We start from the raw sequence: 49,631 nt of genomic DNA on the forward strand, positions 1-49,631 counted from the left end.
CTTTATTTTCAAGGTCAAAGAGACCCCCTGAAGTCCGCTAATTTCTTAGCTGTCTTTTCTAATTCATTGCGAATATCCGCTAATTCCATATCGGTCACCTCTAATAGTTTTTTATTATTATATCGTCGGAGGCACTGTAAAGATACTCCGGCAGGAAAAAGAGGGCCGGCAGAGCTTGCCTGGCCCCCTTCTATGCTTATTATTGTATTGGCTTATCCGTTAACTCCGTGGCAATTCTTATACTTTTTGCCGCTTCCGCAGTAGCATGGGTCATTGCGGCCAAGATGAACTTGTTTGACAACCGGCTTTTTCTTAACCTTTTCCCCATCCTCTTTTGGATTTACCGCATGGCCTTTGGCTACTTCCTGGCGCTCAAGGTTATTGCGGATTTCCGCTTTCATGATGTATTTTGCAACATCTTCTTCGATTGACTCAATCATGCTTTCAAACATGGCAAAGCCTTCGTGCTGGTATTCGCGAAGCGGATCCGTTTGTCCATACGCCCGCAGGTGAATACCCTGGCGGAGCTGGTCCATCGCGTCAATATGATCCATCCATTTTGAGTCAACGGCACGCAGGACGATAACTTTCTCAAATTCACGCATTTGCTCATTATCGAGGATAGATTCTTTTTCATCGTAGCGGTCTTTTACTTTTGCAAAAATCAACCCGGTTATTTCTTCAGGCTCTTTGCCGCGCAAATCATCGATTGTAACGTCGCCTTCATTTAGGAGGTTTCCGTTGACATAGTCAATAATGCCCTGCAGATCCCATTGTTCCGGATCTTCATTTCCTGGCGTATGGGCTTCAACATGGCGGGAAAGCACGCCATGAATCATATTTTCAACAATCTCGCGCAGGTTTTCAGACTCCAAAACCTCGTTGCGCTGTTTGTAGATAATTTCGCGCTGCTGGCGCAGAACATCATCATACTGAAGGAGCTGCTTGCGGGCATCAAAGTTATTGCCTTCAACGCGTTTTTGCGCTGACTCGACGGCTTTGGAAACCATTTTACTTTGGATTGGCTGGGAATCATCCATGCCAAGGCGGGTCATCATTACTTTCATATTGTCAGAGCCGAAGCGGCGCATCAGCTCATCCTCCATCGAAAGATAGAACTGGGTCACCCCCGGGTCTCCCTGACGGCCTGAACGACCGCGGAGCTGGTTATCAATCCGGCGGCTCTCATGCCGTTCCGTACCGACAACGGCCAAACCGCCGAGGTCTGTTACACCTTCACCAAGCTTAATATCTGTACCGCGGCCGGCCATGTTTGTTGCGATTGTTACGGCGCCACGTTCACCGGCATTCGCAATGATTTCGGCTTCACGGCTATGATTTTTCGCATTGAGCACATTGTGGCGGACGCCTTTTTTTGATAAAAGCTTGGAAATTAATTCAGATGTTTCAATCGCCACTGTACCAACGAGAACGGGCTGGCCTTTTTCGTGGCGCTCGGCAATATCCTCAACGACAGCCCTGAATTTGCCTTCCATGGAAGCATAAATAAGGTCCGGGCGGTCATCACGAATGATCGGCCTGTTCGTTGGGATCGCAATAACATTCATATTGTAAATATTCCGGAATTCTTCTTCTTCTGTTTTCGCCGTACCGGTCATCCCGGAAAGCTTTTCATACATACGGAAATAATTCTGGAATGTAATGGTAGCCAGGGTCATGCTTTCATTTTGCACTTCAAGGCCTTCCTTCGCCTCGATTGCCTGGTGGAGGCCATCGCTGTAACGGCGTCCTTTCATTAAGCGGCCGGTAAATTGGTCAACAATCACAATTTCGCCGTCCTGCACCACATAATCGACATCCCGATGCATGCTGGCATGCGCTTTAAGCGCCTGGCTGATGTGGTGGTTTAAAGAGACATGGGAAATATCAAACAGGTTATCGATGCCAAACGCCTTCTCGGCTTTCGTCATCCCTTCCTCTGTCAACTGTACACTCTTCGTCTTTTCATCATAAGTGTAATCATCGTCTTTATTTAACGTCCGGACAAACGCGTTCGCCTGAATATAAAGCTGGGTGGACTTTTGCGCAGTTCCTGAAATGATCAACGGTGTCCGCGCTTCATCGATTAAAATTGAGTCAACCTCGTCAATAACCGCAAAGTGAAGCGGGCGCTGAACCTTTTGATGCTTATAAAGCACCATGTTATCACGCAAGTAATCAAACCCGAATTCATTATTCGTACCATACGTAATATCAGCTGAATATGCCGCTTGCTTTTCTTCCTTCGAAAGGCCGTTCAAATTCAGGCCGACAGTGAGGCCAAGAAATTCGTAAAGACGTCCCATTTCGGTCGCATCACGGCTGGCCAGGTATTCGTTAACGGTAACAACGTGAACGCCTTTACCGGTAATCGCATTTAAATAAACGGGCATGGTCGCTGTTAACGTTTTACCTTCACCGGTTTTCATTTCGGCAATATTGCCGTCATGGAGAGCAGCTGCCCCCATTAGCTGAACATGGTAAGGATACAGGCCGAGCACACGCTTCGCTGCTTCACGGACCACCGCGAATGCTTCCGGAAGTAACTCCTCAAGCGTCTCGCCGTTTTGGTAGCGGGATTTAAACTCCTCCGTTTTCTCACGAATATTTTCATCCGATAATTTTTCAATATCCTGAGCGAGGCTGTCTATTTCATCAGCCAGCTTTGACAGGCGTTTTAAATCGCGTTTATTTTGATCAAATACTTTATTTAAAATTCCAAGCATGATAAACGCTCCTTTTTATAATCAAATATGAGAGGCCTTAATTGCCTCACTTATGAAATAACAACATAATAAAGAGAACACTAAAAAAAGATTCGCTTTTTTACCGCTGAATCCTTCCAAACCTTTTTAATATATTCCTTATTAATACTACCACTTTCGCTATGTAGTGACAACTCATCGCAACTAGGAGGCTTTTTCCAAATAGCAAGAACCGTTATACCGGTAAGTAAAACAACAGCTGCATTATGCTGCAGCTGCTGCTTTAAAATCACTTCTGTTTTTTCATGTAATCCAGCACATCCAAATCGATATGGCCCTGCTCCTGTTCGCGCGCCTCAAAATTTTCAGTGCGGATGTATTTAGTCAGAGCGCTGAACAAATCTTCATCGACCAACGGGTTTGATTGTACATAGCCATGCCGTGTCAACTCCTGTTCAACGGCTGTTCTTACTTCACCGTCAATCGGAACAATCTTATCCGGTCTTGAAGGAGCAAAATAAAGCTGGTGAAGCTGGTAAATCCGGATCAGCTCTTTAATCGGTTCCGAATGGTCATCAACGCGCAGGTCAATATAGCGGTCGTTGAATCGTCCATATCCTTCTTGTTCTTTAACAACGAGAAGCGCAGCGGACTGCTGGCCGCGGCTGTCTCCACCTGCTTGCTGGCCGGCCTGAAGTGCAGCAAGCAGCTTTTCTGCCAGGCTTCCTTTTGTTTTCGTAAAAATGATCGCCATTTCCTGGACGGTCCTTTGATCGACAAGGATATTTCCTTGGACGGTAAAATGCCTGCCGGTGATTCCGCCAGCCCATTTGTAGCAGCCATCACCGGTAAAAGTGGCCGGATTCCCGTTCGCATCGATAAGTCCTACCTGGCGCAGCTCCCGGTCCGGATCTTCCTCAGTCATCTTTTTAAGAGTCTCTTCCGCTGACATCCCTTGCTCCATCAGGCTCAAAGCTTTTGGACCGTAAGCTGTATTGGCGTAAGCCTGGGTCGCAACTGCACCGACTCCGGCTTTTGCCCACGGGACAACTGCGCCTACAGCGAGGAACTTGGATTGAACAGCGATTCCCCATTCTTTTTCTTCCGGATCATAACCAACAATCGAAAATGTCAAACTGATAACCTCCCTGAATTGTTTATGGATTAATACCTACTTCTTCATAATATTGAAAGGATTACTAATCCATTCCCTTTTTTCAGACAAGTTAAAAGTTTTCTAGCTTGCTACGTTGATATTTATTTTTAATCCGCGTATTTAACAATTGGATGCAAGCTGTTATGACAACACAAGCGCCCCATACACAAGTGCTCCGCCAATGACATAGGCAGGGTGGACCTTGAATTTTTCCATTAACAAAAAGCTGATCGTGCCGATTACTATCGTTTGCAAAGCACCGACACTTTCATACGAAGAAAACAGGAAATCATACGTCATAACGCCGAGCAAAACGGCAATAATTGGCCGGATTACCGTCGTCATCCGCTTGACCCTTGGCGATTCTTTATATTTCATCAACAGGCCGAGCAGGGAAATCATCAAAATGAGCGATGGGGCAACCGTAGCAAAGACACCAACGACAGCGCCAAGAATCCCGCCCTGTTCGTAACCAATATAGCCGGCCATTTTCGTGGCAATCGGGCCGGGCAATGAATTGCCCAACGCCAGAACTTCACTGAATTCATTAACCGTCAACCATTCATATCGGTCCACCACTTCATTTTCAATGAGTGGAATGGAAGCCGGCCCTCCACCATAGCCAAGGATACCGGGCAAAAAAAAGGCGAGGAATATTTGAAAATAAATCATGATGTACTTTTCTCCTTTTCTGCCACACCCTGCTTAGCTGCATCCTTTTTAAACAACGCTCCCAGTAAAAGAACCAAAATGATGAATGCGGGATGGACCCCGAGCATTTCAATTAAGAACAGGCCCGCCAGGACAAAAATAATGGTCCAAACCAAGCCGAGTGCCGACTTTCTGGACTTATTGAAAAAGTCCCAGGTTAATGTTGCGAGCATCACGGCGACGACAGGGACAACGGCTGCCGCCATGCCGGTCACCCACGGTTCATCTTTATAGGCATTGAGAACATTGAGCAACAGGATCATTAACACAATCGTCGGCACCATTGTCGCAACAAGCGCGTTAAGCATTCCGGTGTAGCCGCCGACACGGTAGCCGATATAACCAGCCATCTTCGTGGCAATCGGGCCGGGGAGAGCATTACCAAGCGCGAGTACATCGCCAAATTCATCAGAATCCATCCATTTGTATTTCTCAACCACTTCTTTATGCACGAGCGGGATCGACGAGGGACCGCCCCCGTATCCAAGAATCCCGACCCGGAAAAAAGCTAAAAAAATATGCAGCTGTTTCAATTCAATCACCCGTTTCATCCTTTTACGAATAACGCCCAAGTGTCCGGACGTTCCCACATAGTTCAATTATAAAAAAAATACAAAATATTTAGAAGCACGAAGAAAAAAATAGTTTGATAACCCTGGTTGCATCAAATAAAGCCGCGTAAAGAAAAACAGCCCTGAAAAATCAGGACTGCTTTCGGCAACCATGTTATTGGGCTTCAATCAAGCCATAACGGCCGTCTTTTCGTTTGTAAACAACGTTTGTCAGGTTTGTTTCGGCATTTGTAAATACGTAAAAGTTGTGGCCGAGCATGTTCATTTGCAGAATCGCTTCTTCACTGTCCATCGGCTTCAGTTCAAAGCTCTTTTGGCGGACAACCTCGAGGTCGTTATCCTCCTCAACCGGTACAGCACCTGCATCATTATCAGTTGTAAACATTTCGTTTAAGCCGCCTTTTTCTCGAAACTTGCGGTTAACCTTTGTTTTATGCTTACGAATTTGCCGTTCCAATTTATCGGTAATCAAATCGATTGCCGCATACATATCATCATGAACTTCCTCCGCCCGCAGCACTAAATTCGGCATCGGAATGGTGACTTCCACTTTTGATCTTCCATCATTATAAGTTTTTAAGTTTACATAAACATTTGCATCAGGAGTTTCAGCAAAATAGCGTTCCAACTTAGCAATCTTTTTCTCTACATAATCTTTAATTGCTGGAGTTACCTCAATGTTTTCACCACGAATGTTATAATTCATAAGTGAGCTCCTCCTTTTTATTGTCCAATTGCGGTTTAGCAGACCGTATCAAACCTGCTTTCCCCTCACCTCACAAATGTTAAGGCTATGTAAATACATTTCTATTTTACCCCGGAAAACTCCTGCAAAAACAGCGAAATATTTTGAAAAGTTTTGTCGAATTTTCGTCTTAAAATCAAACAAAAAACATACTTCTTTATTGACACTGTCGTTTAAGAAAAATAATTCAAAAGCATGCTCTGTTCATTCATCAGATCGGCAGCCGATAAATTTAGAAAACCCCACAACCGTGGGGTCAACATTTATTTTTTCTTATCAAAGTAATAGCCGTCTTGAGCTGGGGGCTGGTAATATTGATGGTATCCTTTAAAAGCATCCTTGCCCTTTTTAGCCTGTAAAATGTCCTTCTGAATGGCATTTTTCATGAGCGTGATCTTCTGGATAATTTCTTGGCTCTTCTTATTAATTTGATAAAGCTGTTCCTTTTCTTCGTCCGAGAAGGATTTGTCTTTCATCTTAATCAAAAGTTCTTCACGCAGTTCCAAAAGCTTATTAAATTCCTCGATAATCCTATCCCGGTCATCGGCCTTTTCTTCTTGAAGAATATGTTCCATTTTATCAGTCAGCTCAATCAAAGAAAGAATCTGATTCATTATGCCTGTCCGCTCGTACTAAATTGCCTTTTTCGATTGATTGCAATAACTTCTTTCCATGTATCACGAAACTCAACGACCAGTCCTTCAACTTCTTCAAGAATGGACCTGTCATTTTTAATATTGGCTTCTATTAATCTGCGGTTTATATATTCGTACAGTCTTTTCATATCCTTTGCCACAGAATAATCCAAATTAAGGGTAACAATTAATTCGGTCACGATATTTTGTGCTTTTGAGATATTAGTATTCTTTGCCTCTATGTTCTTGTCATCAATAGCTTTCTTTGCTAAATGAATAAATTTGATGCATCCATTATAAAGCATCAATGTTAATTCACCAGGAGAAGCTGTTAAAACAGAATTTTGCTGGTATGTTTCATAGCGGTTGTGTACCATTTAGATGATTCCTCCCAATTTTACCGTTCATGCCATTGATAAATTTATTTGCCCATCATCATACCCGTAATATAGTTGCTTTGCTCATTCATTTTGCTCAGTGCAGTTTCCATAGCCGTGAATTGTTTCCAATAGCGGTCTTCAATTCTTGCCAGCCGATCTTCCCAGGAAATCATTTGTTGACTAATATCAGAAAGAGATTTACCAATAACGCTAATATCCAAATTAGGACTTGTTTCTGGCCGGCCTGCTTTTTTATTTAACTGATCCAAAGTTTTATTGACTTTTTCATACACTCTTGATGCAATCCCGTCTACAGCGGTAAATAAAGTTGCTACTTCATCGGGACTGTTGGCAATGGCAGCTTTTAATTTCTCCTCATCAATTTCAAGTTTGCCGTCGAGCGACATATAAGGAGTTTTAATCCCAAGCTCTGACAGCAGCTTGATCTGTCCATCAGGAATCCCTGCTACAGGAGTATACATGCTGCTTCTAAGACTGGTTAATGTATCCCTTAAAATCTGGTCGTTGTATAGTAGACCCTTCTTGGCCTTTTCATCCCACTTTTCCGCTTCCTTTTCTGACAGTGTCTCCCTCTGTTCATCAGTCAAAGGTGGGGTATCCCGGTCTCTTGGCTCTTTTATTTTTTTGTTAAAGCTGTCAATGATCGAATTATAATTTTCAACAAATTCTTTAATATTATTGAAAATCGCTTCTGTATCCGATTCGATGGAAACGGTAGTGGAAACGAGGGGATCTGCTTTTAATAAAGTTAAATCAACACCATAAACACTGACTTTATTAGATTTCAAATTGGTTATGTTCGTGCCATCAAATGTAATATTGCCGTATTTACCAGCTACATTTGCTGCTACCACCGCCGTACCGTTTGATTGTACTGCTGCTCCTCCATTAGCAATTAGAGCCGCCAGATTGGTAGAACCATTAGCGGATGCATCAGTCAAAACAATTTTTTGGTCTCCTCCCATGTCCTTTGAAGAGAGGACAAATCTAGAGGTGGTTTCATCAAAGGATGCACGCAAACCCAATGACACGCCGGATGAATTATCTGTTGCCGAACTGATTTTACTTGCAATCGCAGCAAAAGTATCATTCTCATTAATCGTAATCGTTGCTTCACCATTTAGGCTGGCGACTTTGAAAGTAGCTGTCTGCCCGGCTGCTATGATTGTATCCGTGGACTTTGCGTTTGTCCCACTTAAATTAACGATCGCGTTAGTAGTCTTTAATTTTGCAACCTCTGCCAAACTATTAATGGTCAAAGTGTAGGTACCCGCCACAGCATTACTTTTTGCGGCAGCTGATGCTCTTGAAGGGTCTGCAGAAGTGGCCTTATATCCGTTAAATGCTGATGAAAATCGTAACTTGTCAGCTTTTGACCTGAATGTGCTAAGCTCCAAATTGACATCCCTGTATGCATCACGCTGCCATTGCAGCCATTCCTTCGTTTGGAAAAGCTTATCTAAAGGCATTCGTTCTGCTGTCATTAAGTCTCTAATAATGGAAGTTGTATCAAGTCCTGATGCAAATCCCGTAATTCTCATTTGATTCGAAACCAAAGCCCTTCACCTCCGCTTAAATTTTACTATCTACAAATAAACCCAAATATTCTTTCATGGAAGCATACATATCCAGTAACTTCTTCGGTGGAATTTCCTTTACTGTTTCCTTCGTTTCGTCATTAATCAGCGTCACATAGTATTTCTCCAGCTTTTCGTGATAAACATATTTTAGTGAAGTTTGTGCGTTATTTAAAAAGCTGTTTAAATCCTTAACGACTTTTTCCAATTCTTCTTTTTTAATAGTGTGTTCTATCATCTTCTCAGACTGCTGTTCTAAGCTGTTAGATTTTTTCTCTCGAGAATGGGATGTCACTGGATTTTTATGTTCAACAGGTTTTTCTACTATTGATAATTTGGAAATTGAATCAACAGAGCCCATCGTAAATCCTCCTAAAATTTTATCTACCTATTACATCGGTTATTTTCAGGAAACTTTTACAATAATTATTATTATAGCCTGGATAATCTATTAACCGCTGGTTGATAACCGAACTGTGCTGAATACTCATAGTAGAATTTAGCTTTTTGCTCTTGTTTAAACATTTCGTAATAGACGGCAAGATTATAAGCTGCTAAAAAATTGCCGGTTCCGATAACAATTTCTCTTGCTCCTTGTTCTCCAAGTGAAAGACAGTTTAAATAAGATTCTTCTATTCTTGGCAAATAACTTATATTAGTGTTAATATCACTCAGAACAAAGTTCATAAAAAAAATACCTGAGACAAAATGGAAATCCGGCAGATAGAGGAGCTCACTTTTCACTTCATTAATGACTGCAAATGCACGAGTAAAATCTTTTGTATCTATTAAAGTGTACAGATAATTGACAGCCAAATCACCAAAGTAGCTATCATCTTTATTAGCAAAAAAATAGCTCTTACTAAAATAATCCTTTGCTTCGATAACTCGATTTACGGCTTTATATTGTCTTGCTATTTGATAAAGAATATAAGGGTTTTCTGGAAACGATAATAGCTCCAATTCCAACAAGTGCAGGTTTCTTTTAGATTTATCCGTTTGATAATATCCAGAATGGTAAATTTCAATAGGAAGGTCTATTCTTGGTAAATCTGAGTGAATTTGTTCATGAATCCTGCCTTTGTAACTTACTCCTCTTGGAATCAAGCGGGAGATATACGCTTGGGATTCCTTTACTTCGTTATTTTGAACAAATTTACTCTTGATATTGATTCTTCCAATAAAGGTACCGGAATAAAGAAGTGAGTTTATCTGATCTACATCCCAATCAATTACCTGCTCATCCGCATCCAAAACAAGATTCCAATCAGACTTCGACTGAGCTAAAGCGTAATTGCGGGCTTCTGAAAAGTCGTTATTCCATTCAAAATCATATACGTTCGCACCAATATCACTTGCAATCTCTTTTGTTTTGTCATTTGATCCCGTATCAACGACAATTAATTCATCAACCAACTCTTTTATGCTATTTAAACAGGAGAAAAGATTATTTTCTTCATTCTTGGCAATCATCACTAAGGAGATACTCATCTTCATTCCTCCTTCAAAAATAGGTTAGGGGCAGCCATTATTGACCACCCCAACCGTACTTCACATCAGCATTAACATGTCGATTCCTTTACTGACTCAGCCGGAAACATCTGGAGCATATGCACATCCACTACTGTAAACATCCAATCTTCAACACTAAAACAACCTAGCCCATTACTTTAAAATATTTCTTAAAAAAGACTGAGTTTGTCCATGCATTAACTGCAATTCGGCCCAGACATTATCATAGTGATCTGGATCGGTTGAATTTTCATTTGAAAATTCTACTTGATGAGCAGAAGGTAAAAATTTTAATAACTTGTCAAGTTTTTCATTCCACCCTTTACCCACGTGGTTGTCAAACACATCTCTATACTGTAATTTATGTGCCGCTTGGGCTAATTGATGATTATTAATAGATTTAATCGTACTCTCTACGTAATCCCTGACACTTTTCGCGTTTTCATTCATTCCATCATATTTATCAATTGCCAAAATGCCAGCAATAGGAAACGGTTGTCTGATGACTGGAAGGCCATATAATACGGCGTCTAAAGTTGAAGTCAACGATCCAACAGGAAAAGATTCAATATAGAAATCTGCTGCCCTATAAAAGTCTTCAATAGCTGGTGTATGCTTAATGACCTTTAATTTACCTGGTGCTTGTCTGGCAGCTTCTTGCCAAACAGGCTCATTGGGATCAGGACCTACGATAATGAGTATCGCGTCTTCGGTGTTATTCAATATTTCAGTCAAGATACTCATAAAATTATACTTACCGAGAGGTGAATATTTATAGGAGCTGGCAATAGATAACAAGACAGTAGAATTTTCTGAAACCCCTATTTTTCTCTTATAACTACTCCTTGGGCCCCCTGCTATTTGGTCGTTCAATGGAATAGGAAGTATGGATGATTTTTTCGCTAATCTTCTATTTAATGTAATATCCTGGCCAGCTTTTCTAAGATCGGCAACCATATCCGAAATGCCTGCCCCCATCCAGAAAACATGATCAGCATGGTTTAAGAAAATGATCGGCGGTATACCTTCTTCAATGCCAAAAGCAACCAGCGGAATTGGATCATTCGGATGAATATGAAGAACAACTATATCAGCAGCCCGCAGAGCCAATTCCCTTAAATATTTAGCTCTTTCTATAAAGCTTAAATCAGATAGAATAACGAAAAAACCTCCAGCTTTCTCAGCAGTTTCTTTTAACGATTCAGGATAAGGTACCGGCTCTTGATTAATGATAATGACCGAATGAGTTTCTTCATAATTGGACCTGTTTGTAATCCATCTTTCTACCAGCCGGGTATGCCCTCCCGTTTCATAAGCTGAAGTCAATACATGTAAAAAGTGCTTTTTCCCTTTTTCAAAGTATGGAACTTCTATATTCATATAACGAAAATCAATTTTATCGAGTTCCCCGGCTATCCTATACATTTCATTCTCCAGGTCTGTAGAAACAAACAATCCTGGATGTAAAAGCCACGCACTGGTTGCCGCTAACTTTACACTATCCATTCTTTTATTAAAATCATTAGTACTAGAACCAGTAAAAACGTTAGTTACAAATGAATTGAAGAAGGATTTATTTCTTTCGATCAAGTGAGTCTCTTCCACATCATCTTTGTTTTCTTCTGTTTCTTTGAGGATTTCTTTTAAATTATTTTTATATACAATCAATTCATTAAATTTTTCCGAGTTTGTCAAACTTGAATTTCTTAATTTCTTATCAACAATCTTCTCAACTATTGATAAACAATTTTCAACAGCTTCAACAAACTTCTCTTTCGTATTTAAGTAACCATCTTCCCTTGCATAATACATCTGGTGAGTATAATCAAGCATTCCGTCTAATACTTTATCTTCTGTTAACTGTTGCTGCCCCTCATGGAATCTGAAGTAACTAAGTGTCTCACTAATATAAGCTGCCTTTCTGTTTTTAAGAACATTCATCCAGGTAGCCGTATCAACATTACAGCCATATTGCCTGTTTTTGTACGTGCCAAATGGTACTTCTAAATCTCTCTTTCTAAACAAAACAGTTGTTGGTTCACCAATAAAATTCCAATTATATGTAAGGAACATATCGATAATCCAGCTACCTTCAACCACTCTGTCTTCTTGAAAAAGTCTCTGGGTTGCCCCAATATCTGAAAGATATTTGCCATCCGAATCGATAATTTGTCGATGGGATGTCACAAGCGAAATATCGTCTTCCGTCTGAAAATAACGCATCATCTTCTCAATTTTTTCCGGATGAAAAAGATCATCATCCATTAAAAAATTAATATATTCTCCTGCAGCTTTTTCCATCAGCATTAAATCATTTTCAAATTGTCCCAAGTTTTTTTCATTCTTTATATAAATAATATGGTTATAGTAAGGAAGATAGTTTTCCCTTACAATTTTTTCTGTTTCGTTGTTTGTACTATCGTCGCCAATGATAATTTCAATATTGGAATAGGTTTGATCCAGGGCACTCTTTAGCGCCAGCTCAAAATAATCCGGTCTATTATAGGTAGGGATTAAAATGCTCACCAGAGGTAATTCGCTTTTATCGATTGCAGAATTAAACTCATCATCTGGAAGTTCATAATGGTTAACGATCGCTTGTTTTGCTTCTTTATAATGAGAACCCCTTTTAAATTTTCCGAGAGGCTTATCCAATAAAACGAAAGGCTCATCATTATTTATTACTCCGACTCTAAATTCCTTTTTAGCTGTTTCCAAGCTTAATTCAACATTAAAAAGAATCTCTTCTTTATTAAATGATAGATAATCAAAATTTAGTTGGGTAGCAAGCAAAGACCCTTCTAATAAGCTTACTTCTTCATATAAATCATTTGTTGATTCACTATAAGCAATTCGGCTTATATGGCCTTGGCGTGAGGTATAAAATTGTCCAACTTTGTGATTGCTTTCCAACCAAATAAGGCTTTCCGGAATGATTTTTGAACCGGCAACCCCCAGCAATCCAAGACTGGAATCATCATTAAATACTTTTATGAGCTGTAGCAAGAAATTCTTATCTAAAATAAATACATCTTCACTTATAAATATTTTATAATTTGCATTTGTTTTATCGTTAACTTCGTTAGGATGATGAATAGTAATAATCTCTATAGCGTGATCTTCAGGGACATGCAGGGCTTTTATGTACTCAATTGATTCAAGGAATTTCCTCTCATCTTTCACCTGATAAATAAAACATATTTGTTTATTACTATCCATTTATACCAAAGCCCCTTTAATATTGCATATTAATTGAGTTACGTCTTGATCCTTATTTTTTATGCTTTCCAAATAGGAAAGACCAAGCCTGTATTCTCCGAACTCACTGAGAATAAATCCGAGGTTAAACAAAGTATCATCATTCGTTTTATTCATTTCAAAAGCAGCGTTTAGAAATGGTAAAACATTTTCGTAGCTTTGACGTTCAAATAGAATGATTCCAACTTTGTTCAGCATCTCTTCCGGATGAACCGTGTTTGTTTTAATTAAATCTATGATCTCGTCCTCGGTATTTGCCTGTTCATTTATTATTTCTACCAAGTTTGCTTCAGACTCTTCCGGTGTAATTGCATGCTCTACTCTTCTTAATAGAAATATTAATTCCTGGTTCTTTTCTTTTTCTGCTTCCAATAATTCTTCCAGCAGTTCTTCCAGTTGGGCATCCTTGTTATGTACAGAATTTAAATATTTAATTGCAAGCTTGGTTTCACCGTAAGCATTCAAGATGAAGGCAATATTGTAGATAGTATCTTGGTTGGTATTGTCCAGTTCGTATGCTTTTTCTAAAAAGGGAAGTACATTATCATGGTTATTTAATGCAAAATTATGGATCGCCATCGCTTGCAAATAGGAAACATGTTCTTTAAAATTTTGCATAATAAAATCAATTACTTTTTTAACTGAATAAGACTGTAAAACCCTTATACTTTCTTCAACACTGGTACCTTGTTTTATATTATTCAGGCTGGTAAAAAGAGTTATATCCAATTTAGATGATTCGAAGATATATTTTGTTGTCTCGAATTTATCCCTCATTCCCTCTCCCGAAAGAGAAGAAATTAAATCTAAAAAGCGCTTTATCTCTTCTTGATATTGAATTTTGGCTGGAGTAATAATGGTTGAGAATCGTTTTTCGCTTAAAATATCTTTCAGGCTCTCTATAGTAAGATCCGTAGAAAAATTACCAAAGTGAGGTTTTGTTCCTTGCAGTAAATTCAGGATATTGCTGTAATGGAATATATTATCAAAACTTGATAAAAGTAATCCGTCTTCATTTAATGCGTCGTACAATATCTCAGCAAATAAATCCGGATGCTTTATCTGATCCCAAGCAGTAACTATGATTAGATCAAATTTTTTATTAGTGAGTTCATTTAATGCGGGTTCAACATCTTTTACGATGATTTTTGCAAAAGAGGAAGCTTCGCGGGCCTCATCTGCATTTGTTTCAATTCCATATAATCCGGCATTCTTATAATTATTCTTAAGCTTAAGAAGTGTAGCACCTGCCTGGCACCCGATATGAAGAATATTTATTTTTTCTTCAGGACGGAACTTTGCTTTATTAATCAATTCATGATGGATAATGTATGATTGCGAAGATGTCCCCCATTTAGCCTTGAATTTTCTTTCATTATCTGAAAGGAGTTTGCTGTATAAATTTGCATCTTCTCTCCATGAAACACTTCCATAATGGTGGATAAATGTATCCTTGCTCAATATAAGTTTATACCCGGCTTTACGAATTCTGATTGAATAGTCATCATCTTCAAAGTTTCCAGGTGTAAACTGTTCATCTAAAAGCCCAATCTTTTCAACCACTTCTTTTTTAATAAGCATACAGTATCCAATTAATTTTAATCTTTCTTCCCATAAGTTTGAATTGGATTTATTGTAGTCCCGTGCAAACTCGTGCATTTCGTTAATATTCAAATATGGTACCTGGATGGCCGTATAATAGGCTGCTGAATTTGTAACAGGACCTACTGCTCCTATCGCTTTATCGCTATAAAGACATTTTACTAGATTATCCAACCAGTTCTCCGTAACTATGACATCATTGTTTAATAAAAGAATATTGTCGCCTTCAGATAACTCAATTCCCTGGTTACAGCCTTTTGGAAAACCTAAATTTTGTTCATTTAAAATCAATTTTATATCAAGTTGCTGTTGCAGCCATTCTCTTGTACCGTCAGTAGAATGATTATCGACTATGACTATTTCATATGTATTTTTTTCAGTATACCTTCTTATACTATCTAAACATTGTTTAGTGTATTCGAGATTGTTATACGTAAGAATGATGATACTCGTTAACATTTTATCTACCCCATTTTTTATTTCCGCATCATTCCGCAAAAGATGAGAAATTAATCGACAAAACTTCTTTAATATTATCGGTTCTTTTTACACTTTCTTAACTGCTAAAAATTGGACTTAACACGTTATTCGCGCGATAGTGATCATTATACCAGCCTTTTAAGCATTTAAAAAAGCACCCTATGCACCACCGCATCGAATGCTCAAACATATTATTCATGCCTTCTTGAACAAGTATTGCTGCCTATCTTGATAAGGAAGCATTCAAGTCCGTTTCCATTATGCTTTTCATTTTGATTTCCAGTTTGGACAAACCCTCACTATAGCCGATTTTTTCATAAAAACAATACAGTCTGTTACAAGAATCGTAATCACCTGATTGCTCAACTAATTGTGTATACAAGGTATGTGCCTCATTTAGCCTATTCTGCCTTGTATAGCTGTCCGCCAACAAAGCTGTTAGCTGATGATTTTTATTGATTATGTTTATCTCATCCGATAACAGGTCGGCAACTATCTTTGAAAACCCTCTAAGAATGAGTAAGCTTAATAATTCCTCTTTCTCACCTTCATTGAGTTTTGTCTTTTTATACAGTTCAATAAAACTGATTTCCTCTCCTAAACTTAAAAGATTTAAGCTAACATTTTTGATGAGATCAAATAGTGAATCGGTTAAAGCAACTTTAGTATCTAAATTATTTTCTATTAACGAAATCAAGTTACGCTTTTCCTGCTGATTAAGATTGAGTTGTTGCATTAATTTTTCGGCTAACAATTTATTTTTATGAATTATAAATAAGGTAGTAACATCGCTTAATATTTCAGACGCTAGTGTTTCCTCATTGATTAGCAAAGAACAAGCTTCAGCATATCTTTTGTTGTAAAGGGCTGCAATCCCCAAAACCGCATTATTCACTTTCAACTGATAGTCATCAATATAGTCCTGAATCAATTTGCTTCTGTGGGCGAAAAGAACACCCATGATAACTTCTAAATCCTTTGTTTCATTAACAGGATAGGCCACTTTAAGATTTTCTTTAATTTCATTTTCGCTTATACCTGCAGATTTTAAAACAGTATAATACTGCGATAACGCAGGAGGAAAATGTTTGTTCATTTTCAATGCTGAAAAAGACGAGTCCAAAGCTTTCGTTAATTGCCCTTGTTTTTGCTGTATTTCTGAAAGCTTGATGGAAGCTAAATAACTCCCGACCCCTTCTATCGATTGAAAGTACTTCACTTCTCCAAGCTCTAAGCATTGCTCGAATGCGCGCTCTGCGGCTTTCAGATAATTTAATTGTTCATAAAAGAACCCACTTAAATAATAATACCCTGTATATCCCGGAAATAGCGCAATTGAATCATTGATCAGATTAATTCCTTCTCTATTTCTCCCGAGCTGCAATAAGCAATCACCGATTAAATAAAGAAGATAAGGCAAGTAGATTTGGTCCTTACTTAATGAATAAGCTTTTTTAAGTGTATCGATTGCTTTATTATAATCGCCTTGAGCTTTATACTGAACTCCTAAATTAAAGAGATTATAGCCAGTTGGATGATCAACGACTTCTTTTTCCAAAATCCTTAAATTCCGCGCAAATTTATCTTTTTTTGAGTATGCTTCTTTCTTGTAACCATCGTGATGAATGATAAAATCTACGAAGTCATTCGTTAAATTTTCAAATTCCTCAATATTTAAATGTTCATGTATTTTCCCACGATATTTAAGTTCTGCGTGATTTTTAAATAAACGGATAGCCTGGTGATTCGAAACGTAACCGCCATCCATATAATTCTTAAAATTTATCATATAAAAATCTTTTTGTTCTTTAATAGAATCCTGGATTACAGCATTTTCATCCAAAAATTCATCCGCATCCAGCACAAGAATATAATCAGACGTGGCATGTTCCAAAGAAAAATTTCTTGCCGCCGCAAAGTCTTTTTCCCATTTAAAATTAAAAATTTGCGCTCCAAATTCTTTTGCAATACGAACAGTAGAATCCGTTGAACCTGTATCAACGATTATTATTTCATCCACTTGTTTTGCGGCACTTTCCAGGCACCTTCTTATATGGGTTTCCTCATCTTTTACAATCATGCAAAGTGATACAGTAATTTTACTCATGATAGCCACCTTTAAATCTTTTCTATTACTTTTATCGGTTGTTTCGGAATAATCTAAAGCTTTTGTTTCTTAATAGCGGGCAAACCGCGAGGGGAACACATATTAATCGTGGTTGTGGTATTTTTATATGGCAGGTTTGGTTTGATTCAGGAAAACAATAAAAAGGACTGACTCAAAAATTAACTGAGGCAGTCCTTTTAAAGCATTAATAATTAGTTTAGAAGCTGTAGTACACCTTGTGGCTGTTGGTTAGCTTGAGCAAGCATTGCTTGAGCAGCTTGAGTAAGAATATTATTCTTAGTCATAGTCATCATTTCTTTAGCCATATCTACGTCACGGATACGTGATTCTGCAGCTTGTAAGTTCTCAGAAGTAGTACCTAAATTGTTAATAGTGTGCTCTAAACGGTTTTGAACAGCACCAAGGTTAGAACGGTTTTCAGATACCTTGTTGATCGCCGTTTGAATCTTGTCCAAGTTACCTTTTGCTGTTGAGTTTAGAGAAGAAACACCAGAGCTTAGATCAGCTAGTTGAGTGCTTGATACACCTAGTGTTGAAGCTGTGGCATCAACCAAGCTCATAGTAATAGTTTCTCCAGAGTTTGCTCCAACTTGGAATACTAGAGAAGAAGTAGTGTTTAAGATACTCTTAGTGTTGAATTTTGTCTGGCTAGCAATAGCATCAATTTGGTTCGTTAATTCTGTAATTTCACCTTGGATTTTCTTGGAATCATCAGTTGTCAATGTTTCGTTAGCTGCTTGAGTTGTTAATTCAGCCATACGTTGAAGCATAGCATGAGTTTCGTTAAGGGCACCTTCAGCAGTTTGGATTAAAGAAATCGCATCTTGTGAATTACGTGAAGCTGTATCCATACCACGGATTTGGTTACGCATTTTTTCTGAAATTGCAAGACCGGCTGCATCATCAGAAGCACGGTTGATACGGTATCCAGAAGATAATTTCTCCATTGACTTTGAAGCATTAGCATTGTTGTACGTTAATTGGCGATGAGTGTTCATCGCAGAGATATTGTGGTTAATTCTCATTACTGAATTTCCTCCCTGAGTTTAAAAGATCCACATCCATGTGGTTTTTTGACATAGAATTTAGTCGGCCGACTGTTTACTATGTAACTATTTAATATATCGACACGATTCTTCAATTATTTAATAAAATTTTAGTTATTCTTGAAAAAATTTCTTTAGATCAAGATTGGCCTTTAATGCTGTTGTATTTTCACTTTCGATTTTAGCAATAATTTCTTTACGGATGATTTCAATTTCCTTCGGAGCCTGTATCCCAATTTTTACTTGATCTCCGTCTATTTCTAAAATCTTAATTTCAATATTTTCACCGATTAACAGGCTTTCATTTTTTCTTCTTGTGAGGACCAGCATCGCTAACCCTCCTGTCCTGTTTGTTTGTTATGTTGCTTTAGAGGATGCTTTGTATGATAAGCATCTGTGTTGAGGATTACTTGTTTTCCTGACTTTGTTTTATTGTTTATGATAATCGGCGCTTGCAAATTTATCGTCGATGTATCGATAGAATCCTTCACAGTTACAATAGAATAAATATTTATATCCTTTTTGTCGTCAATTTTGAATTGAGAAATGAAAGATTGAGGAAGCTCGAACTCATAATCCTTATAAAAGGAGAAAGGGTCAGCAATGACAAAACCTAATCCCTCTGTTTGGACTGATTGAAGAATAGCGAATGGAGAGTTCTCATCCAGGGGGATAATAAAGTAATTTTTATCGTCAGGAAAGCCGGGAACTCCATTAGGGAAAGAGATAATCACTTCTTGATCCAATTCTAATTCGCCGTGGTAGCGAGTTTTTACTTTCATATATATCACCGCAATTTCGTTTATATTATAAAATCTATTTTAAGCGAAGGGTATTGCTCCATATAAACATCTGTTGTCCCGCGAATATATTCGTGAACAGGTTTGTTTACCTGCGCATGAATGACTGGTTTATTTCGGTTCCAGTCTACCTCTATTCTCGCCGATGTATACTCGACCTTAACACTGAATTGAGAAGGAATATTGCCGGTATTAAAAACCGTTTCATGCACTAAAGCACGCTTTGCCTGGTCTTTAATTGGCTGGCCGCCATTTTCTATTCTCATCAGCTCATCGCCTTCTTGAACCGTTTTAGCAACATATTCCCTTAAGGCTTGAAAGCCCGCTTGTGCGTTTTCTTCGCTTCTTTTTCTCATTGATTTTAAATCAAGGTTTTCCCTTGCCATTGTCTGGTCTATTGTTAAACGGCCGGGTTGACGATGGATAAACAGGTCAGCCTTTGGTTGTTCGATACTTAAATCAGTTGGTTTTTGTTCAAGCATTTGAACAGGCTGATTCGTTCTTAAACCTATTCTTCCAGTTTGGGATTCTATTTGAATTTGTGGTAATCTCATGGTTATCCCCCTACAAAGAAAAGCTATCTATATATAGATAGCTTATTTTTTATCTAAGGAAATCAACTAAGGTTGGCTGCATAATCCTTGATCCAACACTCAGTGCTGCTCGATGGATACTTTCCTGGGTTTGCAGCTGCAAAATAACTTCTTCCACTTCGATATCCTCATTTTCAGAAACCATTTTATTTGCAATAATCTCTTGGGAATCCAAACGTGTTTCAATCAATTCTACCCTGTTCATAGTTGCCCCAATACTAGATCTAGTAGAATTAATATTTTCTAGATGATTCTGAAAATTGGTAATGAATTGTCCTAGATCTGGATCATTCCCGTTTTTTAAATCCGTCTGTAATGCTTCAAGATCACCGAGTAAGCCTTTGTCAGCAGCACTTGCAGGATCATACTTAAAAATGTTGGAGCCCAGATAGTTTGCTTTTAATTTAATCCCTGCAGATACTTCTATATTAATGGAGTCATTATTATAAGCTGCAGTAATTGTTGTGCCATTATAATTCACAGGCTGGTTATATATATCTGAGCCATTAAAGATGTATTTGCCAGATATTTTTGTATTTGCAACTGAAATTAGCTGCTGTTTGATCGCTTCGATTTCATCTTCAATTTTCTGTCTGTCTTCATCTGTCACCGATCCAGTGTTGGCCTGGATAACCAATTCACTTATACGGTGGATGGACGAGCCTGCTTTTTCGAGTGCATCTTCTGTATTCTCCAGCCAGACATTCACCTCAGCGATATTTTTTTGGTATTGTTCGACATCATTTACGCTAGTCCTGTATGAAATCCCTTTAAAGACTACAACCGGATCGTCAGAAGGTCTTGAGATTTTTTTCTGGGAGCTAAGCTGTTCTTGATATTTACCCAATTTTTGATAGCTATTACTTAAGTTACGAAGCATGTTATTAGAAAGCATAGATTGTGTTATCCGCATTTTTTATATCTCCTACCTTCCGACTGTTCCCATGCCATTTATAATTTTATCGAGCATTTCGTCGATAACGGTAATATTTCTCGCTGATGCGTTATATGCATGTTGGAATTTAATCATATTCGTCATTTCTTCATCCAACGAGACTCCGGACACCGATTGACGTTGATAATCAACGGATTCCATCAACGTTTCCGTGTTATCTTTAATAACGTTCGCTTCCCTGGCTGTTACCCCGAGTGACGTGATTAATCCGCCATAGAATGACTTAATATTCCCGCTCATTTTTAAATTGTTTTGTACAAAGTCTTTTAAGTTAATATTAGTACCTGAACCTGAAGGATCAGCGATTACAGCAGTAAAATCGCTAAATCCCTTCCTCATCACTTCAGCCAGATCATAGGCATTTTCACCATTCCCGGCAAATGCCCCATCGGCTGCTGCAGCAATTTGGTTTGGGTCAGTAATCGCCACTGCCATTTTCTTGGCAGCACCTTTATAGTCCGTTAAATCACTAAAAAAGTCCAGACCATTATTGCCGTTCAGATCATCTCCACTTTTATGGATGTGATTAAATTCTTTCACGAGCGCAAATGCCAGTTTATCAAGATTGTCCATCATAGTAGGATAAACGCCAACCTGGGCTCCGTTTTTATCAACGTAACCAAATGATTCGATATCCGCCTTGAGAGATCCGGAAGCAAAATTTTCTGTATTAATCGGGTCGCTTTTTCCAATTTGCAAGGATTCCAAGTAACCATTAGTTATTTTGAAAGAGACCTCATTTGGATCACCATTGGTCGTGGTCTCATCTACTAAGGTACCTAATCTCGCGCCGGCATTATCTACGATGTCAATTCTATAGATTCCTTCTGAGATAGACGAAGCCAATCCACCCCTGGGCTGTTTGATCACCTTAATATTGACCAGCTGAGATAACTCATCAATCAGGCGGTCTCTCTTATCATACAGATCATTAGGCAGATCGCCATGCGGTTCAACTTGGCCAATCTCTTTATTAACTTCATTAATCTGTACTGCTAAAGTATTTATTTTATCAACCGAGACACTGATGCTCTGTTCTAAATCCAGGCGTATAGAATCAAGAGAACCTGATAAATAATTAAAGGTGTCAGTTATAGAGTTTGCTTGAGCCAGGACACTTTCCCTTGCACCGCTTTCATTTGGGTAAGTGCCCAGTGTCTGCAAAGAATTCCAAAATGCATCCATGGCGGCAGATAGCCCTTCTTTAGTTGGCTCATTCATAATGTCTTCCATGCGGGTAAGAGAGTCTGATTTCGTTCCAAAATAGCCTAACTTACTGTTTTGGCTTCGGAACCTCAAATCAAGAAAATCGTCCCGCATTCTTTGGATTGAGCCTGCTTCTACCCCTGTCCCCATCTGTCCTGGCAGCTTCGGTTTATTCATGCCCATTGCAGGATAAGGATCAGTTTCTTTAAAATTTACACGCTGCCTGGAATACCCCGGTGTATTCGCATTCGCAATATTGTGTCCTGTCGTATATAAAGCACTTTGCTGGGTGAACATGCCGCGGCGGGCTGTTTCCAACCCCATAAAGCTTGAACGCATAGTGGTCCTCCTATCAATTACACTTTTGAGTTAAATATTCCTTGGGAATTGATTTTTTTGTTTGCAAGGCCCGTGGCCGGACTATAGTTAATGGAGTCAGGCTGGGGCCTAAGCAGGTTGATTGATAGATTTACAAATTGTAATGAGTAATAAATCAATTGCTGATTCAAGTAATTTTGCTCTTTTAAATTTAAAACAACTTCTGCAAGCTCGTTTGTTTTTTCAAGCAACAGCTCTTTTTTTGTTCCTGTTAATCTTTCTATACAATCCGTAACTGTCGGCTGTTCTTTATCAGCCACTACCAGCGATGCCGCTTTCTGGCGTTCCTTTTCAAGCCTGTCAATAGCTGCCACGTGGCCTTGCTCTTCCTTAAGAATGGCATTGAGGGTGTCCATGTCCCCTTGTTTGACGGCTGTTGTTTTTTTTACAGCCAGCTCAAACAAGCTTTTATGAAGCTTTAGAAGTTTATCCATAGCTGTGATCAATGCTTCGGCAGACATTTGTGACCCTCCTTTTTAATCAAACGATTGATTTAATTTTTGAAGTAGTAGTTAATAATACTTTTGGCAACGTCACGCGGGTTCACTTTGTAGTTGCCATTCTCTACTTGAATCCTCAGTTCTTCTACTTTCGCCTCGCGCTGGGAAGAGATTTGTGATACTTGCTGCATTTCCTTGGCAGTCGAGGAGATCTCTAATTTATCGGATGCCTTACTGGCTGTCTTCTCTGTGTTCTCCAACTTGTTCATTTGGCGTTTATAAGGGTTTAATCCGGATGGACCCATGTTATTAATCTTCATGGTTTTTTAACCTCACTTTCAGACCGAACATATTTATATCTCTATTATCGGATAACACTGGTGATTTTTTAATGGTTATGTATGGATAATATTAAAATACATCTTTTTCCCTATTAAAAAAGCTGTATGGGTCTCCATACAACTTCATAAATTGCGCCTTCTCAGATTATCTTCAGCAGCAAAATATGTACCTTTTTCCCGCTTTTCGATTTCACGCCTGCGCTCTTCTTCATACTCATGCATTTCTAATTGCTTTTTAAGCTGCTCGGCACAATGGTCGCATAATTTCCCTTGCCTAATGATCTTGCCGCATTTATCACACGGGTAACCCAAGTTCGGAAACTGCGTTACCTTCAGCCTCCCGGTTTTAATAAATTTTAAAATCAATTCCTCTTCCACACCAGTGTTTTCCACCACTTGGTGAATCGTTGCCGCCCGGTTTTCCCGTTTACGGACAAATTGATAAACAGATTCAAAAGCTTGCTCTTCCTCTTTCCAGCATTTCTGGCAAAGATCGCGGAATTGGCTCTTAACAAACAGCTCATCACAGCTGGGACAGTGTGTAAGTTCAGCCATTTCGACTTCCCCCTTGTCGAATGTTGTTTTCTTCCATTATAGCTTGTAAGCGGGAGGAAAGATATGAAAATTAACGGAACAATTTTAACCGCGTGCAAGTGTTAAGGATGAAACGGATGTTGCTCCGGCCGCTATAAGCTGTTTCGCAGCATGGCGAAGGGTTGAACCGGTTGTATAAATATCATCAATGAGCAGAATGTGTCTATTGGAGATTTGTTCAGATTTAAATACTTGAAATACCTGGGGGAGATGAATTCTTTCAGAACGGGATTTTTTCGATTGTTTTTCTGTGTGGATTCGGCTGAGACAGTTTACAGGCTGAAATCCAGCTTCGTTAATAAGCGCCTCTGCCTGATTAAAGCCCCGTTCATAGAGCCTTTCTTCACTTAAAGGGATCGGGATAAGAAGATGGTCAGGAAATAACTGCAGTGTTGATTGGATATAGCCGGCGAAAGCTTTTGAGAGTATGTAGTCTCCCCTGAACTTAAAGCGGGCGATCATATCTTTTATAAAATCGTTATAAACGAATATCGACAAGTTTCGGTCAAGCTGGTGCCTCCACTCCGAATCCTCTTCCCATCGAACACAATCAAAGCATAGGTCATCTCTTCGATAGTCTGGGCTCAACCCTTCAAAGGGCCTGCTGCAGATTCTGCAGCACTCTCCTTTGATTTCGGTCAATTTAGATTTGCATGAGTCACATAAAGTCGTTTCAGCATTTTTGGAAAACAAATCGATCCAGCTGATTCCTGGCTGAACTTCTTCAAAGCAAAATAAACAAAAATCGTTGTCGAAAAAACCTTTCATCTTAACATCCCTTTCCGGGCGGCTTCTTTGTTCATCTTGATAATTTGCTTTCTGGCTTTGACCATTTCTTCTGTTTTTCCGTAATGGAAAAAAGTAATGTTGCCATCAGGGAAATCTTCACTGCGGCCAACCCGGCCGGAAATTTGCACGAGCGCACTTTCAGTAAAAATCCGTTCTTCAGCTCCAAGCACAGCTACATCAATATTAGGAAATGTGACGCCTCTTTCAAGAATCGTGGTCGTTAGCAATATGGATACTTTCCCATCTCTCATTGCCTGAACCTTTTCTTTCCGTTGCGGATCTTCAGCGTGAACAGCCTGTATATTTTCGTGAAGCTTGCGGAGAATGGGAAGAATTTTTTCCATGGAATCAATCCGGGGGGAAAACAGCAGGGCTTGCTTATTTGAGTTGAGGCGGTTTTTGAGCCATAACAGAACGTTTTCCGGGAGCCTGCCTTTTTTCATAAGCTTTTTCCAGTTGCCACACCAGGAAAATTCAGGTACAGGGAGAGGGTAACGGTGGTAACGGGCCGGAATAGTCACAAAGGCTCTTTTTCCTGCGATACACTCGGCTTGCCATTTTTCATTCGGGGTCGCTGTAAGGTAAATCATTGAAGAAGTTGATTTTCTGGACTGCTTGACAGCATACTGCAAAGTCTCGTCCACAGAATATGGAAAAGCATCGACCTCATCCACAATCACCGTGTCAAACGCCTCGTAAAAGCGCAGGAGCTGGTGAGTAGTTGAAATCGCCAGCTGGGATTGGAGGTGTCGGTCCTCGCTCCCTCCGTATAGGGCGGCAATTTCGATACGTGGAAAAACGTTTTTTAAACGGGGAGTCAGTTCAAGGACAACATCGGTTCTCGGTGTTGCGATACAGACTCTTTTGCCCTGTGTTAGAGCTTCGTTGATCCCCGCAAACAAGACCTCGGTTTTGCCGGCTCCGCATACCGCCCAAATGAGCAGTTCTTCATCTCTTTTTATCGCGTCAACAACTTTGGCGGATGCTGCCGATTGTCCTTCTGACAATGTCCCGTTCCATGATAAGGGGGAATGACAACCCTTATGATGTGGACGAGGCCCTGTCCAGCTAATTAAAGGAGTACAGGCCGTAATCCTTCCTATCATCATGCACTTCCGGCAATACAAGCATTGTTCTCCGCATCGAGCGCACGGGAACGTCGCAAATAATCTGGATTCGCTGTTTCCGCACCTCATACACTTGGCGCTGTTTTTCGTAACCGTAATTCCTTTTCGGTAGATAAGATAACCTGCTTCATAGTGAGCCTGGATTAGATCCAGCGGGTAAGGGAGTTCGTCCAGCAGGAGCTGTTTGCCTGCAAGCATTGCCTGCATGTCTGCATTAATACTGAAAGATGTGTTTATTGGTTGGCGGGGTACATCTTCATGGCGGGAGATCGGGGATGTTGTCATTGAAGAATTGAGAAGTGGTTCCGGGATCAGTCTTGAATCCAATAAAGCAAATCGCAATCGACCAGCTCCTTTAATTATTGCAGATTATAAAGGTGGATTTTTCACTGTAAATTTCATAAATCGATTTTCTTGCTAAGCAGTTCAATGACCTCACGATCCCGCTCAGCTACAGCCGCTAAATGTTTAAACTGGCTTCGTGCTTCGGTTCGGGAATTCTCAATTTCTCTCATCAAGCTTCCGTAATAAAAGGCAATTTCTTTTCGCATTTCGCCCTGTCCACTTTTAACTATACCAACCTCAAACTTTACAGAACTAATTTCTTCTTGCATTTCACTCTGTTGGGCCCTAATCTCTACAATTTCTTCGCGCATTTCATTTTGCTCTGTTCTGATTTCTGCAATTTCTTCGCGCATTTCATTTTGCTGAGTTCTGATCTCTGCAATTTCTTCGCGCATTTCATTTTGCTGAGTTCTGATCTCTGCAATCTCTTCACGCATTTCATTTTGCTCTGTTCTGATTTGCGCAATTTCTTCCCGCATTTCATTTTGCCCGGATCTGATCTCTGCAATCTCTTCTCGCATTTTTACTTGCTCTGCTTTGATCTCTCCGACTTCGCTTTTAATAGAGCCTATTTCTTTGTCTACTCCATCAAAGCGGCTGTTCATTTGTTCTATCAGCTGTTTGATTAGCTCTTCCATTAGATTCCACCTCCTTTTTTTCATAATTATAGCATATCGAAAACCCAGCAACTTAATAAAATTGTGGCAAAAATCAACCGAAAATTAGCCAGGTCTCCATCTGAACGTAACATTTCCCTCTTTTCAAAAAAAAACGCTACTCTGTCCAAGACAAAATAGCGCTCAATCTTGCAATTTTATTTTTTGACCCAGGCAAGACCCATAGCGCCTTCACCGAGATGGGTTCCGATAACCGGACCAAAGTAGCTGATCATAAACTCAACATTTGGATAAGCGGCTTCAAGCTCTGCTTTCCATTCCTTCGCCTCTTCTTCGCGATTGGCATGGATAATAACGGCGCGGAATGGCGCCCCGCTCTTAACATCCTCCTCAAGCAGCTCGACAATCCGTTTCATCGCTTTTTTGCGCGTGCGGATTTTTTCAAATGGGACAATCTTCTTATCAACAAAGTGAAGGAGCGGTTTTACCTGCAGCAAGCTTCCAATTAATGCCTGGGCACTTGAAAGACGGCCGCCGCGCTGCAAATGGGATAGATCATCGACCATAAAGTATGCGCGGGCCGACTGTTTCATTTCCTGTAAACGAGCGATAATTTCGGGAGCTGCTATGCCTTGCTTAGCCATTTCAGCTGCTTCAATGGCGTAGAAGCCCTGCATCATACAGCTGATTTCCGAATCAAACGGGTACGCTTTAATGCCGTCCACCATACTGCCGGCTGAAACTGCACCCTGGAATGTGCCGCTAATCCCGCTCGAAAGGTGGATGCTGATCACCGCATCATACTCTTTTGCCAGTTCTTCATATAATGCCGCAAATTCGCCAATCGATGGCTGGGAAGTGGTAGGCAGTTCTTTATGCTTCACTTCTTCATAAAACTCTGCTGCGCTAATCTCAACCTCTTCCTTGTAGGTTTCATCTCCAAATATAACGCTCAGGGGAATCATATGAATGTTCAATTTCTCTCGCAGATCCTTCGGGATGTACGCTGTACTATCCGTAACAACTGCTGTTTTCATATAAAATTTACCATCCTTATATTTTTTCTACTACGTTCTGGTTTCCATTTTATATGAAAATCTTTCAAAATGCATTATGTTTAGCGTAGCAAATTAAACTGAAGCTACTAAATAAAATAATATTTAAATGATGACTTCTTAATCTTCGCATATAAATTATAAACATCACCATCTAATATCTTAGTTTTGGCACATATCAAATAAATTGAAGCGATTGGACCCGGAAGTATTGAGAGTAAAAACCAGCCAAACGGCCATTTATTTTTTGATGATGCAATATAAGCGTCAAAAAACTAATAGTGAACCATAACAAATAAACATAGATACTCATTTACTAAAAATCTTCCTCCTCATCAAACTTACCCCGGCTTAACCTTCCTTCCCCATGTGAGTAACGATCTTATTTACTCCATGATCCGGCAACTGAATAAGTCTCGCTTTCCCTTCACAAACCACAATGGCAACCTTTTAATTCCATTATATCAAGTTCTAATTTCATAGTATTAAGGTTAATTTCTACGTCTTTTAGTCTCACCACGATCGCCCCCATATGGTATAATGTAATGGCTGGCCGGGAGAGATCCTGGCTTTTTTAAAACTATTGGAAGTACATATGATTAACGAAAAGGCTTTTGAATTTGGACTCGCTATGGTCATTCTTTTAATTGAATGGGCTGCAATCATAAAAATAAATTCGCTTTTTTAATTGCCCTCTAAATAAGGGCTTTTTTTATTAAACTCTTCCTACCTTTTGTTTCATAAAAAATTCCCCCCATAAACTTTTTTAAATATCTTTCCAAAAAATCAACTTTCTAAAGTTGGAAATCGTCTAATAATAAAAAATAAATTCTTAAGAGGTGAAGGTCGTCTTGCAGCATCATGATACTATAAAAGACTTAATGGACCGGTACGGAACAACTATTCTCCACCTGGCTTATTCTTTTGTAAAAAATCGACAAACAGCTGAAGATCTGAGTCAGGAAATATTCATCAAGTGCTTTGACAAAATTGACACGTTTGAAGGTAATTCCAATATTCAAACCTGGCTTTATCGAATTGCTGTGAATCATTGTAAGGACTATCTTAAAAGCTGGCATTACAGAAAGGTGCATGTTAGTAATTATGTCTCGACTTTATTTACCAGTCAGCAAGCAGGACCAGAATTTCAATATCTACAGAAAAGCGATCACGATGAACTTGTTAACGACATAATGAGATTACCTGTTAAATATAGAGAAATCATATTTTTATATTATTTTCATGATTTAACTCTTAAAGAAGTCAGTGAAGTATGTGGTATTAATCTCAATACAGCTAAATCTAGAATGTCGAGAGCAAAAGCAAACCTAAAAAAGCATATTTTAGAAAGGAGTACCCATCATGGACAACCAAATAAGAGAAGCGATAAATCAACTACTAAAGGGTGAATTAGCTAACTTCGAGTTTACTGAACATATGAAATCTAAAGTTTCAGAGCAAATCACTGCGAATAATAGGATTTCTAAAAAAATACAAATTACTAACAGGGGAATTCCCTTACTCTTAAGCGCTGCTGTAATTACTGTTTTTATTACCGGACTATATCATTTTGTTCTAGCAAATAATTCGGGAGAACGAAATGCTAAAGATCCCCGAGATGAAATTATTGGTACGGTTGATAAAGACAAAGATCAATATCCACCCGACAAACACGAAAATGATAACCCTCCTCAAGACAAACCGATAGAAGTTGAACCTGATATCGTAGAGAAAGAAAGAAAAGAACCCGTGCTACAAAAAAATGAACAACAGATTGAGAATAAGATTCCGGAAAAAACGGTCAAAGAACCAATGCCGGAGAACACCCTTCCAGATTTTTCATCTATGATAATAAAACTACAAAACGAAATGCATATTATCTACGCAGATGCACATCACCAGGGCAATGACCATCTTGCTAAGTTTAAAAGCTATTCAACAAAACAGGATATCTATCAACAGTTTTTAGATTATGTTTCATTTGACGCCTTGGAGAAACTTTTTCATAATACAATAACCGAAAAAGAGGACGGTTTATATCTGAATGCTTCTCACATGGGCTTTTATTTCGAGAGTGGCACCCCCTATGAAACCAAAAGACTTAATGATACTCAATACCAAGTGATCCAACATCAATACAGCGATCTTCATGGTTCTGTAACCTTAACAGTAACTTTCGAATTCATAAACAAAAAATGGATTATCAAGGCAATTAATCAAGTGTCTGATGTAAACTAACTGAGCAATAAGGAAGAAATTATATTTCTTCCTTAACACTAAAAAGGAGGCTAACTCCAATTTTATGAGAGCCAGCCTCCTTTCGTTTATTTCACTTCGACCCAGCCGTTCTTAATCGCCACAACGACTGCTTGAGTACGGTCATTGACATTCATTTTTTGAAGAATATTGCTTACATGGTTTTTAACTGTTTTTTCACTGATAAATAATGCTTCACCAATTCCGCGGTTGCTTTTTCCGTCGGCCAGAAGCTGAAGGACTTCACATTCACGGCGTGTCAGCAAATGTAGCGGGCGCCTAATATCCGCATGTTGTATGTATTGTTCCCCGTTGCCCGATTGTTCTGCCACCAGCCTGCGATACTCTTTTACGAGGTTGTGCGTTACGCGTGGGTGAAGGTAAGAGCCCCCATCCGCAACTACTTTTACCGCCTCTACTAATGCGTCTGCATCCATTTCTTTTAACAGATAGCCGCTTGCACCAGATTTCAAAGCATGCGTCACATAATTTTCGTCATCGTGAATCGACAAGATAATCACCCTTGTATCAGGGTATTTATCAATTAACTGCCGGGTTGCCTCAACACCGTTAATATGCGGCATGTTAATATCCATAATGACAACATCGGGTTGATACTGCTCAACGAGCTCAATCGCTTCGCTGCCGTCATCTCCCTCTGCAAGAACTTCGAATGAATCTTCAAAGTCCAATATACGTTTAACCCCTTCTCTAAATAACTGGTGGTCATCAATAATGACAATCTTGGTAGTCATCTTCTCGCCTCCCTATACTTCCGGAAAATAAATTCTCTTTATTATGATAGTGTTAATGGTACTTGCACAATGACAATCGTACCGGAACCCGGTTTTGAATGGATAGAGATAGAACCATCCAAAAGTTCGACTCTTTCCTTCATTCCTAATATACCAAATGACTCCGGTTTTTTTACAGTTTTATCAAAGCCTTTCCCATCGTCTTTAATCACAACTGAAATATTCGACCTTCTAATCTCCATTTTTACCACAATTTCTGTTGCATCGGCATGTTTAAGAGCATTTTGCACAGATTCCTGTACCAAACGAAACAAAGCGACTTCATATTTTGCCGGCAGTCTCTTATTCTCTCCAATATTCGCAAAAGTAATTTTTGTATTTTTATGGTATTCTTCGATCGTCTGCAAGTATTTTTTGAGGGTCGGCACCAGCCCCAGGTCATCAAGAGCCATTGGCCGCAAATCATAAATGATTCTCCTAACCTCGTATAATGCCGAGCGGACCATCTGTTTTAAACTTCTAATCTCCTTAATTGCTTCCTCTTCACTTCTCTCTTTATAAACACGTTCAATTAAATCCGAACGCATCATGACATTGGCAAGCATTTGAGCAGGTCCATCATGAATCTCTCTTGATAAACGTTTACGTTCCTCTTCCTGCGCTTCGATGATCTTCAAACCAAAATCCTGCTTTAATTTCGCGTCTTCCAGCATTTCACCCATTTGTTTTAAGTCAGACAATAAATAATTCATGACAACCGTTATTTGTGAAACTAAATGCTCTGCCCTTTCAATCGTCGCAGTAAGGCCCAGCAGCCTTCGTTCAATATCATCCCGCCTGTCCCGCAACTGTTTTTCACGCTGGCGGTTCATCGTCAGCTCCATTTGCAGCTTATGTGCTTTTTCGTATGCCTCCCTGACCTCTCTCTCTGTATAGTCCTTAAAATGCATACTGACTTCTGAAAGGCGCTTCCTGGCAAACCGGGCTTGAACGTCAAGCTTATCTCCTTCTGCAATAATTAGTCCGACCTGCTGTTTCACATCTTTTAATTCATCGGCAAGAGATTCATAGTCCTGACGGCACTGCTCTCCGATCCGAAAAATCTCATTCTTGCTGCTGCCCACTGTTTCTATCATTTTCTCCAGGATGTAATCGAGAGTTTTCGTATCCATTTTTTTTATCGCCATAAATATTCCTCCAGGAGCGATTAAAACCCTTCCGGGGCATGTCATTATTTTATCGTTAAACAAATAGATATACTATCTTTAAGCAGGTAAAATAACAGCAATACGCAGAAAATTCGGTCAAAAGGCACAGATTTGATTTATGATCCTATGTCTTATATCCTATTTTAAAAGACCATAAACATACAGAGAAGATTCATTCCAATTTTACTAACATTCGCCAAATTATTTCAGGATATTTAATTATAACATTTTCCCAATAAACGTATATTAAAGTTTCATTACAATCGTTTTATATTCTTATAATAAAACTCTGTCGAATATGATAGAATAACGCAGAAATTGTTATCATGGTAAAAATGAAATTTATAAAAAGGGGCTGCCGAAAATGCTGCACCGATACTATACCGTTAAAGGCCACGGAGAACACGAAATCATTATCCAAAAATCAAGATTTATTGCACATGTATCCAGAGCAGAATCAGAAGAGGAAGCCCAGGAATTCATCCAAAAAATTAAAAAACAGCATTGGAATGCAACCCACAACTGTTCAGCCTACCTGATCGGCGAAAACGACCAAATCCAAAAAGCAAATGATGACGGCGAACCGAGTGGTACCGCCGGCGTCCCGATTCTCGAAGTGTTAAAAAAGAAGCAACTGAAGGACACCGTTGTCGTCATAACCCGCTATTTCGGTGGAATAAAACTCGGAGCAGGAGGACTGATCCGCGCTTATGGTAAGGCGACCTCCGAAGGAATTGAAGCGACTGGTATAGTCGAAAGGAAGCTGATGCGCGTCATGCATACAACAATTGATTATACCTTGCTCGGGAAGATTGAGAATGAATTGCGGTCGTCTGTTTATAGCATTAAGGAGATTCATTATACAGATAAGGTAGAAGTTGAAGTATATGTAGAAGAAGAACAAAAACAGGCTTTTTCCGAGTGGATGATTGAGCTGGTGAATGGGCAGGCTGAAATCACCGAGGGTGAGATCAAGTATTTGGAAGAGGCTATTTAAACTCAGGCAACATTAGTTTTTAAAAGAAACCATTGCTGTAAGAAATTTGTCGTTTTATAATAGAGAAATGGGTTTTGATTATTAAAATGAATTTTTAAGACTATATATTAAGAGAAAAAATTGTAGAGGAGAAGTAACTTGTATAACAATTCCAGAATAAGTATTGGTGCCATAAAGAAACGAAAACGCCGCCGAAGAATTTTTATATATATCTTTTTACCCATTATGTTATTAGTCCTTAGTATGGTTGGCTATGGAGCTTATCTTTTTACTAAAGCAGCCGATGTTGCTGACAATTCGAAGCAGGAACTTAAACGCGGCGAGCAATCAGAAAAACGCACTGCGGCTGTTAACCCAAAACATGATAATATCTCTATATTATTTATGGGAGTAGACGACAGTAAATCCCGAGACCTTGGTGAAGTCACGCGGACAGACGCATTGATTTTAGCTACTTTCAACAAAAACCAAAAATCTGTAAAGATGGTTAGCATTCCGCGGGATTCATATGTATATATTCCGTCTGAAGATAGTAAAGACAAAATCAACCATGCATATGTATACGGAGAAGCAGAAGGTACAATTGAAACTGTAGAAGAACTTTTCGATGTGCCTGTTGATTATTTTATAAAAATGAACTTTGAGGCATTTATCGATGTTGTTGAAGCATTGAACGGAATCGAAGTAGATGTACCTGTTACATTTACAGAACAAGACAGTAAAGACAATCCTGACGCTATCCATTTAACCGAAGGACTACAGCAATTAAACGGGGAAGAAGCACTTGCATTAGCTAGGACCCGGAAAATTGACAATGATATTGAACGTGGAAAACGCCAACAGCTAGTATTACGGGCGATTTTTGATAAAGCCCTATCTGCCGGTTCTATTACAAAGTATGACAACATGATGCAAGCCCTTGGGAATAATATTACCACCAATATGGAATTCGGTGAGATTTTGGCTTTATACGACTATGCAACTTCTGGTCTTGATATCGAGTCCCTGATGTTGGAAGGGCAAGACAAATACATTAACAGAACCTATTACTTTGACTTAGACGATCAGAGCGTGGCTGAAATATCAAATTTATTTAAAGCACATTTAGAAATTTCTTCAGCAGATTCCGACCGATCTATGGTGCAATCGGAGCAAAATGAAGAACATACAAGCGTAAACTAATTACATTTTTTAACTTGTCGATTATAGTCGGCAAGTTTTTTGTTTGAAATATATCTACTAAGCATCACCGTTTTAGTTAAGGCGTATATCGTTTCTTTTTATAAAAATAGCGAATAATATGTCCAATCTTTAATAATGGACGGTAGTTCTTCCCCATAAGGCCAATTTTCTCTGCTCCCAACTCTACAAGGAACAACAATATAACTAATAATAAAAATGCCCCCCATAAGTTAGCTTGTGAAAAAATAACAGCCACGATTCCAAAGAAAGCCGCCATAGCATAAATAAGGAATACTGTTTGCCGGTGGGAGAACCCCAATCGTAATAAACAATGGTGTAAATGGGATTTATCAGGAGACGACAAAGGTTTTTTATTTACCACACGCCTAATAATAGCAAAAACAGTGTCCGAAATTGGTACTCCTAATATAATAACAGGGACAACAAAGGAAATAAAAGTTACATTCTTAAAACCTAGAAGGGCTAATACGGAAATCATGTAGCCTAAAAATAATGCTCCGGTATCTCCCATAAAGATTTTTGCAGGGTGGAAATTATGAAACAAAAAGCCAAGTGTACTTGCAAGAAGTATCATGCCAGTCGTAAGTACAAATAGGTCTCCCATTATAAACGCCATACCCGATATTGTTAATAATGCAATGCAACAAACGCCTGCTGCTAATCCGTCTAATCCATCAATCAAGTTAATCGCATTTGTCATTCCGACTATCCATAAAATTGTTAAAGGAATACTTAAAAAACTTAATTCAATTTGCCCTCCACCAAAGGGCAAATTTATAATCTCAACTTGGAGACCTCCGACTATTACAACAAGAGCTGCAGCTATAAGCTGCCCAATTAATTTTAACTTTGCAGAGAGAGTAAAAATATCATCCAGAATACCCGTCATTACCACAATGATGCTCCCCCCAAAAATAAAACTTGAATAAGGATTAACTGGTTGGGAAATTATTAAACCTATTACGAAGCTTATATATATTGCTAAGCCCCCAAGTCGCGGCATCAAAGTATCGTGGATTTTTCGTCCATTTGGACAATCTGTAGCTCCAACTTTGTATGCAAATTTTTTTATAAATGGCGTAATAATAATCGAAATTGTAAAACATAACACCACCGTGAAATACATTATGACAGTCCTCCTTGCTTTCATTTTATCCATTAGGGACTGTGTAAAAACAAGGAAATTAAAGTAAAAGCAATTTTAAAAAAATCTCTTATTCATTTAATGGTTTTTGATGAATCAATATTAACAATGCACTAACGAGGATTTACATTCCTGCACTTACTTATATTTGTTAATGAAAAAAGTCTAAGAAACTGTATTAGTTTCTTAGACTCGCATCATCTATCTTTTACATTAACAGGTTTTAATTCCTTTATAAAGTTTAATAAAGGTTTGTAGTCTTCCCTAATTAAACCAATCTTCTCAACCACAATTTCGATAATAACAACTAATGCAATTATAACGATTAAGGAGCCCCAAACTGTAGCTTGAGAGAAAATAAAAGCAGTCAAACCTAAAATAGCACTCATAGAGTAAATTAGCAATACTGTCTGCCTATGTGAAAAGCCAGTTCTCAACAGACAATGGTGAAGATGTGATTTATCAGGTGCTGATAAAGGTTGTCTATTTACGAGTCTTCGCACAATGGCAAAGAAGGTGTCGGAAATAGGTACTCCCAGAATTATTATTGGAATAATTAACGAGATAAAAGTTACATTTTTAAATCCTAACAGTGATAGTACTGCGATGATATATCCTAAAAATAATGCACCTGTATCACCCATAAAAATTTTGGCTGGATAGAAGTTGAAAAACAAAAAGCCGATTGTAGCAACAGCTACAATTAATGCTACAATCAAAACATATGGATTAACCATAACAAACGCCATTCCAGCTATAGTTAGTAACGCTATCGTAGACACACCGGCCGCTAAGCCATCAAGTCCGTCGATTAAATTTATTGCATTGGTAATGCCAATGATCCATAGCATAGTAAGAGGGATGCTGAATACACCTAGATGAACCTTACCTCCACCAAATGGAAGATTAATGAATTCAACATTCATTCCACCCATCACGACTACTATAAAAGCAGCTGCAATTTGTCCTGCTAACTTTAATTTTGGCGAAATCTCTCTAACATCATCTATCATTCCAGTTAAAATTATAATTATACTTCCAATTAGAATAGGCAAGTGATAACTTTCTTCGGGTTGAATAATCAGAATTCCAATAAGAAAACTCAAATATATTGCTAGACCGCCTAATCTGGGCATTATATTCTGATGAACTTTTCTTTTGTTGGGTTTATCTGTAGCTCCGATCTTAAAAGCCAGCTTTTTAACCAACGGTGTAATGAGAATTGTCGCCAAGAAACAAATGATCAGTGTTAGATAAAACATAAAGCCCTCCGAGTTATTCTTATCTATATAGATTTCCAAACTAATTCTAAATGAACCAAAAATTGTATTTTCATAAATAGCGGAATTACCTACCTAATGGATTATAGCATACACTTTTTAAGAAAGAAACCATATTTTAAGATACCAATATTTTTTAATTATTATAGTTTCTACAACTATTCATAAGTAGATCAGAAAATGTTCAAGTAATACAATTTTGAAAATACAGCACCGAATAACCATAATTTTAATTTCCTGTTGACTTTTTATTAATTATCCTTTAAAAATAGCACATCAATTAATTTGACGATTTTTCAACCAGAAAGTTTCATATTTCTTCAGACATCTTTATAATACCTTAAGTTGATTATATAGACAGTAAAAACTAAAGAACAATTAGATTTTTATACAATTAGTGCAAAAATTAAGTATATTGCTTTTTCTTTTCCACAGATGAATTAAGGTAAACATCTCGTCAAAAAGTCTCAACCCTGAGTAATTCACCAATAAAACAGAAAATACTATACCATTTGCACACGATATGGCTCGTTAGAGAATGACTAATTTCCCTGGTATTTAATCTTTCGATGTCTCATGATACCCTTTTTTCTGACCACTTGGAAATTTCGTCTAGGTCTGTCTGCTTTAACCATGTAGTCATATACTGATTAACTGGGGGATACACAAACTAAAAACCACCAACAAAGGTGGGTTTTTTCAGATGTTTTTTTATTTATTCAATTACTATAAACCATTCCCATCGTAAAGGTTTACTAAATAATCAAAGTATCAAATACAATTACAAAAATCAGTGCCAATTTTTTCAATTATTGTTCTCCAGCCTGTAAAAACACTTAACATCATTCATTTGAAATTTTCTTTTCAAGAACTTTAATTATAAATTTTGGTAATACCAACATTCTTTTCCATCGAGAAGGTTGTTTAAGTAAACGATACAGCCACTCAATATTTAACTTACGCCAAACAAGCGGAGCACGCTTTACGTTCCCTGAAAGCACATCAAAACTTCCGCCAACGCCCATAAAAATGCCTTTATCAAATTTATTGATATTTTGATATATCCAATTTTCTTGCTTTGGAAAACCTAAAGCAACAAATATTAAATCAGCATTTAACTGTTTCATGTTTTCTGCAAGAGAAGGATCGTCCCAGTCGAAAAATCCATGATGGTGACCAACAATAATTACATTAGGATAGTTAGTATGGATATGATCAACAGCTTTTAAAAGAACTGTTTCTTCCGCCCCAAGTAAATATACACGTAAATTTTTATTATTAGCTACCTTTAAAAGTTCTATCATTAAGTCAAATCCAGCAACCCTTTCAGGAAGAGGCCGATTTAGAAGGGCAGCAGCTTTAACAATACCAATTCCATCTGCTGTGATGAAATCGGCTTGATCTAATACCATTTGATAGTCGCTATTCGCTTCTGCATGCATGACAATTTCTGGATTAGCCGTAACAATAAAGGTTTTTTTATTTTCAATAATGCGTTGCGTAATAACCTTAGTAAAGTCTTTTAGTGTAGTATTTATAAAGTTAGTACCTAAAATTTTTACATATTCCATTTGAAAACTCCTTTTATCCTTGCAAGGTCAAATAAACTTAATTCATTTGGTTAATTACACGAAAGACATAAATCTTCTTCTGCAGGTGTAAAAATCTTACATACCTGTACATAACCAAAATTTTATTACTTTTTAAAGATAAATATAATTTTTTTAATTACAATGTTTTTTCACCTTGAAAGAAATAAATTTAGAAATAGCTGAAAAAAGAATCAATGTGAATACACAATTCTAGATACACTTAAATTAATCTGCTAATTAAATATGCAATTAAAGTCCCCAATACTATTCCACCAAGTACTTCAATGTAGTTATGCCCTTGACTTTCCCTTAAATGTTTTTCTTTTTCTAAAATGACATGTTTATTTATTACTGTAGCTTGCTTACCTACGGACCTTCTTATTCCTGTAGCATCAATAATTGTAATATATAAAAACGTAATTGCTAATCCAAAAATCGGCGTATAAAATCCTTCAGTAAAACCAATTAACATTGTAATACTAGTTACAATTGTAGTATGAGTACTAGGAAATCCACCATTTCCAATCAGTTGAAAAGCATTTTTTCTGAATCTTAAATAGTTGACCATGAATTTGGTCGATCCAGCTACAAACCAAGCAATGAATGGTATTAAAAAATACATGAAGCCCAATATATTTTCCTCCTTACTAAGTCGTTGACATGATGTCCATCCACATTTTAAATCATGCTTAAATCAAATCTTCTATTTACTATATAAAACCTGCAAATTATCTTATACTCTACAATTTTTATATTAATAAAACCCATATAGAGTTGACTATACAGGTATAGAAGTATCGATAGAAAGAACGGTCTTTTTTATTCTAATAAATCAATCAAAGATAATTAACACGGTTACTACTGTTATTGCATAAAGGATAACCGTAATGAGGATATGTCTATCCTCAACTAATACTTTTTCGGGTTTTCCTCCCTTATCCTCCATATGAATAAGGTAAAGATATCTAAATATGCCATAAATCACAAATGGTATTGTCCACATTAAGTGGATAGTTCGCCCAGAAGTAAAAGTGAACAATGAGTATGTTATTATAGTGGCTGTTGTAACAATACTATTAAATTGGTTTAAGAGATCAGGAGAGTAAAATTCTAATACCTTCCTATGGGCGCCCATATTATTTTGCAACAAATATAACTCATGTCGTCTCTTACTTATAGCTAAGAACAAAGCCAAAAGCAGGGTACACAGTAAAAACCATGGAGTGAATGGAACTCCTATTACAACACCACCACCAATAGCTCTTAAAACAAATCCGGCAGCAATGACCATAATATCAACAATTACAACGTGTTTCAGTTTAAACGAATATGCTACATTAATTATGAAATAAAAAATAAGAATAATCCCAAATAAGATGTTTAAATAAAATGCTGTAAATAATGAAATTAAAAAAAGGAAGGCCCCAAAAAATAACGCTACTTGGGGATTCAAAGCACCCGATGCCATTGGTCTGTGCCGTTTTTCTGGATGTTCCCGGTCTGCATGTCGATCTGCATAATCATTTAAGATATATACACAACCAGAAATAAAGCAAAATAGTAAAAAGCCAACTAATGATCTGATAACCATTTCGACTGTAGCAATTTCTATAGAAAAAAGGATAGCTGCAAAAACCAAAAGATTTTTTGTCCATTGTTTTATACGTACTTGTTTTAGCAAGAGAAACACTATATTATTGCTTTTCTCTTTACTAGCAATATAAGAATTCATCTTCTTCTCCTCAATTAATTTAATGTTTTCAGGCCACATGTAGAATAATACTGTATTTATTATTTTTTCTCGCCTACTGTAAAAAATAGCTACCCTGTTTTCTATTGGAGATTGTATTATAAATAAATATTATCATTAAAACTGCACTTAAAACTAATAAGAACAGTACAGGAAATGCATAACGAGGTTGTCCCTCAAATACAAAATGTATCAGTGTAAACATTCCTATATTTAATGTTGGTATTATTTGGAGGTAGCTGAGTTTTTTATTCTTTTTAAACATCGTAAATAAAATAATAAAAACATTCATGAAAACATATATAAAACCTAATATATTTGTGACTAACAAAAATCCATCTAATAGCTGATAAGAAATAGTATATATCTTATTGTTTGTTTCACTTAGATTATGAAAATCAATACCAGTCATAGTATATTGGGGAATGTCCCAAGGATTTGTGAAAAAAGTATTTTTCACTCTTAAAAGCCCTAATTTTACAAAATCTAATGGATTGTTAATAATCCACTTCAAAGCTTCTTCTTTATAGGCTTCATCAGCAGCAATTGTTTTTGGCTCCAATTTACTAATTTTTTCTTTAAATGCTTGTGATGTTGTTACATGATCAGGATCCATGTATGTGCCAGTCTTATTATCTGCATTATTATTTAAAAATAAAACCGTACCACCATTAGAAGAAACAGGAACAAATTGCCCAGATCTTTGATAATTAAAAAAAGTCCATGGTGAAATGGTCAACTGAAGAAATAAAAATGACACTAGCCCTATTAGAATGGCCTTTTTAATATCTTTCTTATTTAACCATTCCATTACACCTAATACTAACGGATATACTAAGAAATAGGGTTTGGTTAAAGTTGCCAAACCTATTATAAATCCTAATAGAGGGTACCTATATTTGTTTTTAAGTGAAGATACTTGCAATAAAATGATTAGGGAAAAGAAAAAATTAGTTAACACTTCAGTTCCTACTACATTGGTATATGCGATATGATTTGGTAAAAATGAAATTAGCAAAAAAACAATAGAAATCACATAAGGATTTTTAATGAGTTTCTTTAAAATAAGAAAAATGAAAACTAATGTTATGATAGATAAAACTACATTTAGAACTTTTGCTATCATAATATCATTAGTACCAAACAATTTAAAAAACACACTTAGAAGCGCTGGGTACCCCATACCCTGGTAACCAAAGTCAGCCGGAACTTTTCCATCGGCTAAACTTGTAGCAATTCTATGGTATACCGCAAAGTCAGAAATAGTTTCATTTGGTATATAATAAATCCACATAAGTCTTACTATTAACGCTAATAGTAGACTTATAATAAAGAAGTGATTCAGATTTAAATTTTTAGTAATTATTCTATTCATTATAACCTCCGGCAATACTTTCGATTTACCAAATTAAAATATACCACTTAACTTGTAATTAAGCTATTCTATTTTAAATTTTGGAATCATATTCTATTTTTTATTCTTTCAATAACCAACAATCTAGCTAAGCTCCACTGATAACAAAGCTTTAATATTTAAATTCCATTACATGAAGATAGTTTTGTAACAACAAAAGGACTAACACTCAAATTACTTTTTGAGTATCAGTCCTTTAAAGAGAGTATTTGTTACTTATAAACTGGAATGTCAATATAAAGAGTATAGTTATCTAATAGTTGATAGTAGTTATAGATATTGTCAACCTGTTTTGCTGCCCAGCCAATATCTGTAGCGTATTGATGCCAAGGTTGTACAGGATTCCATCTCATTTTATACAGAGTATCTTGCTGGAAGGTACTGTTATAGATATAACCGTTTCCTATCAATCTAGCTCCACCCACAATAGCAAGCTCAGGCGTAAACCAACCTTCGTCATAGGCTCTTTTTGCACCACAATCAACTGCACAACTATCATAAGCACCATAACCATACATGTTATAGACAGTTCTTCCATTATAGTTTACACCTCTTGCTAATGAAGAAGAACCATTCCCCGTTTCATGTAAAGCATGTGCAATTAGATATAATTCATTTACACCATATTGTTGAGCAGCTTTAGCAAATGAAGCCGCAGTTCCTCTTAAAGATCCAGCATTAGCATTTAAAACTTTCTCATTAACTTCATCAACATTAATGTTAGCTAATTGGGACAGCTTTAAGAATTGGAAGTACTGCTTGCTATTTGAAGGAAAATTATTTGGATTGAGATAATAAACAACGTCCTCAAGTTTAGCATTTTTCCAAGTAAGAGCAATCTTAGTCCAAGATCCTTCAGTACCTAATATTCTAAAACCACTAAACCCTGAATTGAGTTGAGCAACTACTTCATAATTTGTTCCGGGACCATTCCTAACGTTAACACGAGTAGCTGTAATTTTATTGTTTACTCTATCTACATAATCAGAGTGAACATAGGCTGGATCATTTCTATACTTATCAGTTTGCGGAGGTGTTGATAGCTGCATTTGAGCATTAAACATCTCATTCATGGTGAGATTATAATTTGTATAGGTAATCTGCGGACCATTTTGTTGTTTTTTTGTAGTCGTCCACCAACCATAACGATCTGTAACCATTTTTGCATTGGCTACAGCATTATCATATCCTTGAAAGCCTCCGGTTACGATTTTATAGTGCCCTTCTTTAGCACCGGTAGGATATGTTTGAGCCCACCAGTTATTACTTTTAAAGAAATTTAATGCTTTCTCACTTTGTTCTGTCCCTAATAACGGCTGAGAAGTGATTTGAAATGTAGTATATCCCGTTTGATCCATCACTTCTGAAGTTACCCAATATCCTTTGTCTTTAAAAAAGTTTATCGCCTTATCAACCTTTTCGTTTCCGAGTAAATGTTCTGAAACAATTTTAAAATATGGATAGATCTTTTCATTAGTCGTTTGAACTGCGGCCCAATACCCTTTGGTACTAAAAAAATCAAGCCCTCTATTAATTGTTGCTGTATCTGTTAAAGGGTTGGAAACGATGTAGAAATAGTTGTAGACCTTATTACCTGTTGAACTAGTTGCTGCCCACCAGTTTCGATTACTAAAGAAGCTAAGTGCACTGTTAAGCTTGACTTTGTCTATAATCGGCTCGGAAACTACTCGATAATGGGTTGCTACTTTTGTTCCTGTTGGTGTTTTAGAATACCACCAACCTTTTTGATCTAAGTAATTTATTGTTTTTTGATATGAATCGGAGAATAATTGATCAAATCTTATGTTGAACACATTACTCGTATTTGTAGGTTCATATATAACATTTAATCCTAAATCATTCTTTATTTGATTCACAACTGCTTTTACATTTTCTTCACCGTAGAAACCACCAGTTACTATGTTGTAAACATCAGCATAAAGGATTGGCTCATAGGAAGCATTTAAACCAGTATTGTTCATAAATTCCTGTAATACTGTTTTTACATTATTTTCTCCATAGAAGCCACCTGAAACAACCTGAAAGTATTCTTGATATTGCCCGGTTGGTTCATAAGTTGCCGAGATACCAGTCGCTGCTTGGAATTGTTGAAGAACTTGCTGAACATTTCCTTCGCCAAAAAAAGCGCCTGACATTATCTTCTTTTTATCAATACTTTCTCCTGTGTTTTCATAGGAGGCAGAAAAACCAGTATTGTTAATGAATTCCTGAACAATACGTTGGACGTTTTCTTCTCCATAATAACTACTCGAAACCACCTTGCGATAAGCCTCTGGGTTGCCTACTGGATGAAAAGAAGCGCTGAAACCAGTGCTACTTTGAAATTGATTAAGCTTCTCCTTAATGTTTTCTTCTCCATAGAATCCACCTGAGTTCACCTGATAGTAAGGAATATATTGTCCTGTAGATTCATAGGTTGCCCACCAACCAGTGTCTGCTTTTAACCTTTGTAAAGCGTTAATGACGTTTTGTTCACCAAAAAATGCCCCAGTTTCAATTGTATGGATTGAATAATCTGTATAGGCAGAAGATGTTCTGGGAAAAAGTGAAAGGTTAACAAGAAGAAATAAAGATAGAAAGCTTAATCCTACTTTTCTCATTTCTATGTTTATCCCTCCTTAATATGCTAATACATGGCATTATTTACAGAATCACCTCCAATAATTGCATAAAAGTTTGACGAAAATTGTAAAATTTTTGTGTCAAATTAATATTATTTTGAATTTACAATAGTGTCAATGGGTTTTCTCTGGTTCAAAAGATACAATTATAAAAGTCAATATTATTTTATAGAAAAAGAGATAATATCATTTAATGGTTAATATTAGCAGTGCTGTCAAATGTACCATCAGCACGTTTAAGTTTATATATGATTCAAAAACTTTTGGAAGTAAGTTTTAGTATTTCAAAGATATAAAGATGCAAATATATTAATATTCGTGATCTATTATTCTTTGTCAGGTATGTGATAAGGGGAAGTAAGGTACAATCATAAACATTTTTTATTTCTTACGCATTTCCAAACATATTACTGTTGTTACACACATAATAAGGGAGTATGATATCAAGGAGGATTTTTCAATAAGAAAGGGGGAAATGTACTTTTAAATGATTAAGATAACACGCATAAAAGAATCTATTATAAAAAATAAGATCGGGATTAGTTTCATTTTATGTGCTTCATTCTCAACAGCTCTTGGACAAATGTTTTGGAAACTCTCAGAAGGCAACATTAACTTTTATGTTTTATTCGGTTTTTTCCTTTATTTCTTAGGTGCAGTGTTAATGATTATTGCATACCGGTTTGGTAGTCTTTCCGTTTTACATCCATTGCTGAGCATAGGATATGTTTTCGCCTTATTATTAAGCAGCTTATTTTTGGGAGAAATGATTACCTATAAAGAGATACTTGGAATTCTTCTTATTCTCGTTGGTTCTGTTTTAATAGGTGGTGGTGAAGATTAATATATTATTATTGATTATTATGACATTATCAGGTGCATTGGGAGGTTACTTCTTTAAACGCGCATCGGCTCAAAAATTGGGAATTAACAATGGTTTCTTATCAAACTTAGTTTTTGGGGGGATTTTCTATATTATTGGGGCTTTATTAAATATTATTCTTTTGAAATATCTCCCATATATTATTGTATATCCTTTGACATCTATAACATATTTGTGGACGTTAGTTATATCCTACTGGTTATTGTCTGAAAAAATAACAAAAAAACAAGTAGTAGGTGTTGGACTTATTATTCTAGGTTCTTTTGCTTTAGTTCTATGAATTTGGCATATTGGTTATACCATCAATATTAACAATCATTTAAACATATCTTAAAGGAGGCTTGGCCAAGTTCCTTACAACTTGGACAGCCTCTTTTTCTAGTGACTTTTATACCTTTGATTTTTTTTAAGTTAAAGGCAGAACTGATATATTTTCTTTGCCTCTTGCACAAAAAGAATTTGTATTTTTCAGCTGTATCCTATGCGATCCTATTTACGATTACTCCTTCAGTTTTACTCCTTAGGTATACTTTGTTCCCCTTGAATCAACACATTACAGCCCATTTCCATTTATAAGGCTTCTCACGATCGTGAGAAGCCTTAGGATAATTGCTAGATACAATGATATATTATGATTCGTCAGTAATGAAAATGTCTCAATAATTTATATTCACATTATTTTCGGAAATCATATTCATACTTATTTATTTGCTTTGCCATAAATTCCAATAAGTTTTCTCTAAGTTGACTATCTTGTAGAGCAAACTCTATAGTTGTTTCAATAAATCCTAGCTTTTCCCCCACATCAAAACGTTCTCCCTCAAACTCATAAGCAAAAACCCGCTGGATTTGATTTAGTTTTTGTATTGCATCTGTTAATTGAATTTCACCACCAGCACCAATTTCTTGCTTCTCTAAAAACATAAATATTTCTGGTGTAAAAATATACCTGCCTATAATGGCCAGTTCAGAGGGGGCTGTTCCAGGTTTAGGTTTTTCTACAAAATTCCGGACTTGGAATGAACGTCCATGTTGCTCTAAGGGATCGATTATCCCATACCGATGTGTTTCTTGTTCTGGAACTCTTTTTACACCAATTATAGATGATAGCGTGTTTTCATATTGATTTATTAATTGTTTCAAACAAGGAGTCTCAGCCTGAACGATATCATCACCTAATAACACCGCAAAAGGCTCATTCCCGATAAAGTTACGCGCACACCAAACCGCATGTCCTAATCCTTTTGGCTCTTTTTGTCGAATATAATGAATATCCACCATCTTTGATGGTTTCTGAACTTTTTCGAGTAAATCAAATTTCTCGCTTGATATCAATTTTTGTTCCAGTTCAACAGCGTGGTCAAAGTGATCCTCTATAGCCCGTTTTCCTTTTCCGGTAACGATAATAATGTCTTCTATACCTGAATCAATAGCTTCCTCCACTATATATTGAATAGTAGGTTTATCAACTATTGGAAGCATTTCTTTGGGCATTGCCTTTGTAGCTGGTAAAAAACGGGTTCCCAAACCTGCTGCAGGTATAATTGCTTTTTTTACTTTTCTCATATCTAGAGCTCCTTTAAAACTTCATTTAAATTTAACTTCGGGTACGTTTTTGAAGAAACTGAAACATATCATTATAAGCATAATTTTTTCTATTTACTTAAAACTCTTCTGTAACTGTTCCTAACATCATTATATAATTTATCGAGTGAGAACCGCTCTTTTGCATTATTAAATAATCGTTCTCCCATACTTGGCAGGCCTCCTTTTTCCCAGGTTTCATAAGCTTCTTCTATCGCTTTTGATAAAGCATCAGAGTCCCTCACAGGCACAATCCAGCCGAAAGTAGAATCTGGTATTAATTTTTCCACATCACTTACATTTGTTGTAATACAAGTCTTATGTTGATTTGCTACTTCTAATAGGACAATAGGAAAGCCTTCACTGTGAGATGTTAGTATGCCGATATTGGATGCAGAGATAATTTTATTAACATTTTTTTGATACCCTAAAAACAATACATTGTCAGTAATATTCAACGTCTTTGCCAAATTCTGCAGATCCCTTGCTAGTGGTCCATCTCCCACTAGTAACACTTTAATATTTTTATACTTAACTTTTTGAAGTGAATCAAACAAAACTTCATGTCCTTTTATCGGATGCAGCCGTGCCACATGAACAATAATGAAATGATTGTCTGGAACTCCATATTTTTCAGTAAGGTCAACAGGATCGGAAGGTACTTCTGTAAAGTGAATTCCATTATAAATCACTTCTATGTTATCAGGTATTAAACCTTTATTTGTTAATACAGTTTTCAATTTTTCTGTTACCGCTAAAATAAGATCTATTTTCTTAAATGAGAAAAAATTCAATTTTGTGAACACATTTCCTCGAAGACTTTTTGTTTCAAAATCCAACTCTGGATTACTATGAATAGTCGATACCCATTTAGCATTAATCCTTTTTTTAATCAATGCCATAAATAAATTTGCTCTTGGTCCGTGTGTATGGACAATATCATAAGAGTGTTTGTTTATTAATGACTTTAGACGTGATAAAATAGATAAGTCATATCGGTTTTTTTGTCCTAATACATGTACGTTTATTCCTAAAGATCTTGCTTCAACAGCAACAGGGCCCTCTTCAAACACCGCTAAAGCAACTTCACTTTTAGGAAATTCGGCCAACAGACTTATTATATGGGTTTTACCTCCCCCGTCTTCAGTACCAGCATTTATATGTAAAACCTTCATTTATATTCCTCCTGTTAAGGATAGTATTAATTTAAGAATATGTTATATAAAGCCAAAACTATTTTAGCAAACGAATATAATCTTTTCCATTTTATCTATTGTATATTTACGTTAAAATTAAAATGTTGTATTCTTTCAAAAGGAGATTAAAACTTACAATGTATAAATACAATGACTCAAAACAAATAAACGGAGGATTATAATGCTACAGAAGCTACAACTAACAGAAAATAAATTTGAATCCTTTTTACTATATTTTATCATTATCCAACCGATTTTAGACTTACTCACATCGTTTAGTATACTCGTACTTAATATTGATACAACTGCTGGCATAATAGTTCGCTTTCTAGTTATGTTATTTAGTCTGGTCTATATTCTAATAAAGAGTTTTACAGGTGAAGGTAAAAGATATTTAATTTACTTGTTATTTTTAGGAAGTGCTGTGGGTATAAGCCTAATAAATAATCTTCTAATAAAAGATCCTGTTTCGCTCTCCGAAGAAGTAAAATTTGCTGCTAAAGTTGTGTATCCTCTTGTGATGATTTTTAGTTATATTTTGGCATTTAAGGCTTTTAAAAAGTCTGGGGGATTTCAGAAAAAAGTAATAAAATATATTACTTACTCAACTTTAATAATAAATGTCAGTATGATTTTAGCAATCATAACCGGGACGAGCAATGATAGTTACATCAATGGAAAAGCAGGTTCGCTTGGTTGGTTTTTTGCAGCAAATCCGCTCGGGGCTACTTTAGCAATATGTCTACCTGTTGTATTACTATATTCCATTAATAACACTACAAAGTTTAGTCAGTTATTCTACTGGATCCCAACATTACTTAGCGTTTATTCATTAATAATGGTTGGTACTAAGGTTGGATATGGTGCAATATTAATTGTGCTTTTCCTAGGACTGTTTATGTCTCTAGTAGAATTTTTTAAACATCGAAAAAGTGGTAATAGGCAACAGTATTTGCTCAATACTTCTATTTCGGGCTTGGTATTAATTATTGTAATTTTAATTACACCGTATACCCCATTGGCAGCCAATACAAGTATGCATCTTAGTTTATTAGGTATTGACACTAGTGTTGATACTACTAATGATGAAACCGAGCAATCTAAAGATCAAAATGAACAAAACGATAAAAGCTCTAAACCTAAACAAAAAAATATTGTTGGACAAGTTGAAAATATTGATCCTAACCAGATGGAGAATTTATTATTAAGCAGTCGTGAAGTTTATGTAGATCGTTTTAAGGGATTCTTTGACGACGCTCCTACATCTCAGAAAATCCTAGGAATGGGGTATGCTGGTAATTATGAAGAGGATCCTAAAACGATTGAAATGGACTTCCATGATATCTTCTTCTCTTTTGGTATATTAGGATTTATTATAATAATTTTACCGTTGATTTATTTCGGAATACGAATTATTATACGAGTTTTAAAAAGGCTTTTACACTTCTTCACTTTAAAATATGTTTTAATTGCTTCAGGATTAGCTTTGGCGTTAGGAATTGCTTTTACTGCGGGTCATGTTCTCACGGCACCTGCAGTATCTATTTTCTTTTCTATTTTATTTGCTTTTTTAATAGTAGATCTTGAAATTGACTAAGGGAGATATTATGCAAATAAGATAATAAGAAGTTTTTTTGGAAGAGTATTCCTTTTAAACCAGACTCAAATATAGCATAACAAGTAGTTGTATCTATAAGATATGCTGCTGTTATGCTTTTTTATTTAAAATTCTCAGTGCTTTGCAGTTTAATCTTACAACTTTTCCCTAAGCATCAAACTACATTATTAATACTTTGTAATTTCTTTTGAAACTGTAACGGTAGGCCTTGCTATAAAAGGACATTAATCTGAAATAAATCATTATAGTTACATAAGATATTTTTTGAATAGTGGCTGTTGAATATTGCAGATAAAATGAACCACTTATGCGAAGATTTGAGCCAGGCATGGCAGAAAATT

At 37.1% G+C, this 49,631-nt stretch carries 46 protein-coding genes (1 of these 46 cut by a window edge); 7 read left to right on the plus strand and 39 right to left on the minus strand.

From position 1 onward, the window contains the following. From prfB to CU633_RS23540, 28 genes are all read right to left on the minus strand, one after another. A protein-coding gene (gene prfB, locus CU633_RS06830) for a peptide chain release factor 2 (protein WP_101658973.1) occupies positions 1–89 on the minus strand; the annotation gives its coding sequence in 2 pieces (ribosomal slippage) (positions 1–16 and positions 18–89; 1,101 coding nt in all); it reaches 1,013 nt to the left of the window's first position. A 123-nt stretch (positions 90–212) separates the two neighbouring features. Next, positions 213–2,726, minus strand: a complete 2,514-nt coding sequence (gene secA / locus CU633_RS06835; protein WP_101658974.1) for a preprotein translocase subunit SecA — start codon at positions 2,724–2,726, stop codon at positions 213–215. A 268-nt stretch (positions 2,727–2,994) separates the two neighbouring features. Next, entirely contained in the window at positions 2,995–3,840 is an 846-nt protein-coding gene (locus CU633_RS06845) for a DUF1028 domain-containing protein (RefSeq protein WP_101658976.1), read from the minus strand. Positions 3,841–4,002: 162 nt separating this feature from the next. Then, positions 4,003–4,533, minus strand: coding sequence for a chromate transporter (locus CU633_RS06850; RefSeq protein WP_101658977.1), 531 nt, complete (start codon positions 4,531–4,533; stop codon positions 4,003–4,005). Next, the gene (locus CU633_RS06855; protein WP_101659020.1) at positions 4,530–5,105 is read right to left on the minus strand and encodes a chromate transporter; all 576 of its coding nucleotides are present in this window, start codon (positions 5,103–5,105) and stop codon (positions 4,530–4,532) included. Before CU633_RS06855 ends, CU633_RS06850 begins: the two co-directional genes overlap by 4 nt. A gap of 193 nt (positions 5,106–5,298) precedes the next feature. After that, positions 5,299–5,850: a ribosome hibernation-promoting factor, HPF/YfiA family gene (hpf, locus tag CU633_RS06860; protein ID WP_101658978.1), complete on the minus strand. Its 552-nt coding sequence runs from the start codon at positions 5,848–5,850 to the stop codon at positions 5,299–5,301. Between the two features lie 302 nt (positions 5,851–6,152). Then, the gene (locus CU633_RS06865) at positions 6,153–6,503 is read right to left on the minus strand and encodes a hypothetical protein (protein ID WP_101658979.1); all 351 of its coding nucleotides are present in this window, start codon (positions 6,501–6,503) and stop codon (positions 6,153–6,155) included. Continuing rightward, positions 6,503–6,901 (minus strand): flagellar export chaperone FliS, encoded by a 399-nt coding sequence (gene fliS, locus CU633_RS06870; protein WP_101658980.1) that lies wholly within the window; start codon positions 6,899–6,901, stop codon positions 6,503–6,505. The genes CU633_RS06865 and fliS overlap by 1 nt, the downstream gene beginning before the upstream one ends. A gap of 44 nt (positions 6,902–6,945) precedes the next feature. Beyond that, complete coding sequence (gene fliD / locus CU633_RS06875) at positions 6,946–8,481, minus strand: flagellar filament capping protein FliD (RefSeq protein WP_101658981.1); 1,536 nt, start codon at positions 8,479–8,481, stop codon at positions 6,946–6,948. A gap of 16 nt (positions 8,482–8,497) precedes the next feature. Continuing rightward, positions 8,498–8,863 (minus strand): flagellar protein FlaG, encoded by a 366-nt coding sequence (gene flaG / locus CU633_RS06880; protein WP_101658982.1) that lies wholly within the window; start codon positions 8,861–8,863, stop codon positions 8,498–8,500. Between the two features lie 71 nt (positions 8,864–8,934). Beyond that, positions 8,935–9,993, minus strand: a complete 1,059-nt coding sequence (locus CU633_RS06885) for a glycosyltransferase family 2 protein (RefSeq protein WP_180954902.1) — start codon at positions 9,991–9,993, stop codon at positions 8,935–8,937. Positions 9,994–10,167: 174 nt separating this feature from the next. Then, positions 10,168–13,233, minus strand: a complete 3,066-nt coding sequence (locus CU633_RS06890) for a glycosyltransferase (RefSeq protein ID WP_101658984.1) — start codon at positions 13,231–13,233, stop codon at positions 10,168–10,170. Then, positions 13,234–15,333, minus strand: a complete 2,100-nt coding sequence (locus tag CU633_RS06895) for a glycosyltransferase (protein WP_101658985.1) — start codon at positions 15,331–15,333, stop codon at positions 13,234–13,236. It abuts the gene before it with no gap. A 244-nt stretch (positions 15,334–15,577) separates the two neighbouring features. Next, a complete protein-coding gene (locus CU633_RS06900; protein ID WP_101658986.1) occupies positions 15,578–17,461 on the minus strand; it encodes a glycosyltransferase in 1,884 nt (627 codons plus the stop codon). Between the two features lie 212 nt (positions 17,462–17,673). Continuing rightward, positions 17,674–18,507, minus strand: coding sequence for a flagellin N-terminal helical domain-containing protein (locus CU633_RS06905; RefSeq protein ID WP_101658987.1), 834 nt, complete (start codon positions 18,505–18,507; stop codon positions 17,674–17,676). 135 nt (positions 18,508–18,642) lie between these two features. Beyond that, positions 18,643–18,858 (minus strand): carbon storage regulator CsrA, encoded by a 216-nt coding sequence (gene csrA, locus CU633_RS06910; protein ID WP_101658988.1) that lies wholly within the window; start codon positions 18,856–18,858, stop codon positions 18,643–18,645. 2 nt (positions 18,859–18,860) lie between these two features. Further along, positions 18,861–19,310: a flagellar assembly protein FliW gene (fliW, locus tag CU633_RS06915; protein ID WP_101658989.1), complete on the minus strand. Its 450-nt coding sequence runs from the start codon at positions 19,308–19,310 to the stop codon at positions 18,861–18,863. A gap of 20 nt (positions 19,311–19,330) precedes the next feature. Continuing rightward, positions 19,331–19,882, minus strand: coding sequence for a DUF6470 family protein (locus CU633_RS06920; protein WP_101658990.1), 552 nt, complete (start codon positions 19,880–19,882; stop codon positions 19,331–19,333). A gap of 49 nt (positions 19,883–19,931) precedes the next feature. Next, a complete protein-coding gene (flgL, locus tag CU633_RS06925; protein WP_101658991.1) occupies positions 19,932–20,834 on the minus strand; it encodes a flagellar hook-associated protein FlgL in 903 nt (300 codons plus the stop codon). Between the two features lie 12 nt (positions 20,835–20,846). After that, complete coding sequence (gene flgK, locus CU633_RS06930; RefSeq protein WP_101658992.1) at positions 20,847–22,421, minus strand: flagellar hook-associated protein FlgK; 1,575 nt, start codon at positions 22,419–22,421, stop codon at positions 20,847–20,849. A gap of 17 nt (positions 22,422–22,438) precedes the next feature. Beyond that, the gene (locus CU633_RS06935; protein ID WP_101658993.1) at positions 22,439–22,921 is read right to left on the minus strand and encodes a flagellar protein FlgN; all 483 of its coding nucleotides are present in this window, start codon (positions 22,919–22,921) and stop codon (positions 22,439–22,441) included. A gap of 32 nt (positions 22,922–22,953) precedes the next feature. Next, on the minus strand, positions 22,954–23,220 hold the full coding sequence (gene flgM, locus CU633_RS06940; protein ID WP_101658994.1) for a flagellar biosynthesis anti-sigma factor FlgM: 267 nt from the start codon (positions 23,218–23,220) through the stop codon (positions 22,954–22,956). 144 nt (positions 23,221–23,364) lie between these two features. Further along, the gene (locus tag CU633_RS06945) at positions 23,365–23,796 is read right to left on the minus strand and encodes a TIGR03826 family flagellar region protein (protein ID WP_101658995.1); all 432 of its coding nucleotides are present in this window, start codon (positions 23,794–23,796) and stop codon (positions 23,365–23,367) included. Positions 23,797–23,880: 84 nt separating this feature from the next. Beyond that, positions 23,881–24,603, minus strand: a complete 723-nt coding sequence (locus CU633_RS06950; RefSeq protein ID WP_101658996.1) for a ComF family protein — start codon at positions 24,601–24,603, stop codon at positions 23,881–23,883. Then, positions 24,600–26,093 carry a DEAD/DEAH box helicase gene (locus CU633_RS06955; RefSeq protein WP_101658997.1) on the minus strand — a complete coding sequence of 498 codons (1,494 nt, stop codon included), beginning with the start codon at positions 26,091–26,093 and terminating at the stop codon, positions 24,600–24,602. Before CU633_RS06955 ends, CU633_RS06950 begins: the two co-directional genes overlap by 4 nt. Before the next feature lie 56 nt (positions 26,094–26,149). Further along, positions 26,150–26,734: a hypothetical protein gene (locus tag CU633_RS06960; RefSeq protein WP_101658998.1), complete on the minus strand. Its 585-nt coding sequence runs from the start codon at positions 26,732–26,734 to the stop codon at positions 26,150–26,152. Positions 26,735–26,910: 176 nt separating this feature from the next. Next, positions 26,911–27,750: a DegV family protein gene (locus CU633_RS06965; protein WP_101658999.1), complete on the minus strand. Its 840-nt coding sequence runs from the start codon at positions 27,748–27,750 to the stop codon at positions 26,911–26,913. 369 nt (positions 27,751–28,119) lie between these two features. After that, positions 28,120–28,206, minus strand: a complete 87-nt coding sequence (locus CU633_RS23540) for a hypothetical protein (protein WP_308314721.1) — start codon at positions 28,204–28,206, stop codon at positions 28,120–28,122. Between the two features lie 413 nt (positions 28,207–28,619). Between CU633_RS23540 and CU633_RS06975 the strand changes: the two genes are divergently transcribed. Then, the gene (locus CU633_RS06975) at positions 28,620–29,177 is read left to right on the plus strand and encodes a sigma-70 family RNA polymerase sigma factor (protein WP_101659000.1); all 558 of its coding nucleotides are present in this window, start codon (positions 28,620–28,622) and stop codon (positions 29,175–29,177) included. Beyond that, complete coding sequence (locus CU633_RS06980) at positions 29,131–30,006, plus strand: hypothetical protein (RefSeq protein ID WP_101659001.1); 876 nt, start codon at positions 29,131–29,133, stop codon at positions 30,004–30,006. Before CU633_RS06975 ends, CU633_RS06980 begins: the two co-directional genes overlap by 47 nt. Positions 30,007–30,092: 86 nt before the next feature. On the opposite strand, the gene CU633_RS06985 is transcribed toward CU633_RS06980, so the two are convergent. Both CU633_RS06985 and CU633_RS06990 read right to left on the minus strand, forming a co-directional pair. Continuing rightward, positions 30,093–30,779, minus strand: a complete 687-nt coding sequence (locus tag CU633_RS06985) for a response regulator (protein WP_101659002.1) — start codon at positions 30,777–30,779, stop codon at positions 30,093–30,095. 41 nt (positions 30,780–30,820) lie between these two features. Further along, a complete protein-coding gene (locus tag CU633_RS06990) occupies positions 30,821–31,966 on the minus strand; it encodes a sensor histidine kinase (protein WP_101659003.1) in 1,146 nt (381 codons plus the stop codon). Positions 31,967–32,351: 385 nt separating this feature from the next. On the opposite strand from CU633_RS06990, the gene CU633_RS06995 reads away from it, so the two are divergent. Beyond that, entirely contained in the window at positions 32,352–32,984 is a 633-nt protein-coding gene (locus CU633_RS06995) for a YigZ family protein (RefSeq protein ID WP_101659004.1), read from the plus strand. Positions 32,985–33,122: 138 nt separating this feature from the next. Continuing rightward, entirely contained in the window at positions 33,123–34,166 is a 1,044-nt protein-coding gene (locus tag CU633_RS07000; RefSeq protein ID WP_257958552.1) for an LCP family protein, read from the plus strand. Between the two features lie 76 nt (positions 34,167–34,242). Here the strand turns inward: CU633_RS07000 and CU633_RS07005 are convergent, their stop codons facing one another. The 7 genes from CU633_RS07005 to CU633_RS07035 form a co-directional block, all read right to left on the minus strand. Then, positions 34,243–35,316 (minus strand): glycosyltransferase family 4 protein, encoded by a 1,074-nt coding sequence (locus CU633_RS07005; RefSeq protein WP_101659022.1) that lies wholly within the window; start codon positions 35,314–35,316, stop codon positions 34,243–34,245. Between the two features lie 212 nt (positions 35,317–35,528). Further along, complete coding sequence (locus CU633_RS07010) at positions 35,529–36,593, minus strand: glycosyltransferase family 4 protein (protein WP_101659005.1); 1,065 nt, start codon at positions 36,591–36,593, stop codon at positions 35,529–35,531. A gap of 860 nt (positions 36,594–37,453) precedes the next feature. Beyond that, entirely contained in the window at positions 37,454–38,182 is a 729-nt protein-coding gene (locus tag CU633_RS07015; protein ID WP_101659006.1) for a WecB/TagA/CpsF family glycosyltransferase, read from the minus strand. 241 nt (positions 38,183–38,423) lie between these two features. After that, the gene (locus CU633_RS07020; RefSeq protein ID WP_374703351.1) at positions 38,424–38,825 is read right to left on the minus strand and encodes a divergent PAP2 family protein; all 402 of its coding nucleotides are present in this window, start codon (positions 38,823–38,825) and stop codon (positions 38,424–38,426) included. Positions 38,826–39,035: 210 nt separating this feature from the next. After that, the gene (locus tag CU633_RS07025) at positions 39,036–39,935 is read right to left on the minus strand and encodes a decaprenyl-phosphate phosphoribosyltransferase (RefSeq protein WP_101659008.1); all 900 of its coding nucleotides are present in this window, start codon (positions 39,933–39,935) and stop codon (positions 39,036–39,038) included. 73 nt (positions 39,936–40,008) lie between these two features. Continuing rightward, on the minus strand, positions 40,009–41,328 hold the full coding sequence (locus tag CU633_RS07030; RefSeq protein ID WP_101659009.1) for a glycosyltransferase family 39 protein: 1,320 nt from the start codon (positions 41,326–41,328) through the stop codon (positions 40,009–40,011). A 251-nt stretch (positions 41,329–41,579) separates the two neighbouring features. Beyond that, positions 41,580–43,988 carry an N-acetylglucosaminidase gene (locus tag CU633_RS07035; protein ID WP_101659010.1) on the minus strand — a complete coding sequence of 803 codons (2,409 nt, stop codon included), beginning with the start codon at positions 43,986–43,988 and terminating at the stop codon, positions 41,580–41,582. 508 nt (positions 43,989–44,496) lie between these two features. Here CU633_RS07035 and CU633_RS07040 point away from each other — a divergent pair. Beyond that, positions 44,497–44,853: an EamA family transporter gene (locus CU633_RS07040; protein WP_101659011.1), complete on the plus strand. Its 357-nt coding sequence runs from the start codon at positions 44,497–44,499 to the stop codon at positions 44,851–44,853. After that, entirely contained in the window at positions 44,843–45,172 is a 330-nt protein-coding gene (locus CU633_RS07045) for an EamA family transporter (protein ID WP_257958553.1), read from the plus strand. The genes CU633_RS07040 and CU633_RS07045 overlap by 11 nt, the downstream gene beginning before the upstream one ends. A gap of 395 nt (positions 45,173–45,567) precedes the next feature. On the opposite strand, the gene galU is transcribed toward CU633_RS07045, so the two are convergent. Continuing rightward, on the minus strand, positions 45,568–46,458 hold the full coding sequence (gene galU, locus CU633_RS07050; RefSeq protein ID WP_101659012.1) for a UTP--glucose-1-phosphate uridylyltransferase GalU: 891 nt from the start codon (positions 46,456–46,458) through the stop codon (positions 45,568–45,570). 89 nt (positions 46,459–46,547) lie between these two features. After that, positions 46,548–47,651 carry a glycosyltransferase gene (locus tag CU633_RS07055; RefSeq protein ID WP_101659013.1) on the minus strand — a complete coding sequence of 368 codons (1,104 nt, stop codon included), beginning with the start codon at positions 47,649–47,651 and terminating at the stop codon, positions 46,548–46,550. Between the two features lie 202 nt (positions 47,652–47,853). Here CU633_RS07055 and CU633_RS07060 point away from each other — a divergent pair, with 202 nt between their 5' ends. Continuing rightward, on the plus strand, positions 47,854–49,269 hold the full coding sequence (locus CU633_RS07060) for an O-antigen ligase family protein (protein ID WP_101659014.1): 1,416 nt from the start codon (positions 47,854–47,856) through the stop codon (positions 49,267–49,269). Positions 49,270–49,631 lie beyond the last annotated feature (362 nt).

It is taken from the genome of Bacillus sp. V3-13 (assembly GCF_002860165.1).
Classification (GTDB): Bacteria; Bacillota; Bacilli; order Bacillales; family Cytobacillaceae; genus Bacillus_BJ.

Bases quoted from the DNA above. Each gene is read 5' to 3' on its own strand.
- secA (WP_101658974.1), bottom strand. From the start codon at position 2,726: ATGCTTGGAATTTTAAATAAAGTATTTGATCAAAATAAACGCGATTTA.
- CU633_RS06850 (WP_101658977.1), bottom strand. From the start codon at position 4,533: ATGATTTATTTTCAAATATTCCTCGCCTTTTTTTTGCCCGGTATCCTT.
- hpf (WP_101658978.1), bottom strand. From the start codon at position 5,850: ATGAATTATAACATTCGTGGTGAAAACATTGAGGTAACTCCAGCAATT.
- CU633_RS06865 (WP_101658979.1), bottom strand. From the start codon at position 6,503: ATGAATCAGATTCTTTCTTTGATTGAGCTGACTGATAAAATGGAACAT.
- fliS (WP_101658980.1), bottom strand. From the start codon at position 6,901: ATGGTACACAACCGCTATGAAACATACCAGCAAAATTCTGTTTTAACA.
- flaG (WP_101658982.1), bottom strand. From the start codon at position 8,863: ATGGGCTCTGTTGATTCAATTTCCAAATTATCAATAGTAGAAAAACCT.
- CU633_RS06885 (WP_180954902.1), bottom strand. From the start codon at position 9,993: ATGAGTATCTCCTTAGTGATGATTGCCAAGAATGAAGAAAATAATCTT.
- CU633_RS06890 (WP_101658984.1), bottom strand. From the start codon at position 13,233: ATGGATAGTAATAAACAAATATGTTTTATTTATCAGGTGAAAGATGAG.
- CU633_RS06895 (WP_101658985.1), bottom strand. From the start codon at position 15,333: ATGTTAACGAGTATCATCATTCTTACGTATAACAATCTCGAATACACT.
- CU633_RS06900 (WP_101658986.1), bottom strand. From the start codon at position 17,461: ATGAGTAAAATTACTGTATCACTTTGCATGATTGTAAAAGATGAGGAA.
- CU633_RS06905 (WP_101658987.1), bottom strand. From the start codon at position 18,507: ATGAGAATTAACCACAATATCTCTGCGATGAACACTCATCGCCAATTA.
- csrA (WP_101658988.1), bottom strand. From the start codon at position 18,858: ATGCTGGTCCTCACAAGAAGAAAAAATGAAAGCCTGTTAATCGGTGAA.
- fliW (WP_101658989.1), bottom strand. From the start codon at position 19,310: ATGAAAGTAAAAACTCGCTACCACGGCGAATTAGAATTGGATCAAGAA.
- CU633_RS06920 (WP_101658990.1), bottom strand. From the start codon at position 19,882: ATGAGATTACCACAAATTCAAATAGAATCCCAAACTGGAAGAATAGGT.
- flgL (WP_101658991.1), bottom strand. From the start codon at position 20,834: ATGCGGATAACACAATCTATGCTTTCTAATAACATGCTTCGTAACTTA.
- flgK (WP_101658992.1), bottom strand. From the start codon at position 22,421: ATGCGTTCAAGCTTTATGGGGTTGGAAACAGCCCGCCGCGGCATGTTC.
- CU633_RS06935 (WP_101658993.1), bottom strand. From the start codon at position 22,921: ATGTCTGCCGAAGCATTGATCACAGCTATGGATAAACTTCTAAAGCTT.
- flgM (WP_101658994.1), bottom strand. From the start codon at position 23,220: ATGAAGATTAATAACATGGGTCCATCCGGATTAAACCCTTATAAACGC.
- CU633_RS06945 (WP_101658995.1), bottom strand. From the start codon at position 23,796: ATGGCTGAACTTACACACTGTCCCAGCTGTGATGAGCTGTTTGTTAAG.
- CU633_RS06950 (WP_101658996.1), bottom strand. From the start codon at position 24,603: ATGAAAGGTTTTTTCGACAACGATTTTTGTTTATTTTGCTTTGAAGAA.
- CU633_RS06960 (WP_101658998.1), bottom strand. From the start codon at position 26,734: ATGGAAGAGCTAATCAAACAGCTGATAGAACAAATGAACAGCCGCTTT.
- CU633_RS06965 (WP_101658999.1), bottom strand. From the start codon at position 27,750: ATGAAAACAGCAGTTGTTACGGATAGTACAGCGTACATCCCGAAGGAT.
- CU633_RS06980 (WP_101659001.1), top strand. From the start codon at position 29,131: ATGGACAACCAAATAAGAGAAGCGATAAATCAACTACTAAAGGGTGAA.
- CU633_RS06985 (WP_101659002.1), bottom strand. From the start codon at position 30,779: ATGACTACCAAGATTGTCATTATTGATGACCACCAGTTATTTAGAGAA.
- CU633_RS06990 (WP_101659003.1), bottom strand. From the start codon at position 31,966: ATGGCGATAAAAAAAATGGATACGAAAACTCTCGATTACATCCTGGAG.
- CU633_RS06995 (WP_101659004.1), top strand. From the start codon at position 32,352: ATGCTGCACCGATACTATACCGTTAAAGGCCACGGAGAACACGAAATC.
- CU633_RS07010 (WP_101659005.1), bottom strand. From the start codon at position 36,593: ATGTTTTATCTAACACTGATCATTTGTTTCTTGGCGACAATTCTCATT.
- CU633_RS07015 (WP_101659006.1), bottom strand. From the start codon at position 38,182: ATGGAATATGTAAAAATTTTAGGTACTAACTTTATAAATACTACACTA.
- CU633_RS07020 (WP_374703351.1), bottom strand. From the start codon at position 38,825: ATGTATTTTTTAATACCATTCATTGCTTGGTTTGTAGCTGGATCGACC.
- CU633_RS07025 (WP_101659008.1), bottom strand. From the start codon at position 39,935: ATGAATTCTTATATTGCTAGTAAAGAGAAAAGCAATAATATAGTGTTT.
- CU633_RS07030 (WP_101659009.1), bottom strand. From the start codon at position 41,328: ATGAATAGAATAATTACTAAAAATTTAAATCTGAATCACTTCTTTATT.
- CU633_RS07035 (WP_101659010.1), bottom strand. From the start codon at position 43,988: ATGAGAAAAGTAGGATTAAGCTTTCTATCTTTATTTCTTCTTGTTAAC.
- CU633_RS07040 (WP_101659011.1), top strand. From the start codon at position 44,497: ATGATTAAGATAACACGCATAAAAGAATCTATTATAAAAAATAAGATC.
- galU (WP_101659012.1), bottom strand. From the start codon at position 46,458: ATGAGAAAAGTAAAAAAAGCAATTATACCTGCAGCAGGTTTGGGAACC.
- CU633_RS07055 (WP_101659013.1), bottom strand. From the start codon at position 47,651: ATGAAGGTTTTACATATAAATGCTGGTACTGAAGACGGGGGAGGTAAA.
- CU633_RS07060 (WP_101659014.1), top strand. From the start codon at position 47,854: ATGCTACAGAAGCTACAACTAACAGAAAATAAATTTGAATCCTTTTTA.